The organism is Pseudomonas sp. 09C 129 (assembly GCF_002843625.1).
Lineage (GTDB): Bacteria > Pseudomonadota > Gammaproteobacteria > Pseudomonadales > Pseudomonadaceae > Aquipseudomonas > Aquipseudomonas chlororaphis.
The window spans coordinates 3355298-3412049 of the sequence record NZ_CP025261.1 but is presented as its reverse complement, the minus strand read 5'-3'; the positions used below and the strand labels follow the sequence as shown (position 1 = coordinate 3412049).

At 64.4% G+C, this 56752-nt stretch carries 53 protein-coding genes (2 of these 53 cut by a window edge); 12 read left to right on the top strand and 41 right to left on the bottom strand.

The window, feature by feature from the left end; all coding sequences use genetic code 11:
• The 10 genes from CXQ81_RS15510 to CXQ81_RS15465 all read right to left on the bottom strand — a co-directional run.
• Positions 1-260 carry the 5' end (the start) of a 5-guanidino-2-oxopentanoate decarboxylase gene (locus CXQ81_RS15510; RefSeq protein ID WP_101337715.1) on the bottom strand. 1348 nt of this gene lie to the left of the window's left edge, so the window shows 260 of its 1608 coding nt (coding positions 1-260); the start codon lies at positions 258-260; its stop codon lies beyond the left edge, outside the window.
• A 10-nt stretch (positions 261-270) separates the two neighbouring features.
• Positions 271-2373, bottom strand: a complete 2103-nt coding sequence (locus CXQ81_RS15505; protein ID WP_178081103.1) for an acetate--CoA ligase family protein — start codon at positions 2371-2373, stop codon at positions 271-273.
• A gap of 27 nt (positions 2374-2400) precedes the next feature.
• Positions 2401-3561 (bottom strand): acyl-CoA dehydrogenase family protein, encoded by a 1161-nt coding sequence (locus CXQ81_RS15500; RefSeq protein WP_101337713.1) that lies wholly within the window; start codon positions 3559-3561, stop codon positions 2401-2403.
• A 135-nt stretch (positions 3562-3696) separates the two neighbouring features.
• On the bottom strand, positions 3697-4488 hold the full coding sequence (locus CXQ81_RS15495) for an enoyl-CoA hydratase/isomerase family protein (protein WP_101337712.1): 792 nt from the start codon (positions 4486-4488) through the stop codon (positions 3697-3699).
• Positions 4489-4910: 422 nt separating this feature from the next.
• The gene (locus tag CXQ81_RS15490) at positions 4911-6320 is read right to left on the bottom strand and encodes an amino acid permease (RefSeq protein WP_007931896.1); all 1410 of its coding nucleotides are present in this window, start codon (positions 6318-6320) and stop codon (positions 4911-4913) included.
• Between the two features lie 209 nt (positions 6321-6529).
• Entirely contained in the window at positions 6530-8791 is a 2262-nt protein-coding gene (locus tag CXQ81_RS15485; protein WP_101337711.1) for an ATP-binding protein, read from the bottom strand.
• Positions 8788-9570, bottom strand: coding sequence for an ABC transporter substrate-binding protein (locus CXQ81_RS15480; protein ID WP_007931900.1), 783 nt, complete (start codon positions 9568-9570; stop codon positions 8788-8790). Before CXQ81_RS15480 ends, CXQ81_RS15485 begins: the two co-directional genes overlap by 4 nt.
• Positions 9567-10283: a response regulator gene (locus CXQ81_RS15475; protein WP_101337710.1), complete on the bottom strand. Its 717-nt coding sequence runs from the start codon at positions 10281-10283 to the stop codon at positions 9567-9569. Before CXQ81_RS15475 ends, CXQ81_RS15480 begins: the two co-directional genes overlap by 4 nt.
• 106 nt (positions 10284-10389) lie before the next feature.
• The gene (locus CXQ81_RS15470) at positions 10390-11022 is read right to left on the bottom strand and encodes a TetR family transcriptional regulator C-terminal domain-containing protein (RefSeq protein WP_101337709.1); all 633 of its coding nucleotides are present in this window, start codon (positions 11020-11022) and stop codon (positions 10390-10392) included.
• Positions 11023-11124: 102 nt separating this feature from the next.
• Positions 11125-12174 (bottom strand): ABC transporter substrate-binding protein, encoded by a 1050-nt coding sequence (locus tag CXQ81_RS15465; RefSeq protein WP_101337708.1) that lies wholly within the window; start codon positions 12172-12174, stop codon positions 11125-11127.
• 206 nt (positions 12175-12380) lie between these two features.
• On the opposite strand from CXQ81_RS15465, the gene CXQ81_RS15460 reads away from it, so the two are divergent.
• The 3 genes from CXQ81_RS15460 to CXQ81_RS15450 all read left to right on the top strand — a co-directional run bounded on the left by CXQ81_RS15460 (position 12381) and on the right by CXQ81_RS15450 (position 16426).
• Positions 12381-14342, top strand: coding sequence for an FAD-dependent oxidoreductase (locus tag CXQ81_RS15460; RefSeq protein ID WP_101337707.1), 1962 nt, complete (start codon positions 12381-12383; stop codon positions 14340-14342).
• Positions 14343-14412: 70 nt separating this feature from the next.
• Complete coding sequence (locus CXQ81_RS15455) at positions 14413-15030, top strand: cupin domain-containing protein (RefSeq protein WP_007931910.1); 618 nt, start codon at positions 14413-14415, stop codon at positions 15028-15030.
• A 271-nt stretch (positions 15031-15301) separates the two neighbouring features.
• Positions 15302-16426: an endonuclease/exonuclease/phosphatase family protein gene (locus CXQ81_RS15450; protein WP_101337706.1), complete on the top strand. Its 1125-nt coding sequence runs from the start codon at positions 15302-15304 to the stop codon at positions 16424-16426.
• A gap of 45 nt (positions 16427-16471) precedes the next feature.
• Here CXQ81_RS15450 and CXQ81_RS15445 read toward each other — a convergent pair whose 3' ends face one another.
• Positions 16472-17170 (bottom strand): alpha/beta hydrolase, encoded by a 699-nt coding sequence (locus tag CXQ81_RS15445; RefSeq protein ID WP_101337705.1) that lies wholly within the window; start codon positions 17168-17170, stop codon positions 16472-16474.
• A 171-nt stretch (positions 17171-17341) separates the two neighbouring features.
• On the opposite strand from CXQ81_RS15445, the gene CXQ81_RS15440 reads away from it, so the two are divergent.
• The gene (locus CXQ81_RS15440; RefSeq protein ID WP_101337704.1) at positions 17342-18283 is read left to right on the top strand and encodes an AraC family transcriptional regulator; all 942 of its coding nucleotides are present in this window, start codon (positions 17342-17344) and stop codon (positions 18281-18283) included.
• 32 nt (positions 18284-18315) lie between these two features.
• Here CXQ81_RS15440 and CXQ81_RS15435 read toward each other — a convergent pair whose 3' ends face one another.
• The gene (locus tag CXQ81_RS15435; RefSeq protein ID WP_101337703.1) at positions 18316-19518 is read right to left on the bottom strand and encodes a PrpF domain-containing protein; all 1203 of its coding nucleotides are present in this window, start codon (positions 19516-19518) and stop codon (positions 18316-18318) included.
• 233 nt (positions 19519-19751) lie between these two features.
• Here CXQ81_RS15435 and CXQ81_RS15430 point away from each other — a divergent pair, with 233 nt between their 5' ends.
• The 3 genes from CXQ81_RS15430 to CXQ81_RS15420 all read left to right on the top strand — a co-directional run bounded on the left by CXQ81_RS15430 (position 19752) and on the right by CXQ81_RS15420 (position 21717).
• Positions 19752-20105 carry a DUF3302 domain-containing protein gene (locus CXQ81_RS15430; protein ID WP_101337702.1) on the top strand — a complete coding sequence of 118 codons (354 nt, stop codon included), beginning with the start codon at positions 19752-19754 and terminating at the stop codon, positions 20103-20105.
• Positions 20106-20108: 3 nt separating this feature from the next.
• The gene (locus CXQ81_RS15425; RefSeq protein WP_007931928.1) at positions 20109-21068 is read left to right on the top strand and encodes an HlyD family secretion protein; all 960 of its coding nucleotides are present in this window, start codon (positions 20109-20111) and stop codon (positions 21066-21068) included.
• 166 nt (positions 21069-21234) lie between these two features.
• Entirely contained in the window at positions 21235-21717 is a 483-nt protein-coding gene (locus CXQ81_RS15420; RefSeq protein ID WP_101339423.1) for a GNAT family N-acetyltransferase, read from the top strand.
• 92 nt (positions 21718-21809) lie between these two features.
• Here CXQ81_RS15420 and CXQ81_RS15415 read toward each other — a convergent pair whose 3' ends face one another.
• The 7 genes from CXQ81_RS15415 to CXQ81_RS15385 all read right to left on the bottom strand — a co-directional run bounded on the left by CXQ81_RS15415 (position 21810) and on the right by CXQ81_RS15385 (position 28803).
• Positions 21810-22271: a GNAT family N-acetyltransferase gene (locus CXQ81_RS15415; protein ID WP_101337701.1), complete on the bottom strand. Its 462-nt coding sequence runs from the start codon at positions 22269-22271 to the stop codon at positions 21810-21812.
• Between the two features lie 152 nt (positions 22272-22423).
• Positions 22424-23044 (bottom strand): LysE family translocator, encoded by a 621-nt coding sequence (locus CXQ81_RS15410; protein WP_101337700.1) that lies wholly within the window; start codon positions 23042-23044, stop codon positions 22424-22426.
• Between the two features lie 137 nt (positions 23045-23181).
• Positions 23182-23802, bottom strand: coding sequence for a LysE family translocator (locus CXQ81_RS15405; protein ID WP_101337699.1), 621 nt, complete (start codon positions 23800-23802; stop codon positions 23182-23184).
• 119 nt (positions 23803-23921) lie between these two features.
• Complete coding sequence (locus CXQ81_RS15400; protein WP_101337698.1) at positions 23922-26174, bottom strand: xanthine dehydrogenase family protein molybdopterin-binding subunit; 2253 nt, start codon at positions 26172-26174, stop codon at positions 23922-23924.
• A complete protein-coding gene (locus tag CXQ81_RS15395; protein WP_101337697.1) occupies positions 26171-27166 on the bottom strand; it encodes a xanthine dehydrogenase family protein subunit M in 996 nt (331 codons plus the stop codon). Before CXQ81_RS15395 ends, CXQ81_RS15400 begins: the two co-directional genes overlap by 4 nt.
• Positions 27167-27170: 4 nt before the next feature.
• On the bottom strand, positions 27171-27821 hold the full coding sequence (locus tag CXQ81_RS15390) for a 2Fe-2S iron-sulfur cluster-binding protein (RefSeq protein ID WP_101337696.1): 651 nt from the start codon (positions 27819-27821) through the stop codon (positions 27171-27173).
• Between the two features lie 67 nt (positions 27822-27888).
• Positions 27889-28803, bottom strand: a complete 915-nt coding sequence (locus CXQ81_RS15385; protein WP_101337695.1) for a helix-turn-helix domain-containing protein — start codon at positions 28801-28803, stop codon at positions 27889-27891.
• A 172-nt stretch (positions 28804-28975) separates the two neighbouring features.
• On the opposite strand from CXQ81_RS15385, the gene CXQ81_RS15380 reads away from it, so the two are divergent.
• Positions 28976-30004 (top strand): sterol desaturase family protein, encoded by a 1029-nt coding sequence (locus tag CXQ81_RS15380; RefSeq protein WP_101339422.1) that lies wholly within the window; start codon positions 28976-28978, stop codon positions 30002-30004.
• Between the two features lie 12 nt (positions 30005-30016).
• On the opposite strand, the gene CXQ81_RS15375 is transcribed toward CXQ81_RS15380, so the two are convergent.
• Complete coding sequence (locus tag CXQ81_RS15375) at positions 30017-30409, bottom strand: GFA family protein (RefSeq protein WP_101337694.1); 393 nt, start codon at positions 30407-30409, stop codon at positions 30017-30019.
• A gap of 78 nt (positions 30410-30487) precedes the next feature.
• Positions 30488-32209, bottom strand: a complete 1722-nt coding sequence (locus CXQ81_RS15370) for a SulP family inorganic anion transporter (protein WP_101337693.1) — start codon at positions 32207-32209, stop codon at positions 30488-30490.
• A gap of 486 nt (positions 32210-32695) precedes the next feature.
• Between CXQ81_RS15370 and CXQ81_RS15365 the strand changes: the two genes are divergently transcribed.
• On the top strand, positions 32696-33034 hold the full coding sequence (locus tag CXQ81_RS15365) for a hypothetical protein (RefSeq protein WP_101337692.1): 339 nt from the start codon (positions 32696-32698) through the stop codon (positions 33032-33034).
• Positions 33035-33107: 73 nt separating this feature from the next.
• On the opposite strand, the gene CXQ81_RS15360 is transcribed toward CXQ81_RS15365, so the two are convergent.
• On the bottom strand, positions 33108-33590 hold the full coding sequence (locus CXQ81_RS15360; protein WP_101337691.1) for a cupin domain-containing protein: 483 nt from the start codon (positions 33588-33590) through the stop codon (positions 33108-33110).
• A gap of 288 nt (positions 33591-33878) precedes the next feature.
• Between CXQ81_RS15360 and CXQ81_RS15355 the strand changes: the two genes are divergently transcribed.
• On the top strand, positions 33879-36005 hold the full coding sequence (locus CXQ81_RS15355; RefSeq protein ID WP_101337690.1) for a TonB-dependent receptor domain-containing protein: 2127 nt from the start codon (positions 33879-33881) through the stop codon (positions 36003-36005).
• Between the two features lie 276 nt (positions 36006-36281).
• Positions 36282-37508, top strand: a complete 1227-nt coding sequence (locus CXQ81_RS15350; protein ID WP_087089273.1) for an MFS transporter — start codon at positions 36282-36284, stop codon at positions 37506-37508.
• Between the two features lie 57 nt (positions 37509-37565).
• Here the strand turns inward: CXQ81_RS15350 and CXQ81_RS15345 are convergent, their stop codons facing one another.
• The 7 genes from CXQ81_RS15345 to CXQ81_RS15315 form a co-directional block, all read right to left on the bottom strand.
• Positions 37566-37724, bottom strand: coding sequence for a DUF2986 domain-containing protein (locus CXQ81_RS15345; RefSeq protein WP_007931951.1), 159 nt, complete (start codon positions 37722-37724; stop codon positions 37566-37568).
• 79 nt (positions 37725-37803) lie between these two features.
• Positions 37804-38499 carry a tRNA (adenine(22)-N(1))-methyltransferase TrmK gene (locus CXQ81_RS15340; protein ID WP_101339421.1) on the bottom strand — a complete coding sequence of 232 codons (696 nt, stop codon included), beginning with the start codon at positions 38497-38499 and terminating at the stop codon, positions 37804-37806.
• A gap of 142 nt (positions 38500-38641) precedes the next feature.
• A complete protein-coding gene (locus CXQ81_RS15335; protein ID WP_101337689.1) occupies positions 38642-39451 on the bottom strand; it encodes an amidohydrolase family protein in 810 nt (269 codons plus the stop codon).
• An 18-nt stretch (positions 39452-39469) separates the two neighbouring features.
• Positions 39470-40474, bottom strand: coding sequence for an NAD(P)-dependent oxidoreductase (locus tag CXQ81_RS15330; RefSeq protein ID WP_101337688.1), 1005 nt, complete (start codon positions 40472-40474; stop codon positions 39470-39472).
• Between the two features lie 2 nt (positions 40475-40476).
• On the bottom strand, positions 40477-41529 hold the full coding sequence (locus CXQ81_RS15325; protein WP_037005878.1) for a LacI family DNA-binding transcriptional regulator: 1053 nt from the start codon (positions 41527-41529) through the stop codon (positions 40477-40479).
• A gap of 8 nt (positions 41530-41537) precedes the next feature.
• A complete protein-coding gene (locus CXQ81_RS15320) occupies positions 41538-43478 on the bottom strand; it encodes a TRAP transporter large permease subunit (protein WP_223815919.1) in 1941 nt (646 codons plus the stop codon).
• Positions 43479-43515: 37 nt separating this feature from the next.
• A complete protein-coding gene (locus tag CXQ81_RS15315) occupies positions 43516-44532 on the bottom strand; it encodes a TRAP transporter substrate-binding protein (RefSeq protein WP_087087740.1) in 1017 nt (338 codons plus the stop codon).
• Positions 44533-44942: 410 nt separating this feature from the next.
• On the opposite strand from CXQ81_RS15315, the gene CXQ81_RS15310 reads away from it, so the two are divergent.
• Positions 44943-45986: an alpha/beta fold hydrolase gene (locus CXQ81_RS15310; protein ID WP_101337687.1), complete on the top strand. Its 1044-nt coding sequence runs from the start codon at positions 44943-44945 to the stop codon at positions 45984-45986.
• Positions 45987-46070: 84 nt separating this feature from the next.
• Here CXQ81_RS15310 and CXQ81_RS15305 read toward each other — a convergent pair whose 3' ends face one another.
• The 12 genes from CXQ81_RS15305 to CXQ81_RS15250 all read right to left on the bottom strand — a co-directional run.
• The gene (locus tag CXQ81_RS15305) at positions 46071-46694 is read right to left on the bottom strand and encodes an NIPSNAP family protein (RefSeq protein ID WP_007931954.1); all 624 of its coding nucleotides are present in this window, start codon (positions 46692-46694) and stop codon (positions 46071-46073) included.
• A gap of 169 nt (positions 46695-46863) precedes the next feature.
• Positions 46864-48045, bottom strand: a complete 1182-nt coding sequence (locus tag CXQ81_RS15300; RefSeq protein ID WP_007931959.1) for an alpha-hydroxy acid oxidase — start codon at positions 48043-48045, stop codon at positions 46864-46866.
• A gap of 141 nt (positions 48046-48186) precedes the next feature.
• On the bottom strand, positions 48187-49416 hold the full coding sequence (locus CXQ81_RS15295; RefSeq protein ID WP_087089277.1) for an OprD family porin: 1230 nt from the start codon (positions 49414-49416) through the stop codon (positions 48187-48189).
• Positions 49417-49692: 276 nt separating this feature from the next.
• Positions 49693-50193 (bottom strand): flavin reductase, encoded by a 501-nt coding sequence (locus CXQ81_RS15290; protein WP_007931961.1) that lies wholly within the window; start codon positions 50191-50193, stop codon positions 49693-49695.
• A 19-nt stretch (positions 50194-50212) separates the two neighbouring features.
• Positions 50213-51172 carry a PDR/VanB family oxidoreductase gene (locus CXQ81_RS15285; protein WP_007931962.1) on the bottom strand — a complete coding sequence of 320 codons (960 nt, stop codon included), beginning with the start codon at positions 51170-51172 and terminating at the stop codon, positions 50213-50215.
• An 80-nt stretch (positions 51173-51252) separates the two neighbouring features.
• Positions 51253-51993 (bottom strand): SDR family NAD(P)-dependent oxidoreductase, encoded by a 741-nt coding sequence (locus CXQ81_RS15280; protein WP_053260825.1) that lies wholly within the window; start codon positions 51991-51993, stop codon positions 51253-51255.
• A gap of 10 nt (positions 51994-52003) precedes the next feature.
• Positions 52004-52480 carry an aromatic-ring-hydroxylating dioxygenase subunit beta gene (locus CXQ81_RS15275; protein WP_037036083.1) on the bottom strand — a complete coding sequence of 159 codons (477 nt, stop codon included), beginning with the start codon at positions 52478-52480 and terminating at the stop codon, positions 52004-52006.
• 19 nt (positions 52481-52499) lie between these two features.
• Positions 52500-53774, bottom strand: coding sequence for a Rieske 2Fe-2S domain-containing protein (locus tag CXQ81_RS15270; RefSeq protein ID WP_007931970.1), 1275 nt, complete (start codon positions 53772-53774; stop codon positions 52500-52502).
• Positions 53775-53821: 47 nt separating this feature from the next.
• Positions 53822-54352 (bottom strand): nuclear transport factor 2 family protein, encoded by a 531-nt coding sequence (locus CXQ81_RS15265; RefSeq protein ID WP_007931973.1) that lies wholly within the window; start codon positions 54350-54352, stop codon positions 53822-53824.
• Positions 54353-54368: 16 nt separating this feature from the next.
• Positions 54369-54728, bottom strand: coding sequence for a hypothetical protein (locus CXQ81_RS15260; RefSeq protein ID WP_007931975.1), 360 nt, complete (start codon positions 54726-54728; stop codon positions 54369-54371).
• A gap of 25 nt (positions 54729-54753) precedes the next feature.
• Positions 54754-55926, bottom strand: a complete 1173-nt coding sequence (locus CXQ81_RS15255; protein ID WP_101337685.1) for an acyl-CoA dehydrogenase family protein — start codon at positions 55924-55926, stop codon at positions 54754-54756.
• A gap of 27 nt (positions 55927-55953) precedes the next feature.
• Positions 55954-56752, bottom strand: partial view of an amidase gene (locus CXQ81_RS15250; protein ID WP_037036061.1) — the 3' portion only. 314 nt of this gene lie beyond the right edge of the window; only the last 799 of its 1113 coding nucleotides appear in the window; its start codon lies beyond the right edge, outside the window — the gene reads right to left on this strand; it ends in the stop codon at positions 55954-55956.

Here is a 56752-nt window from a genome sequence, read left to right as displayed (position 1 = left end):
ATGGCGGTCGCGACATTGGTCACGCCGGGACCGGTGATGACGAAACACACCCCCGGCTTGCCACTGACCCGGGCGTAGCCGTCGGCCATGAAGCCCGCGCCCTGCTCGTGACGGGTCAGGACATGGCGGATGCCGCTGCCGGGCAGGCCGCGATACAGCTCCAGCGTGTGCACGCCGGGGATGCCGAATACCGTATCGACACCGTAATTGGCGAGCAGGCGTACCAGGGCCTGGCCGCCGGTCAAGGTAGTGCTGTGCATGTTCATCTCCTCAGGCGTGGCCGAGGCGTATCAACGCATCGACCGCAAGGGTGCCCCGGGCACCGACCAACAATGGGTTCACATCGAGTTCGAGCAACTGCCCGGCGTTTTCGCAGGCGTAGTCCGCCACCGCGCGGATCGCCGCCACCAGCGCGTCGAGGTCCGCCGGCTCGCGCCCGCGAAAGCCCTGCAGCAGCACCGCGCTGCGCAGGCTGAGCACGGCCGCGCGAATGGCGCCATCGGTGGTCGGCAGCAACAGGCTGCGGCTGTCCTGGAGCAGTTCCACCAGCACGCCCCCCGCGCCGATGACCAGCGCCAGGGCAAAATCGTTTTCCCGCTTGATGCCGACGATCAGCTCGGCCAGCGGCGCACTGGCCATGGGTTCCAGCAGCACCTGGGTGAACGGCACCAGCGGGGCGCAGGCGGCGATCCGGCGGCCCATCTGCTCCAGCGCCACGCTCAACGCCGCCGGGGAACCCAGGTTCAGTGCCACGGCGCCGACCTCGGTCTTGTGCGGCAACTGCGTGCTGACCGCCTTGAGCACCAGCGGGTAACCCAGCCCCTGGGCCGCTTGCAGGGCACCGTCCGGGGTGCTCAAGACGCCGCTGGGGATCGGCAGACCGAAGACCTGCAAGGCCTGTTTCGATTGCCACTCGTCGAGCAACCGCCCGCCCCCTGACAAGGACTCTGGCAAGGCCTGCGGACACAGCGGCGCCATCGCCGCCTCGCCAAGATCCAGCAGCGCCTGGCGCGAAGCTTGATAGCGCACGATGCGGCGCCAGGCCGCCAGCCCGTCCTCCACCCCCTGCAAGGCCGCCACGCCGCGGGCGTGCAAACGCTCGCGGGCGCTGGCCGGCAACAGCTCGGGAAAGGCCGAGGTGACGAAACCGGTCTTGCCGTGGCGCTCCAGCGCCGCGCAGTAAAGCTCCAGCAGCAGGTCGCACTCCTTGCGCTCGCCGGTGAATGGCGCCGGGTAATCGAGCACCAGCATGGCCGCGTCGGCCGTGCTGCGCAGGGCACTGTCGAGCATGCGGGTCAGGGCCTCGCCATCGCCCCAGATCGCGGTGGTGAAATCCAGCGGGTTGACCAGGTTGGCGTAGGCCGGCAACACCTGGGCCAGCTCGGCGCGCTGGCTGGGGTCGAACTTGACCAGACTCAGCTCGTTGCGTTCGGCATAGTCGGCGATCAACCCGGCATCGCCACCGGAACAGGCCAGCGCGACCAGGCTGTCGCCCGCCGGCAGCGCGCCGCAGGCGGCGGCCTTGAGCGTCTCGACGAAACTCACCGGGCCACTGACGCGGATCACCCCGAGGCGGGCGAACAGGCTGTCGTACAGCGCATCGGAACCGGACAGCGAACTGGTGTGACTCAAGGCCAGTTCGGCTCCGATCTGCGACACCCCGGTTTTCAGCGCGACGATCGGAATACCCTTCTCCAGCGCCTTGTACGCCGCCCTGGCAAAGCCGGGCACATTTTTCAAACCTTCCAGGTGCAGGCCGATGGCAGTCACCCGCGGCTCGTCGAGCAGCACGTCCATCAGTTCGGCGATGCCCAGCTGCGCCTGGTTACCCACCGAGGCCATGTACGCCACCGGCAACGAGCGGTCGCTCATCGACAGGTTGTAGGCAAAGTTGCCGCTCTGGGTCAGCACCGCCACGCCCTTCTCCACCGGCTGGCCGCCGTGGGCCACCGGCCACAGCGCCGCGTTGTGCAGATAGTCGAGCAAGCCATAACAGTTGGGGCCCAGCAGGGCCATGTTGCCGGCGGCTTCGAGCAGCTGCCGTTGCAGGGCCTGGCCCGCGGCGCCGGTCTCGGCAAAGCCCGAGGCATAGCAGATCGCCCCGCCCGCGCCCTTGGCCGCCAGCTCGGCGACGCAGGTCAGGGTCAGCTCTCGGTTGGTGGCGACGAACACCGCATCCGGACCACAGGGCAGCTCGGCCACGCTGGGTACGCAGGGCACGCCTTCGAGGCTGGCATGCTGCGGGTTGACCAGCCACATCGGGCCCTGGAAACCGCCTTCGGCGCAGCGCCGCAGCGCCCGGGCCATGCTGCGCCCCCCGACAAAGGCCAGGTGGCGCGGTGCGAGCAGTCGTTTGAGGTTGTCGCGAAGAATCTGGGACATGGGCATTCTCCAGGCGGCTCAGCGCAACAGCGGACGCAGCAGTTCGCGGGAAATGATGTGCCGCTGGATCTCCGAGGTGCCCTCCCAGATCCGCTCGATCCGCGCGTTGCGCCAGATGCGCTCCACCGGCCCTTCGTCCATCAGGCCCATGCCGCCGAAAATCTGCACCGCTTCGTCGGCCACGCGCCCGAGCACCTCACTGGCGAACAGCTTGGCCATGCCGGCCTCGCCGTCGGTCATGCTGCCCTGGTCCATCTTCCAGGCGGTGTGCAGGGTCAACAGCTCGGCCGCGCGGATCTGCGTGGCCATGTCGGCCAGCTTGAACGAGACCCCCTGGTAGCTGCCGATCGGCTGGCCGAACTGTTGGCGATCCGCCGCCCATTGCAGCGATGCATCCAGCGCGCGCTGGGCCTGGCCGACACAGTTGGCCGCGACCATCACGCGGCCGGCGGTGAGCCAGGCGTTGGCCACCTCCCAGCCCTTGCCGACTTCGCCCAGCACCTTGGACGCCGGCACGCGACAGTCGTCGAAGAACATCTCGAAGGTGTGGTAACCGCGGTTGCTCACGCATTTGGGCCCGCGGCGAATGGTCAGGCCCGGCGTGCCGCGGTCCACCAGGAACGAGGTCACGGCGTTGCGCTTGCGACCGTTGTGCTCGTAGGTGTCGGTCACGGCAAAGACAATCGCGAAATCGGCGTGCCCGGCGTGGCTGATGAAATGCTTGCTGCCATTGAGGATGAAGTCATCGCCGTCGCGGACCGCACGGGTCTTGATCGCGTTGGCGTCGGAACCGGCGCCCGGTTCGGTGAGGGCAAAGCAATCGATCTTCTCGCCCTGGATGCAGGGCAGCAGGTAGTCGTCGATCTGCTGGCCGGTGCAGGCCATGAGAATCTTCGACGGCCGTGCGACAAACACATGCAGGGCCCAGGAACACTTGGACAGCTCGCGCTCGATCAGCGCCTGGGACAGATAGTCCAGGCCACCGCCGCCGACTTCCTCGGGCATGTTGAAGGCATAGAAACCGGCGGCGATGGCCTTGCCGCGAATCTGCGCGGCCAGTTCCGCAGGGACTTCGTCGACGCGGTCTACCGCCTCCTCATGGGGCAACAGTTCCTTGGCGACGAAGCTGCGAACCGCATCCACCAGCATTTCTTGTTCTTGGCTCAGTTGGAAATTCATGGTGCTACCTGTTGTGCGTTTTTATTGAGGGACCTGCAGGAGCCCGCTTGTTGGCGATGTAGACGCCGCGGTGCGTCAGGCATGGCGCCATCGCGAGCAATCGAACGTCGACCGGCTGCTCCTACAGGGTCGGGCCTAGCGCCCGATAAAGTTCGGCGCGCGTTTTTCCGTCGCGGCGCGCAGGGCCTCGGCGCCATCCGCGCTGCGCCCGCACAGCAGGCCGGCGGCCAGCTCGGCCCGCAGTTGCTCGGGCAGGCTGCGCCCGGCGCCTTCGCGCAATAGCTGCTTGGTCTGGGCAAAGGCAAAGGTCGGCCCGCTGGCCAGGCGTGCGGCCAGCGCCCCGGCCACACTCGACAGCTGTTCGTCGGCGCACACCTCGCCGACCAGCCCGGCCGCCAGGGCACGCTCGGCTCCCCAGGGCTCATCGAGAAACAACAGGCGCTTGGCCTGTTCGCTGCCGATCAGCCGCGGCAGGTGCCAACTGGCGCCGGCGTCCGGCGAGTACGCCATGCTGGTGTAGCCCGCCTTGAACCGCGCCGATCGGGCAGCGATGCGCAGGTCGCAACACAGGCTCAGGTCCATTCCGGCGCCGACCGCGGTGCCGTTGATCGCGGCGATGGTCGGTTTATCCAGGCTGTACAGGCGGCCCATCAGCGCGTGGGCGGTTTCGGTCCAGCCATAACTTTCCAGCGCCCCACGGGCCTCGGCTTCGGCCCACTCGGTAAGGTCGGCGCCCGCGCAAAAGCTGCGGCCGCTACCGGTCAGCACCAGCACGCGGACCGCGGGATCGGCGTTGCAGTCATCCAGCAGGCCGTGGAGTTTGTGCAGCGTGGGAATGTCCAGCGCATTACGTTGGTCGGGGCGGTTGAGGGTGATCCAGGCAACGCCTGCTTCGACCTGACAGAGCAGCGACGACAGAGTAGTCATGTGAGTCCTCGAATTATTGTGTTTGGCGTGAGGTGGGGACGACTTGCCGACGATACTAAACGAGTGTTCAGCAAGGCGACAATCCGCGGTCCGGGGCCTTGTAACAGCGGTAAACAGGCGCTACTTGCTTGTTTTCATTGAGTTATTTTTCTGTTCCGCGGTGCGCGGCCGGCGTGGTGTTACAACTTTGAACAACTGGCTACAGGGGAGCGGCCTTTGTAGCCGCTGCTGAGCCAAAGCGAGGCTGCGATCGACTGCGTAGCGGTCGCCAGCCCAGACACCGCCGAGAGTCAGTCACACCGCGTCGTCCGGTTTACGGGGCTGTGCCCCGATCGCAGCCTGCGGCAGCGGCTACAGGATTCGGTTGGCACAAACGAAAACGCGACAGTCGCCTGTCGCGTTTTTTGTTACAGCGGCCGGACCTACACCGGCACGGTTGGCGCCAGCACCGGCTGGCGCTTGCGCTGCACCAGGTAGTAGGCGCCGTAGCACAGCGCGATAAAGCCGAAGCCCCAGTACAACGAAGGCCGCTGGGTCGCGTCCATGGCCAGGAACACGAACAGCGAGCAGCACAGGCCGATGCACAGTAGCGGCAGGAGCGGGAACCACGGCGCCCGGTATTTCAGGTCACTGAGCTGGCCGCCGTCGCGCAGGTAGGCGCGGCGGAACTTGTACTGGGCCAGGGCGATGACGATCCAGGTCACGGTGCCGGACATGCCGCTCACGGCCATCAGCACCATGAACAGCGTGTCGGCGGCGATGAAGCTGGTCATCAGCGAGATCAGGGCAAAACCCAGGGTGATGCTCAGCGCCCGCAGCGGCACGCCGCGCTTGCTCAGTGGCGACAGGCTTTTGGGGGCCATGCCGGTTTTCGACATGGCCCACAGGATCCGGGTCGAGGCGTAGAGGCCCGAGTTGCCGACCGAGAGGATCGCGGTGAGGATCACGAAGTTCATCAGGTCGGCGGCATAAGGAATACCGACCATGTCGAACACCTGGACGAACGGGCTTTCCATCAGCCCCGCTTGCTGCCAGGGCACGATGGCCGACAGCACCACGATCGCCAGCACGTAGAAGATCAGCACGCGGAACACCACGTTGCGCACCGCCCGCGGGATACTTTTCTCCGGCTGGTCGGTCTCCCCCGCCGCCACGCCCATGATCTCGCAGCCCTGGAAGGCGTAGACCACGGTCATCATCACCGCGAACACCGCCGAGAGGCCGTTGGGAAACAGGGTGTCGCCGATCAGGTTGCTCATCATCGGCGCCGGTGCGCCGCTGGCCAGCGGGATCGCGCCGAAGATCACCAGCACACCGACCACGATAAAGCCCAGGATCGCCGCCACCTTGATCCCGGAGAACCAGTATTCCGCCTCACCGAAAGCGCGGGTGGCCAGGGCGTTGATGCCGAACAGCACCGCCACGAACAGCCCCGACCAGTACCAGATCGGCACGCCGGGGAACCAGCGCTCCATCAGCATCCCGGCGGCGGTGAATTCCAGGCCCACGGTGGTGGCCCAGCTCATCCAGTACACCCAGCCGATCATGAAGCCGGTGGCCGGACCGATGAACTTCGTGGCGTGGGTCTGGAACGAGCCGGATACCGGCATCTGCACCGACAGCTCGCCCAGGCAGACCATCACCAGGTACATCAGGAAACCGGCCACCAGGTACGCCAGGATGGCCCCGACCGGGCCGCCCTGGTTGATGATCACGCCGGAGCCCATGAACAGCCCGGTGCCGATCACCCCGCCCAGCGACAACATGAAAATGTGCCGGCTCTTCAAGGCCCGGGTCAGGTGGATGCCTTTGCGTTCGATAGATTCGCTCATGTCGGCACCTCAGCAGTCAGTGAGGGGCGCGGCGGCTGACAGGACGTCATGGCGCGGGGAAGGATCAGCTTTACGGCAGTTCATTATTATTATCTCCAATAAGCTTCGAGGACCGCGCCCGGCGCGGTTCAAGCGATTATTGGAAAGCCATGTAAGTTCGCGTTGAACCTGAAGATCAAAGATGTAAAAAGTCGTAAGGATTTTGTACGTCAGCCCTCCAGCAGTGCATCCAGGGTCTGCAGGGAGCGTTGCAATTGCGCGTTCACCTGCGGGGCCAGGCGCTGCACCGCCTGCTGATCGTTGCCCAGCGCCGCCGCCTCCAGCGCCCGCATGACCCTGGCCAGGGCGCTCAGGCCCATAGAGTCGCTGCTCCCGGCCAGGCGGTGGGCCAGATGGGCGATCTCAGTGCAGTCGTCGGCCGCGATGGCGTCCGTGAGCGTCACCCGGTGCTGGGCCAACGAATCGCGCAGTACCATCAGCAGGCCCTTGAGTTTCTCGGTGCCCAGCAAGGCACGATGGGTTTCCAGCAACGCCCCGTCCAGTTCTTCATCGGTCTGTGCCGCGGCAGCCAGCGGCGCCTGGCCCGCCAGTGCCTGGCGCAGGCTGTGCAGTTTCAGCGGCTTGGCCAGAATGCCTTGCATGCCGGCCTCCAGGTAGCTGCGCACCAGGGCCGGCTGGACGCTGGCAGTCAGGGCGAAGATCCGACAGTCGCGATTGGCCCCCGGCGTGCCACGAATGCGTTTGCACAGTTCGACGCCGCTGATGCCTGGCAGGTGCACGTCCAGCAGCATCAGGTCGAAACGCCGCTGCCGGCAGAGCGCCAGGGCCTGGCTGGCCTCTTCGGCGAGCCAGACCCGGTGCCCATCGCTCTCCAGCAGGCCGCTGACCACCTCGCGGTTCAGCGCCACATCCTCGACCACCAGAATCTCCAGCGCCTGGACCGGCGTGCTGGCCGTCGCGACTTCGCTGCCGCCAACGGCGGCCTGCAACTCCAGCTCGAACCAGAAGCGACTGCCCCGCCCCACTTCGCTGTCGACGCCAATGCGGCCGCCGAGCAACTCCACCAGATGCTTGCTGATCGCCAGGCCCAGGCCGGTGCCGCCATAACGCTGCGCGACCTCTTCGCTGGCCTGGGTGAAACGCTCGAAAATCTTCTCCTGCATCGCCGGGGCAATGCCGATGCCATTGTCGCTGACGCTCAGGCGCAGACGCTGGCCGCCCTGCTGCGCCGCCTGCGGCACCACCTCGACCGCCACGACGATCTGCCCGGCCGTGGTGAACTTGATCGCGTTGGCCAGCAGGTTGCTCAACACCTGGCGCAAGAACTGCTCGGCGCCGTGCAGGCGCTCGGCCAGTTGCCCATCGATCCGGCTGTGCAGGCGGGTACCGTTGCCCTGTGCCCGCGGCTCCAGCAGCGTCAGCACTTCGTCGATCAGTTGCCGCACCGAGAAGTCCACCGGTTCCGGATGGCTTTCGCCCTCCTCCAGCCGGGCGAAATACAGCACCTCGTTGAGGATCGTCAGCAGGCCTTCCCCGGCTTTGTACAGGGCTTCCAGGCGTTTGCCGTCGCGCTCGTCGAGGGGCGCGCCGCGCAGCAGTTCGGCCATGCCGAGGATGCCGTTGAGCGGCGTGCGCAACTCGTGGCTCATGGTGGCGAGAAACCGCGACTTGGCGAGGTTGGCCGCTTCGGCCTCGTCCTTGGCGCGCATCAGGCTGGCGGTGCGCCGCTCGACCATTTTCTGCAGCTCGTCGCGCTTGTCCTGCAAGGCCAGGCGATCGACTTCACGGCGGTCGATATCGCTGAGGATCGCCCTGCGCATGTCATCCAGGGCGTGGGCCACGGTATCGATTTCGTCTTCGCCGCCGCGGCGGCTCTTGTCCAGGCGCAGCGGCTCATGCCAATCGCCGTCAGCGACGCGCCGGGCGAATCCGGCCATCACTTGCAGGTGACGGGTCACCAGTCGGTAGAACAGCCCCGACAACGCCACCGCCAGGCCGCAGAGAAACACGCTCATCCACAGCAGGCTGGTCAGCCCGGTGGCGTACAGGCGCCGATGCACGGCGCCCAGGTCGGTACTGACTTCCAGCTGGCCCAGGTGCCGCGAGCCACCGCTCGGGGGCTGGTAATCCAGCTCGAAACGCTCGATGCGCAGCGGTCCGCGCGGCTCGGGGTTGCCCTGCACGAGGTCGAAGTCCGGGCTGCGCAGGTGCACCCGGGCCACGTCGGAGAAGTCCACCAGGCCGCGCAGCTGCACATTCAGTTGCTCCTGGTTCAGGTCCCACAGGCTGCGCTCCAGGCTGGCCAGGTAACCGGCGCGGATCAGCGCCATGCGCGAATCGATGTCGCGCATTTCCCGGCGGTACTCGAAATACAGCTGCACGGTGCTGGCAAGCACGGTGAAACACAGGCTGAACAGCAGGATGAATAGCAGCAGGCGTCGCAGCAGGCCGCCGGGCCGGGCGCTGATCATCGGGCATCCGCCGGTAGCTTGAGCATGTCGCGGTAAGTGGCCTCGCTTTCATTCAGCCAGCGTTCGATCTCGCCGGCATCGACCATGCGCTGCAGTTGCGCATCGATTTCCGCCATGCGCCGGGCCAACGGGGAGCGCCGCGACACCGCGATCCGCAGGTAGTCGACGCTCAGGGCCGCGGGCAAGGCGACGATGTCTTCGGCCCCCGGCAGGCGCTCGACGAACAACTGCCCGGTGCGCCGTTCCTGGGTGATGAAGTCGATACGGCCGCGAATCAGCTTGCCAAAATTCTGCTGGCTGTCGGACACCCATTCGATATTGCGGTGCCGGGCGACAAAGCGGTCGAACTCCAGGCCGTAGCTTTCGCCGAACAGCAAGCCGCCGCGGTAACCGGCCAGGTCTTCGAGGCGTTCGAACCGCACTGGATGGCGGCGATTGACGAACACCGCGACCTCTTCGCGCAGCACCGGCACGCTGGAAAAACGCATGCTCTGCTCGCGTTGCACGGTGCTGTAGGCCAGGATCACGTCGACCTGCCCTGCGGCGGCGTCCAGCAGGCAGCGCTGCCAGTTGCCGAGCACCACGATCTCGACCTCGTAGCCCAGTTGCCCGAACAGCTGCTTGACCACGTTGGGCGCCAGGCCGCGCACCTGCCGGCCATCGCTCCAGGACACCGGCGGATACACCGGGTAGTCGCAGTAGCGGATGCGCTCGGCGGCCAGGGTGCCGAGCGGCGCCAGCAGCATCAGCAGCGCCAGCCATCGCCCGAGGGCATTCATACCGCCACACTGGCCGTGAACAGATACCCGGCGCCGTGGATGGTGATGATCAGTTGCGGCTCGGCCGGATCGTCATGCAGCTTGCGGCGCAGGCGGCCGACCAGCACATCGATGGAACGGTCGTTGGGCACCCACTCGCGGTTGCGGATCTGGTCCATCAGCTGGTCGCGGCTCAGGGTATGCCCGCTGTTGCGCAGGAACACACTGAGCAGCTGATATTCGCCCTGGGTCAGCAGGGTTTCGCCGCCGGCCTGGTCGATCAGGCGCCGGCGATCGGTGTCCAGGGCCCAGGCGGCGAACTGTTTGACCGGGCGTGCGATCGCCGGCTCGGGCTTGCAAGCCTGGGCATGGCGCACCCGACGCACCAGGTTTTTCGCCCGGGACACCAGCTCGCGCGGGTTGAGGGGTTTGATCACGTAGTCATCGGCACCGCATTCCAGGCCCACGATGCGGTCGATCTCGTCGTTGCGCCCGGTGATCAGGATGATCCCCACCTCCGAACGCACCCGCAGCTCCCGGGTCAGGGTCAGGCCGTCCTTGCCCGGCAGGCGGATATCCAGCATCACCAGATCGACCACGTGGGAGGCCAGGAAGGTTTCGGCCAGCTCCGCCGTCTCGGCGCAGTGCACCTCGTAACCTTCCTGGGAGAGATAGGCATGCAGCAGTTCGCGAATCAGCGGATCGTCGTCGACGATCAGTACCCGAGGAGTCATCGCTTGTTGTCCTGGACCTGCCCGAAGGCGCGTTTCTTATTAGAGTTTTACCGCATCAGCGCCCAGAGGTTAGCCACTGCTGAACGATCGATCAACAGCCCTCCGTCTATCGCCGGAATCGCCGCCGGGCACCAGCCTGCAAACCGTCGACCCAGGCTTCGCAGATCTGCATGCCCTGGTTCGGGGTGAACGTCCCGGGATTGAGCCCCGACTCCAGCCAGAGCCCATCGAGCAAGGCGCTGAGGCTGATCGCGGCGAGGTCGGCATCGAAGTCTTCCCAGCCCTCCTCCGCGGCCAGATCGCCGAGCACCCCGCTCAACTCGTTGCGGTATTCGCCATAGGAGTGTTCGTGGGCCTGGTTGATCGTCTCGGCGGTCTTCACCGCGCCCCAGAACGCCAGCCAGGCGTCGAGCAACTGCGGGTCGAGCAACTCGGCCGAGAACGAGGCGCGAAAGAACGCCGACAAGCGCTCCCGGGCACTCGGCGCGGCCTGGGCCATGGCCTCGCGCAACAGGTTCATGACCCGTCCGGTCACCGCCAGATAGGCCTCGGCCACCAGTTCGTCCTTGCCCGAATAATGATGGCTGATCAGCCCTACCGACACCCCGGCCTCGGCACAGATCCGCCGTATCGAAGCGCCCTGGAAACCATGGCGCTTGAGGCAGACCAGGGTGGCCTCGATCAGATTGGCCTTGCGCAGTTCCGGCTCCATCCTGGAAAAACGGGCTTCCTGACTCATCGGCGGCAATCTCCTTTGGGCAATCGATGGGGGCGGCGCTGAACGACTGTACAGCAAGAACCTTCGCCGCCTCCAGCGCTGGCCACGATGGGCCCCGGGTGTTTACTTGCTGGCCCAGGCGTTGAAACGCTCTTCGAGTTCCTCGCCATGATCGACCCAGAACCCCACGTCCATCGCCAGCGCGCCCTTGAGGTTCTGCGGGGCGGTGGGCACCCATCGCGACAGGTCGGGAGCGAGCCGGGCGGCGGCCTCGGTGTTGGTCGGCCCATAGGGAATCTGCTCGACATACTTGAGCTGGGCCTCGGGCCGGTTGGCAAAGGCGATGAAACGCTTGGCCTGGTCGGCATGCCTGGAGCCCTTGATGATCGCCCAGTAATCCATACCGTACAGGCTGCCGGGCCAGACCAGCCCCAGATGGCTGCCGGCCTGGGCCGCCTGCGCGACGCGGCCGCTGTAGGTCGAGGTCATCACCACATCGCCGGCCGCCAGCCACTGGGCCGGTTGCGCCCCGGCCTCCCACCACTGGATATGGGGCTTGAGCTGGTCGAGCTTGGCGAAGGCGCGATCGACACCCTGCGGCGTATTCAGTTGCGCATACACGTCTTCGACTTTCACCCCGTCCGCCAGCAGCGCGAACTCCAGGTTGTACACCGCGCGCTTGCGCAGGCCGCGCTTGCCGGGAAACTTCGTCACGTCCCAGAAGTCCGCCCACGACGCCGGCCCCTTGGCCAGTTTGTCCGTGTCATAGGCGATGGCCACGCTCCATACCAGGGCCGCCGAACCGCAGGCTTGCGCCGCGTCGGCAATCAGCTGGTCGGCGCGCCCCAGGACCTTCCAGTCCAATGGCTCGTACATACCCTCCTCACAACCGCGCATCAGGTCCGGACCTTCGATCTGCACCAGGTCCCAATCGACATTGCCGGTGTCGACCATGACCTTGATCCGGGCCATCTCGCCGTTGTACTCGCTCTGGATCAACCGGCTCTGGTCAATGGCGCTGAACGGCTGGAAGAACGCCACATCCTGGGCCTTTTGCCCGGCGCCGCCGTAACCGACCACCACCATTTCCGGCGCCGCCTGGGCGCAGTCCAGGCCTGCAACCAGGGACAGCAACAAAGGGGAGAAAACGTGCTTGAGCGTATTGGATTTCATCGCGGGTTCCTCGTGCAGGTACCACGTGAGCAAGGTGCCGACGCAGCCCATTTTTATTGTTGTGAGGTTCGCCCCAGGGGTGGGCGCAGGTCGAAGCTACTGCAACGGCAAGTAAAAAAACAAGTTGATTTTTTACTAAGGGTAAATTTCTATAGGGCAAAACAATAACGCCGAACCTCTTGGCCGCGGCCCGCTGGAGCACCTGCATGTCGATCTCAAGCCCTGCTTTCGCCCATCTTTTCGAGCCATTGCAGCTACGTGGCAAGCGTCTGAAGAACCGCATCATGTCCAGTGGTCACGACACCTCGATGCCCACCGACAACCTTGTCAATGAACAGCTGATCGCCTATCACCGGGCACGGGCCGAAGGCGGCGTCGGGCTGATCGTGCTGCAGGTGGCCGGGGTCCACGACAGTGCGCGCTACACCTCCCATGTGCTGATGGCCACCGACGACGCCTGCATCGACGGCTATCGGCAGCTCGCACAGACCTGTCACGCCCACGGCACCCTGGTGCTGTCGCAGATCTTTCACCCCGGGCGGGAAATCATGGAGTCCAGCGACGGCCTGCTGGCGGTCGCCTATGCCCCTTCGGCGGTGCCCAACGAACGCTTCAGAGTCATGCCCCGAGCCCTGGACCAGGGCATGATCGACGAGATAGTCGGCGGTTACGCCGCGGCTGCGCGCCGCCTGCACCAGGCCGGGCTGGATGGCGTGGAAGTGGTCGCCAGCCACGGTTACTTGCCGGCGCAATTCCTCAACCCGCGGGTCAACCGGCGCAGCGACGGGTACAACGGTGACCTGCAGCAGCGCCTGCGCTTTCTGCGCGAGGTCATCACGGCGGTGCGGGCCAGTACCGACGAACAGTTCATCATCGGCCTGCGCATCAGCGCCGACGAGCGCGACCCCGAGGGCCTGACCGAGGACGAGTCCCTGGCGGCCGTACAGGCCATGCAAGCGCAACTGGACTATGTGCATATCGTCGCGGGCACCTCGGCGTCCCTCGGCGGCGCCGTGCACATCGTGCCGCCGATGGCCATCGAGGCGGCCTACCTGGCCCGGGAAGCCGGGACCTTCAAGGCCAGCCTGAAGATTCCGTTGTTCGTCACCGGACGCATCAACCAGCCCCAGGAAGCCGAACTGATCCTCGCCCGCGGCCAGGCGGATGTCTGCGGCATGACCCGCGCACTGATCTGCGATCCGCAGATGCCGAACAAGAGCGAGGCCGGGCGCGCCGAAGACGTGCGCGCCTGTATCGCCTGCAACCAGGCGTGCATCGGGCACTTTCACAAGGGGCTGCCGATCTCCTGTATCCAGCACCCGGAAACCGGGCGCGAACTGCTGTTCGGCGCCATGCAGCCCACCGTCAGGCCGCGCCGGGTGATGATCGCCGGCGGCGGCCCGGCCGGGATGAAAGCCGCGGCGGTGGCCGCGCAGCGTGGGCATGAGGTGACCCTGTATGAGGCCAGCGCACAATTGGGCGGCCAGGTGTTGCTCGCGCAACTGCTGCCGCGCCGCAGCGAGTTCGGCGGCGCCAGCACCAACCTGCAGCGGGAGATGGAGCTGGCTGGCGTGCGCGTGGTGCGCAACACCCGCGTCGACCGCGCCCTGGTGGAGCGCGAACGGCCGGACGTGGTGATCATCGCCACCGGGGCCGAGCCTTATTGGCCGGCCTTCGAGCGCGGCGGTGAATTACAGGTGGTGGATGCCTGGCAGGTGCTGCGCGATGAGGTGCCGCTCGGGCGCTCGGTGGTGGTGGTCGACTGGCGCTGCGACTGGATCGGCCCCGGCATCGCCGAACGCCTGACGCGCGCCGGGCATCAGGTGCAGTTGGCGGTCAACGGCACCCACTGCGGGGAAAACCTGCCGCTCTACGTGCGCGATCAACTGGCGGGGGAACTGCATCGGCTGGGCATCGCCATCACGCCCTATGCCCGGCTCTACGGTTGCGACGACAACACCGTCTACCTGCAACACACCGCCAGCGGCGAACCGATGTTGCTGGAGAACGTCGATACCCTGGTGCTCTGCCAGGGCCATCAGCCGCTGGACAGCCTGGCCAGCGAGCTGCAAGGGCTGGTGGAATTCCAGCGCATCGGCGACTGCCTGGCGCCGCGCACCGCCGAGGAAGCGATTTATGAAGGATTGAAAGTCGCCTGGCAGCTTTGAGCCTGTTTATACTCCGAGGCCTTCAGGCGGGCGCGGCGACGCGCCCACCCTTCCCGGTTCGGAACACGCCATGAGCAACAGCAGCACGACGCCGCCTGCCAGCAGCGCGCCCACGCCAGCGAGCGGTGCGGCAGCGCCACACTTTCTCGGCACGCGGATTCGCGGCCTGCGCAAGCGCCGCGGTATGACCCTGGCCACCCTGGCCCGGATGAGCGAACTGACGGCCGGCTATATCAGCCAGCTGGAACGCAACCTGGCCTACCCGTCCATTCCCGCGCTGTTCAATATCGCCCGCAGCCTGGGCGTGACCATCCAGTGGTTCTTCGCCAGCGAAGCCAGCACCGCGCCTGAAGACAGCGGCTACGTCGTACGCAAGAACAGCCGCCTGAGCGTGCATTACGAAGACGGCATCGTCGACCAGTTGCTGAGCCCGCAGCCCAACCGCCAGCTGGAAATCCTCCACTCGCGCTTTCCGCCCGGCACCTACAGCCAGCAAAGCTACAGCCATGAGGGGGAAGAAGCCGGTTATCTGCTGTCCGGGAGCTTCGAGCTGTGGGTCGGCGAGCGCTACTTCCAGCTCAACGAAGGCGACAGCTTCAGCTTCTCCAGCCAGGAACCCCACCGTTATGGCAATCCCGGCGAGGTCGACGCGCTGGTGATCTGGGTGATTACCCCGCCGACCTTCTAGGCCCCAGCCTTTACCCTTTGGCGCCAAACCCGTCATGGAAACGGACTTCGCCCCAAGGGCTGCTTCCGTCAAAGGGCAATGCCTGAAAATATTCGGCCGGCACACCCGGCAGCAGCAACCCGTCCCGGGCCCTGAAGCCGAAGCGGCCGTAATAGCCGGGGCCGCCCGGCGCCACTTACCCCTCGGTGCCCAAACCCGGCCTGTCGGCATTCGGTCATTTTTATCGGTTGTAATGCGCATTGACGTCCGCCCCACGCAAAGGAAGAGCCCGATGAGACTCGCGTCCTACAACGTTGAAAACCTGTTCAACCGCGCCAAGGCCATGAACCTGGAAGGCTGGGCCGAGGGCAAGCCGGTGCTGGAGCGTTTCGCCAGGCTCAACCAGCTGCTGGGCGAGCCCATCTACACCGACCAGGACAAGGCGCAGATGGTCAAGCTGCTGACCGAGCTGGGCCTGAGCAAGTCGGACCAGGGTCCGTTTGTGATCCTGCGGCAGAACCGCGGCAGCCTGGTCAAGCGGCCCAAGGCCGGCGGCCTGGAGATTGTCGCCAACGGCCGCACCGAGTGGGTCGGTTCGCTGGAGCTGATCGAGGCCCCGGTGGACCTGGAAGCCATGCGCAATACCGCGCGGGTGATGATCGACCTGCAAGCCGATGTGCTGGCGGTGGTCGAGGCGGAAAGCCGCCCGGCCCTGCGCGACTTCAACACGGAAATCATCGGCGCCCTGGGCGGCCCGCTGTACCGGCATGTGATGCTGATCGACGGCAACGATACGCGGGGCATCGATGTCGGCCTGATGACCGCCGCGGGCTACCCCATCGGCCAGCTGCGCAGCCATGTCGACGACACCGCGGCCAACGGCGAGCTGATCTTTTCCCGCGATTGCGCGCAATTCCATATCCCGCTGCCTTCTGGAAAACAGAAGGACAAGCAACTGATCGTGCTGGTCAACCACCTCAAGAGCAAAGGTTTCGGCGGCCTTGCGGCCTCGGCGAAAAAACGCCTGGCCCAGGCCGAGCGGATCCAGCTCATCTACCAGGCGCTGGTGGCCCAGGGCGAGGCCTATATCGCGGTGGTCGGCGACTTCAACGACACCCCGGACAGCGCGCCGCTGGAGCCCTTGCTCAAGGGCACCGATCTCAAGGATGCCTTTGTCCATCCGGCCTTCGATGACGGCGGCTACCCCGGCACCTTCGACACCTGCAAGGCGGCGAACAAGATCGACTACCTGCTGCTCTCCCCGGCGCTGTTCGCCACCGTCACCGCCGGCGGTGTCTGGCGCAAGGGCATGTGGCCGGGCAGCCAGCCCAAGCGCTGGGACGTCTACCCGCAGCTGGACAAGAAGGAAAACGCCGGCTCGGATCACGCGGCGGTGTGGGTCGACCTGGATCTGTGAGCCGAACAGGCCCCGCTCTTGAGCGGGGCCTGAGGCGCGGCCTGGTCAGCCCTTGACGGTGGCGCTGGCGGCCTCGTGGATAAAGGCCGCGACCTCCGCCGCCCGCGAGGCCAACGAGGCATGGGAACTGGCCAGGGTGAGGGTCTTTTGTGGGTTGAGCCGGGCCGCCATCATTTGCTGGTTGCGCGGATGGATCATGCGGTCGTCGCTGGAGATCTGGTACCAGGACGGTTTTTTCTTCCAGGCCGGCGCACTGATGGTATCGCCGAAGGTGCTGGCCAGCGGCGCCTTCTGGGTCACCGCCATGACCAGCGCTTCGTCGGCGCCCAGGTCCTGGCAAAAACTCTCATGGAAGGCCTGCGGCTTGAGCCACAGATAGCCATCGCTGTCGGGCTCGAGGTTGGCCGCCGCCGCGGGCAGGTGCTGCTGGGTGATCGAGCCCGGGCTTTCCCCGGCATCCGGGGCGAAGGCGGCGATATACACCAGCCCGACCACGTTGGGCTGGTCACCCACTTCGGTAATCACCGCGCCGCCGTAGGAATGCCCCACCAGCAACACCGGGCCATCGACCTGGGCAATCATCTTGCGGGTGCGCTCGACGTCATCGGCCAGCGACGTCAAGGGCATCTCCACCGCGCGGATCGCACTGTAACCCTTGCGCGCCAGCTCGATGATCACCTTGCGCCAATGGGCCGCATCGCCCCAAAAACCGTGCACCAACACAATCGTAGGCTGACCACTCATGAGCTTGAATCCTCTGTCTGGATAAAGACCGCTCGCCGATGGCGGCGGTACTGCCGGGCCCTGGGCATTGCGGGGCAGGTCGCTCGTCAAGTGACAGGCAGGAGACGCCCTCCCCCGTGCTGGCTTATGCTCGGGCACGCTCATTATCGAAGGGGACGGTGCCGACCGACCATGACCGAAAAGCCGAAGACTGTGCAGAGACACCTGCCCCCAGCCGTCCCGCCAGCCGACCTCCGGCACCCGGCCGCCGATGTGTTTTTCGAAGTGTTCAGCCTGGCGCGGATGCATGGCGAGCTGCTGGGCGAGACGCTGCTGCAACCCGGCCAGCTGCTGCAGCGAGCGGCGGGCGGCGCCTGCTTCCATGTGATCCAGGACGCCGGCTGCCAGCTCAGGCTCGACGGCAATAACCAAACCACCAGCCTGATGCCCGGGGACATCCTGTTCGTGCCCCACGGCCAGGCTCATCAACTGCACAGCGCTGCGGATGCCAGCCCGGACCTGCCAGCGCGCATCACCAGCGGAGTCTTCCGGTTCGAGGGCGGGTGCGGCCAGGCCTTGAGCCAGGGTTTGCCCGGGGTGCTGCAAGTCAGCTGCCAGGGCGAGGATCCGAGCGACCTGATCGGCTCCCGTGAATGGCTGTCGCTGACGGTGGCGGCGATGCAAAAGGAAGTGCGCAACCCGTCGATCGGCAGCAGCATCATGCTGTCGCGGATCATCGACCTGATGTTCATCTGGGCCGTGCGCCATTGGCTGGCCCACGCCCCGCAAGGCATCAGCGGCTGGATCGCCGCCCTGCGCGACCCGCTGGTCGGCCAGGCGCTGGCGCTGCTGCACGCCGAACCGGGCGCGGCGTGGAGCGTCGAGCGCCTGGCCGGCCTGGTCAACCAGTCGCGCTCCAACCTGGCGCAACGCTTCACCCGCCTGGTGGGCCAATCGCCGATGCGTTACCTGATGCACTGGCGCATGCAACTGGCCAGTCAGCGCTTGCAGACCTCCAGCCTGCGCATTTCACGGATCGCCGAACAGCTGGGTTATGAATCCGAAGCCGCCTTCAGCCGGGCCTTTCGCCGCGAGTTCGGGGTCGCCCCCAGCGAATATCGCTCACGGGGTTGAGCGGATTTGCTGCCACCTTTCCGGTCCGGGGTTCAGCCGCGCCCTTGCAACGCCTCGAACAACGCCGCCGAAGCGTTGTACAACGGCACCCGGCCCTTGAGCAGGATCTGCGCGCTGCGCCGGTAGGCGGCCGCGTCGATACGCATCGAGCCACCCTCCTCGCGCGCGGTGATCAAGGTGTCCAGCACCCCCGCCGGGTTTTCGATCGACACCGGGTATTCCGCCGTGGTGGTGCCCAGGGGTTTGGGCGTCTTGAGCAGTTCATGGGCCACGGTGCCTGGCGCCAGGCAGGCGGCAGCCAGGCAGCAGCCACCGGAGACGGCCAATGAAGGATGGGCGTTTTGCGGGGTGAAATACCGGGTGTTGATATCGCCCGCGCCCTGGGCCGGGCTGACGATGCAGATCTTCGGCAGGGTTTCGCTGCGTTGCAGCTCCTCGGCGCTCATCAAGGCGCCGCCGCGGTTGCGCAGTTGCATGCGCAAGCCGCCCTCGACCATCAAGCCAATCAACCGGGCCTTGAAGTCGGCATCGGCGTCCAGCTGTGCCGGGGTTTCCAGGCCGATCTTGCCCAGGTCCGCGGCCTGGACGATGACCATTGGCACCGCCACGTCGAGGCAGGTGGCGCGCACGCCATTGAGCAGGTCGATGCGTTGCCCGGTGGGAAACAGCTGGCCGGTCTTGGCTCCCACCGGGTCGCTGAGAAACAGGTCGACCCCGGGGAACACGCCATTGACCCCGGGAATGCGCGTATCGCTCAGCAGGCGACCGTCGCGGAACGCCAGGCGCGCGAGCATGGTGGTCTGGGTATTGCTATTGAAGATCTCGATCTGCGCGCTGTCCTCGTCCGCGCTCAGCCAGCCACGCTCCAGGGCGTACAGAGGCAAGGCCGCCGACATGTTGCCGCAGTTGACGCTCCAGTCGATCGCGCTTTTACCCGCCGCCAACTGCGCCAGGGTGCTGACCATCCGCGCCTCGCCAGGCTGGCGCTCGGCGATGAACACCTTGTTGCTGGTGGGCCCGCCACGGCCCAGGCCGGTGATCTGGTTATTGCCCGGCAGCTCGCCGCTCAACGGCACCCCCATCAGGTGGCGCAACAGCTCTTCGACCAGCAACGGGTCCTCGGGCAGGGTTTCGCGAGCCAGGATCACACCGGTGGAGGTACCACCGCGCGCATGCCAGACAGGGAATTCAACGATGCCGGCGCGGATTTCGGGAAGGTCCAGTTCAAAAGGCATGATCGGGCTCGCAGTGATGGACGACAGGCAGCGATCATAAACCGCGGCCTGGGCGAGCGCAGCTTTCCAGGTCCAGGGCCGTGCGCGCCCTGCAGGGCAGCCAGGCAGATGAACGAACTTGAACTAGTATGGATTGCGTAAGGCCCGCGCCATCGGGCTGTCCCATGGCCGTGGCTGACCAAGGTGCTTCATAAGCGGTTGCGTGCGAGCTGAAGGCTTCCGGGAGGCGAATCATGCTCGATCAGATTGCGCTGGGCATGCTTGTCTTCGCCGGAATAACCCTGTTCTACGGAATCATCGTTCTGCACGACATTCCCTACGAAATTGCCGTCCATCGGAACCATCCACATCAGGACGCCATTCACGCGGCAGGCTGGGTCAGTCTGTTCACGCTCCATGCCCTGTGGCCGTTCCTGTGGATCTGGGCCATGTTGTACCGCGAGGACCGGGGCTGGGGTTTCGCGACCGACAAGGCGCGGATGCAGGCCGAAAGAGATCTGGCCCAAGAACTGGCCGAGCTGCGACAGCGGATCGAGCGACTGGAAGGACAATCCCGGACCGGGCCCCGTCCGGAAGGGAAGCTGTGACCCATGGACCTGCTACTGATCCTGACCTACACCGCCATCTGCGTGGCCATCTTCAAGATCTTTCGTATCCCGCTGAACAAATGGACGGTGCCCACCGCCGTGCTGGGCGGCGTGGTCTTGATCGGCGCGCTGATTTTCCTGATGAACTACAACCACCCCTATTCGGAAGTGGCGCGCTCCTACTTCGTCTCGGTGCCCGTGATCCCGGTCGTTACCGGCCGGGTGATCGAGGTGCCGGTCCAGGGCAACACGCCGCTGGAGCCGGGCGACGTGCTGTTTCGCATCGACCCCGAGCCTTTCGAGAACCGCCTCAAGTCGCTCAAGGCCCAGCAGACAGCGGCGCGGGGCGACCTGTACCGGATCAACGAGTTGATCAGGCGCAACTTCGGCACCCGCCGCGAGCAGGAAGCCGCGATTGCCCGGGTCGACGACCTGCAGGCTCAGATTGACAATGCCCAGTTCGAGCTGGACAGCACCGTGGTCCGCGCCCCGAGCAAAGGCTTCGTCACCCATGTGTCGCTGCGCCCGGGAATGATGGCGAGCAAGCTGCCGCTGCGCCCGTCGATGGTGTTCATTCCCGACGAGGGCCATTACTTCTCTGCCTGGATGCGCCAGAACAGCCTGCTGCGCCTGGTCCCGGGGGACGAGGCGGAAGTGGCGTTCGACGGTATCCCCGGCCGCGTCTTCAAGGGCCGGGTGAAGAATGTCATCACGGTGATCGGCGAAGGACAGGTCCAGCCGTCCGGCACCCTGCTGAGCTACACCGGCTCACCGCCGCCGGGGCGGGTGCCAGTGGTCATTGAAATCACCGACCCGGACTACCTGCCCTACGCCAGGCTCATGCCCGGTGGCGCCTATGGCCAGGCGGCGCTCTATAGCCAGCACTTCCACCATGTGGCGATCATGCGCAAGATCCTCCTGCGCATGTCGGCCTGGATGAACTACATCTTTCCGTTCCATTGATGAGATGGGATCGGGCCTGATGCTTGGTGCGTTGCAAGTCCGGCTTGATTTCACTACCGGTCGAGTGGCTGCTTTCGCCTGTTGGCCTCGACAGAAAAAGCGGGTGGGCCGCTTGTTTCCCTTCTCTCTATACTGGCTTCCCTGAATGACAGTCAGAGCGCAAATGATGCCCGCCACAGCCGATAAAAATTCCCAGGTCATTTTGGTCTTGGCTCAACAAAGCGACTTGGACAATCTTGTAGCCATTCGAATCGAGGCCATGCGCGAAAGCCTGGAGCGGGTTGGGCGATTTGATCCAGTGCGCGCACGCGAACGCTTTCTTAGCGGGTTTGAGGCACGCAATACACGCTACATCGAGGTATCTGGAGAGAGGGTTGGTTTTGTCGTGGTCAAGCACCGGGACAATGAACTCTTGCTCGACCACTTGTATGTGAGACCGAGCGCGCAGGGATCAGGAATAGGCTCTGCTGTTCTCGCCCAGATTTTCAAAGAGGCGGATGTGTCTGGGCTCCCTATTAGAGTGGGTGCCCTCAAAGGCAGCGCTTCGAATCGTTTTTATACCCGCCATGGTTTCCACTTCATCGAAAGCGCTGAATTCGATAATTACTATGTTCGTCAGTGCATTCCGACGATGGGCCTATCGCGCTGATGTCCCCTGCTGCAAGGCTGTGCAAGCCTGCAAAACCTTCACTCTTCGCCGTTGACCGGCTACGCCACCCCATCTGCCCTCCAATGACCTGGTTATGTGGCATCGGCCAATGACTTTGCGTGCGTAGCAAAATCATCCTGTACCTGCTGGAACCCGCAGCGCAGGTAAAACGCGGCTCCCTGTGGTGTATCCGTGGATAGGCGCACCACACAAAATCGCTGAGCCGCGTGTTCCAAAAGCCGCTGCACCAGGGCTTTGCCCGCATTCCGGCCCCTTGCTGCACGCGCAACGTATACCCTCCGTAGCCTGCCGATATCCGGCCCGGCATAGGGGTCACGAGTAAGGCCACCGATGGCAATCAGTTGCCCGCTGCGGAAGGCGCCCAACAGGCACTCACCCGGTTGATCGAACCGATTCGAACCGTTCTGCCACTCTGCGACCAAGCGCGTAAGAAACCTGAAACCGTCCGCAACTGCCTCCGCTTCCAGTACCAGGACTTGCGGAGAAAGCGCTGAGATCTGGCGTATCGCCAGTTCGTCCGTTGACATAACCATTCGATATCCTTGTGTGAGTGGGTATCAGCCAGAAGCCGCCAGTCACGGCGACTGGCAAGCGAACGCCGAAAATGCGGCTTCGCTAGCCCTTTTCGCCTTGACTGCCGATATTCGTCGCCATCACGGACATGACCACCGAACGGCCTCAAAACCTACCGTTTACTGAAGGCAAGACGAGCCGCGAACAGCACGAAAATCATGCCAGTGGCGCGATCCATCCAGGTAATCACCTTCTCCCTGCGCAACATTTTGGCCAGCGGCTGGGTCGCGCCAATCAGGATGATCGACCAGAGCAATCCGATGGCGACGTGAATGCCGACAAGGCCAAACGTCCAGGTAATCAATGGCTGGCCTTGCGGAATGAATTGGGGGAGGAAAGAGACGTAGAAAATACCGATCTTGGGGTTCAGGACATTGCCCATCATCCCCTTGAAGAACCAGTTCGTCGTTGTATTGTCAGTGCCGCCGGCAGGGGACAATGATTGGCGGGGCCGCAACAGCATGTTGAGCCCGAGCCAAGCAAGATAGGCCGCACCGCAGTATTTCAAGACATTGAACGCCAGCTCTGACACGGCAATCAGTGCCCCCAGTCCAAAAGCCACGGCTGCGCCCCACGACAGGCAGCCCGCACTGATGCCCAGGGCCGCGCGTAAAGCCTGCTGCTTTCCTTCCACAGTGGCCGTTCGCAATACCAGGGCGGTGTCCAGGCCGGGCGTCAGGGTCAACAGTGTCGCGGCAAACGTGAAGGCAATAAGGTTGTCGAGGAAAGGCATAGGTGAGTCTCAGCCAGAGGTAGGCGAAAGATTATCCTTGAAAGGCGGCCGATTGAAATTCATGCCGACGCGCATCCCTTCCTGCACCTGGCCCATCAGCCCCTGACTACAAACCGCCCTATTCCCGCCGGCCAAAACTAAGCCCGCCGCGCCAACAGCAACACCGAAGCCGCCGCCGACAACAACGCCGCGCAGCAGCGGTTGAAGAGCTTCTTGCCCCGTGGCTCGGCGAACCAGCGGCGCAGGTGCAGGCCCATGTAGGCGTAGGCGCTGATGGCGATCCATTCCAGGGCCAGGAACAGTGCGCCGAGCACCAGGAATTGGGCGGGAACCGGGGCTTGCGGGTCGACGAACTGCGGCAGGAAGGCGGTGAAAATAAGGATGGCTTTCGGATTGCCGATAGCAATCAGGAATTCCTGCCGGGCCAAGGCCAGCAGGCCCAGTGGCGCGGCCTTGTTCTCGGCTTCGACCTGGGTATCCGCCGTCCACAGCTGGTACGCCAGGTACAGCAGGTAGCCAGCCCCCAGAATCTTGATCCCGTGAAACAGCAGCTCCGAAGCTTGCAGCACCACCGCCAGCCCGGTCGCCGCCAGGGCGATCATCAGGGCAAAGGCCGCCAGCCGCCCTACTCCCGCCAGGCAGGAGACGCGAAAGCCATAGGTAGTGGCATTGCGGATCGACAGCAGGTTGTTCGGCCCAGGCGCCATGTTCAGGGCGAAACAGGCCGGGAGGAAGAGCATCAGGGTGGCAAGGTTCATGGAGGTGTCCGTCGGCTGATGGCTTGAGTTCCACACCCGCCAACCGGGCGGTTGCGGGCCCACAAGCCTCGCCCAATCCAGGGCATGCCGTCGAGAATTTTTGTCGATGCAGGCTGCGCCTACTCCTCCAGGGCCGCAAGCCCGGGCAGCAGCTTGTCCAGGGTCAGCGGAAACTCACGCACCCGGATGCCAGTGGCGTTGTAGACGGCATTGGCTACAGCCGCCCCGGCCCCGCACACACCCAGCTCGCCAAGGCCCTTGATGCCCAGGGCGTTGGCCCTGGGATCGGGCTCTTCGAGAAACAGCACATCCATCGCCGCGATATCGCCATTGACCGGCACCAGGTACTCGGCCAGGTCGTGGTTGACGAAATGGCCGTGGCGGGTGTCCAGCAGGGTCTGCTCCATCAGGGCCGCACCGACGCCCCAGGCCATGCCGCCGAGGATCTGCGAGCGCGCGGTCTTGGGGTTGAGGATGCGCCCGGCGCCGATCACCGCGAGCATGCGCCGCAGGCGGACTTCGCCGGTGTCGATGTCCACCGCGACTTCGACGAAGTGCGCGCCGTTGGAATGCTGGGAAAACTGCTTGTAGTCCTCCCCCATCGGCCCGACGCTGCCTTCGGCCTGCAACCCCGTGGGAGCCACTCGCAGCAGCAGATCGCTGAGGCGCTCCGAGCGCTCGCCGGTGCTGATACGGCCGTCGGCGAAGCGTACCGGCGCCTGGTTGTAAGGCGCGCCGGCGGCCTGGATGATCCGCTGCTTCAGGGCCTGGCAGGCGGCCTCCACCGCCGAGCCGGAACTGGCCGCTCCCCAGGAGCCGCCGGAGCCCGAAGTCTGCGGGAAGCGGCTGTCTCCCAGTTGCACCTGCACCGCCGACATTGGCACCCCCAGGCTGTGGGCGGCGACCTGGGTCAGGATGGTGTAGGTGCCGGTGCCGATATCGGTCATGTCCAGGCGCACCAGCACCCGACCTGTCGGACCCAGGCTCACCTGGGCCCTGGACAACCCCAGGTAATTGGGCCGGATCGACGCGGCCATGCCCATGCCGATCAACTTGCGGCCCTCGCGCACGCTGCCGGGCTTAGGCTTGCGGCGGCTCCAGCCGAAGCGTTCGGCACCGGTGCGCATGCAGGCCAGCAGGTTGCGCGAGGCAAACGGCACGCCGAGTTCGGGGTCCAACTCCGGCTCATTGCGCACCCGCAGTTCGATGGGGTCCAGGCCCAGGCGTTCGGCCAGCTCGTCCATGGCGCTCTCGAAGGCGAGCATGCCCGGCGCTTCGCCCGGCGAGCGCATCCACTCGCCGCGATTGAGATCCACCGGCACCAGCCGATGGCGCGTCAGGCGATTCGGCGCGGCATACAGCGAGCGGGCAAACACCGCGGTCTGCTCGCAGAACTCTTCGAAACGCGAAGTGCTCGACCAGACGTCGTGCCCCAGGGCCGTCAGCTTGCCGCTGCTGTCCACCGCCAGCCTTACCCGGTGCTGCATGGCCGGGCGATAACCGGCGTTGGCGAACATCTGCTGGCGGGTCAGGGCCACCTTCACCGGGCGCTTGAGTACCCGGGCGGCCAACGCCGCCAGCACCGCGTCGGGATGGATGATCAGCTTGGCGCCGAAGCCCCCGCCTATGTAAGGGCTGACGATACGCACGCGCTCGGGCGCGATGCCCAGGGTGTTGGCCAGGCCGCTACGGAAGTTCGCCAGGGTTTGCGCCGAGGTGTAGAGGGTCAGCTCGTCCCCGGACCAGGCGGCGATAGAGGCATGGGGCTCCATTGGCACGTGGCTTTGGTACGGGGTGCTGTAGGTGCTGTCGAGCTTGACCGGCGCATTGGCGAACCCCGATTCAAAATCGCCGATGGCACTGTCGGTCTGGAAGCCGGCGTTGGTCCGCGGCGGGATGTAGGCCTGGGCCAGGCGGGAAGCAAGGTCGAAGTCGCCCTGCTCCGACGAGTAGCGCACGCGAATCAGCCGAGCCGCCGCGCGCGCGGCCTCGAAGGTCGAGGCCACCACCAGCGCCACCGGTTCGTCGTAGTAGCGCACAGCGTCGCTCGCCAACACCGGCCGGGCCCGGGTGAACACCTCGCCCGTGGTCGGCGTCACCGCCGGGCCGAATGCCGCCTGGGCCGGTGCGTTGCGATGGGTCATGACATAGAGCACGCCCGGCGTGCGTTCGGCCTCGCGGGTGTCGATCGCGCTGATGCGGCCCCGGGAGATGGTCGCGCCGAGGATGTAGCCATAGGCGGTGTCGCCCATTTCCCGCTGCTCGTAGGCGTAGGTCGCGCGGCCGGTGACCTTCAGTCGGCCGTCGACCCGGTCCAGCGGTTGGCCGATGGGGCCGTTGGCGGCGGATGGGGTGGGTCCTGATGTGCTCATGCCAATGCTCGCTCTTGAGTCGCACTGGCCAGCATCTGGCGCAGGGTGCGTTTGGCCAGGGGGATCTTGAAATCGTTGCCGCCCTGCCCGCGCGCGCCGGCCAGGGCGGCCTCGGCGGCGCGCTGGTAAACCGCCATATCGGATGGCTGGCCGAGCAACACCTGCTCCGCTGCTGTGGCCCGCCAGGGTTTGGGGGCGACGCCGCCGAGGGCCACGCGGACCGTGCGCACCTGCCCCGCGCGGACTTCGAGCACCAGCGCCACGGAGACCAAAGCGAAGGCATAGGAAGCGCGATCCCGCACCTTACGATACAGCTGCCGTCCCGGGAGTGGCGGCGGCAACGTGATGGCCTCGATCATCTCGCCATGGGCCAGTCGGGTTTCGAGCTCGGGCGTGGTCCCGGGCAAGCGGTATAGCTCATCCAGGGCCAGGGAGCGGCGCTGGCCGTCGGGCAGGAGGGTCTCCACCCGCGCCTCCAGGGCGACCATGGCCACCGCCATGTCCGAGGGATGCGCCGCAATACACAACTCGCTGGCGCCGAGAATCGCGTGCATGCGGTTGTGCCCCTGCAAGGCCGAACAACCGCTGCCAGGCTCGCGCTTGTTGCAGGCCATGCCCGGGTCGTAGAAGTACGGGCAGCGCGTGCGTTGCAACAGGTTGCCGGCGGTCGAGGCCTTGTTGCGGATCTGCCCCGACGCACCTGCCAGCAGCGCCTGGGACAGCAGCGGGTAGCGCTCGCGGACCCGGCTGTCGGCGGCCAGGTCGCTGTTGCACACCTGGGCGCCGATACGCAGGCCACCCTCGGCGCTGTCCTCGATCGCGGCCAGGGGCAAGCGGCTGATATCGATCAGGTGGCTGGGCCGCTCGATGCCCAGCTTCATCAGGTCGATCAGGTTGGTGCCACCGGCGATAAAGCGCGCCCCTGGCTGCGCGGCCATCAGGCTGACCGCCTGCTGCACATCGCTCGCACGCGCATAGCTGAAAGGCATCATCGGTTCAGGCCTCCTCGGCGGCGTCGCGGATGGCGGCGACGATATTCGGATAGGCCGCGCAGCGGCACAGATTGCCGCTCATGCGTTCACGGATCTCGCTGTCGCTCAGGCCGGCGGGCGGGCCTGTCAGGTCGTCGGTGACATGGCTCGGCCAGCCGGCGCGCACTTCCTGGAGCATGCCGACCGCCGAGCAGATCTGCCCCGGCGTGCAGTAGCCGCACTGGAAGGCGTCGCGGGCGATAAAGGCGGCTTGCAGGGGGTGTAGCAGATCGCCATTGGCCAGCCCCTCGATGGTGGTGATTTCGTCGCCGTCATGCATCACCGCCAGGCTCAGGCAGGCGTTGATCCGGCGGCCATTCACCAGCACCGTGCAGGCGCCGCACTGGCCGTGGTCGCAGCCCTTCTTCGAGCCGGTCATGCCCAGTTGATGACGCAGCGCGTCGAGCAAGGTGGTGCGTGGGTCGAGGTCCAGCAACTGGTCGCTGGCATTGATGCGTAGGGTGATCGCCTGGGACGGCAATGGGCGGGCGGGGCTGGGCGGCGTCGGGGCGGGTTGGGCCAGCGCGCCGCTGCCCCCCACCCAGAGCAGGCTGGCGGCGGCCCCGGCTTGCAGCAGCGCGCGGCGCGACGGACGCGGTGAATCCAGGTCTTGCATGGTGCTCTCCTGAAATGAACGGCTGGACGCGAGTATCGCCAAGGGCGCGGCGCCGTTCTTTCAGGTATCAGGACGAGCTTGTCAGGATTCTGGACGCCTGCTGGCGGTAGCTGTTCGGGGTGGTCCCGATGATCCGCCGGAAGGTCGAGGTGAAGTGGCTCTGGCTGGAGAACCCCAGCTCCAGCGCCATAGCGCTGATCGGCATGCTGCCGGCCCGCAGCAGGCTTTCGGCGCGGCGCACCCGGCGCTCGATCACATAGGCATAGGGCGCCATGCCGGTTTCGGCCTTGAAATGCCGGGCGAAGGTGTCCACGGGCATGCCGGCGATCCGCGCCAGTTCGGTCAGCGAGATGCTGCCTTCGATTCGTGCATCGACGTAGTCGCTCAAGCGCTTGAGCAGTTGAGGCCCCAGGCGTCCGCTGCCAGCGCTACCGGTATCGACCCGGCCCAGGCGCAGCCCCACCAGCGCCACCAGATGCTCTATGTAGCTGGCTTCCGGGACATGCCCGCCGGCCATCTCGGCGCTGAGGGCGGCGAGCAGCGAATGGATCACCCCATCGCCGCTGTTGATGCGCATGGGCAATTCAGCCAGCCGCGGGCAGCCGGGAAAATCCAGGGCAGTGTCGATCCACAGGGCGGTATAGATCAGGTCGGCATCGCGAAAATAGCCCTGGCGCTCGACGCCGGCCGGCACGAAGCTGATCGACCCGGGGCGGTCGCAGCCTTCGTAGGTGAGCGTTGAACTGCTGCGGATATGAGTCTTTGCCGTTGCCCCGCGCTCCGTGAGGATCACCACGTGCTGCGGCGCCGTCCAGCTGAGCTCGGCTTCGCGGCAGGCCCAGCGACGATGATCGATGGTCACCAGGCCGTCGAACAGCGACGCCGACTGCAGGACCGCGCCCTCGGCGCCGCGCGCGCGGATGCAGCCCGCGCCCACCCGAGGTTGCAGCAACAGGTTTGCGGATTCCCGTAACAGGGTCATGAGCCAGGCACCTCTGGAATACAGCGAACGGCCAGCGTACTCCAACAGTCGCGGCCAGTTCCAGGCGGATGGCGCGCGGGGCACCTTGCCTGCTTGTCGCGCCACCCTGCCCGGCCAAACCGAACTGATTTACAATGCCATTCTTTTTTTCTGGCTCAGAGGCTGGCGATTCGTGGATGCCCTGTCGCTTGTCTACAAGCACCTGACCGAGTGGGTAATCGCCCCTGTCACCGCGCAATTTCTCGGCATTTTCAATCTGAACGGCCGGCTCGGGGTCCTGTTCCTGTGCGTGTCCTACGGCGTCGCCTATGGCCTGTTCCGTTTCCGAAAGCGCCGCGGCCTGAGCCACGCCCGCTCGTTCTGGCAATTCCTCGGCGGCGGCCGGGTGCACCTGCATCCCTCGGCGCTGCTGGATTACCGCTACTACTTCGTGCGCGCCATCCTCAAGGTTGCGCTGGTGTTGCCCATCGTCCATCTGGTCGACCCTTACATCCTGCGCTCCGGGGACTACCTGGCCTTTTTCAGCAACCTCTGGGGCGAGCGCCCGCGCCTGGGCCAGAACCTGGGGCTGGCGCTGCTCTACGGGCTGGGGGTGTTCCTGCTCAAGGACTTCCTCCATTACTGGGCGCACCGGGCGTTTCACTCGCGCTGGCTGTGGGCCTTCCACAAGGTCCATCACTCGGCGCCGGTGCTGGTGCCGGCAACGGCGAGCCGGGTGCACTTCGTGGAAAAGATCGTCGAGAAGCTGAGCATCAGCCTCGGCCTGGGCCTCTACGCCGGCTGCTTCTGGTATGCCTGCGGCGGCGAGATCGGCCGCTACACCCTGTTCGGCGTGACCTACCTGATATTCATCTTCAACAGCCTGGCGGCCAACCTGCGGCACAGCCATGTCTGGCTGTCGTTCGGCCCGCGGCTGGAGCATGTGTTGAACAGCCCGGCCCAGCACCAGATCCATCACAGCGACGCGCCCCGCCACTTCAACCGCAACTTCGGCACCAACCTGTCCCTCTGGGACTGGATGTTCGGCACGCTCTACGTCACCTCCTCGACACCCGAGCCGCTACGCTTCGGCACCGGCGAGCGGGACCACCGGCGTTACCTGACGGTCTACAGCCTGATCGTCACGCCCTTCGTCGACACCGCCCGCAAGCTCCTGGCGAAACGCCCGCGCGGGGTGGCGCCCGAGACGCCCTGGTCATAGCCGGGGCGACAGCTATTGCTCGAAGCGACTGCTGGCATCGCGGTCGCGCTCGTAGCGCCTGGCGAGTGGAAACGCCGGCAACCAGGACTCGCGACGAATAGTCCAGCTTTCATAGGTGGGCTTGAGTTGGTCGGGGGCATCCAGGGCACCCAGGTTCACTTCGATTTCGTCGGCGCTGCGGGCGAACACCGACGAGCCGCAGTGCGGGCAGAAATACCGCCCGGCGTAGTCGCGGGTTTCGCCCTCGACGGTCACCGCGTCCTCGGGGAAGATCGCCGAGGCATGGAACAGCGCGCCATGGTGCTTGCGGCAGTCGAAGCAGTGGCACAAACCGACCCGGTATGGCGGCCCCGACGCCACGAGCCGCACCTTGCCGCACAGGCAACCGCCGGTGAATCGTTGCATGCCGTACCTCCTCTTGGGTCAAGCGTTGGTGGTGGCTGGCCAAGGCCGCATTCAGTCATGAGACGGCTTGGACACCCGTTATGCGGTGCCGGCCCGCGGCTCATCTTTCAGCGCCTCACGCTGCACCTGATTGCGCCAGACCCGATAAGCGCGGATGCCGGCGCGTACCGAGGGGAACAACAATTGCTGCTCCAGCTCGCGCGCCAGGCCTGAACGCACCAGCATCCGCAGGAATGCCCCGTGCGGCCGGGCAATGCCCAGGATGATGCCGCGGGCCAGCAGGGTGTCGCGCACCTCCCTGAGGGCCACGATGCCGCTGACGTCGATCGAAGTCACCGCCTCGGCGACCAACAGCACGGCGCGGGGCTCGGGCTCGCGTTCGACCGCCTCGAGCAGGCGCGCCTTGAAGTAGTCGGCGTTGAAAAACAGGATCGCGTCATCGAAGCGATACACCACCAGCCCCGCCAGTGTGCGCGCCTGCGGATATTGGCTGATATCGACCTGGCCTTCGATCCCGCGCACCCAGCCCAGCACCGCGTCGGTGGGCTGATAGATGCTTTTGAGCAACCGCAGGATCGCCAGCAGCACCGCGACGATGATGCCCGGCAGCACCCCCACGCCAATCACCCCCAGGGTGGTCAGCACACAGAGCCAGAACTCGAAACGGCTGAGCTTGCGGATAACCCGCATCGCCTGGATATCGATCAGGCCCCAGCCGGCCATCAACAGCACCGCCCCCAGCGCCGCCTGGGGGATCCAGGCCATGGGCGCGGTGAAGAACAGCAGGATCAGGGCAATCACCAGGGCGGCGATGATCCCCACCAACTGGCTCTTGCCGCCCACCATGCTGTTGACCGCCGTGCGCGAATCGGCGCCGCTGATGGCGAAACCGCTGGAGACCCCGGCGGCGATATTGGACACCCCCAGCGCCAGGAACTCATGGTTGGCATTGACCGTATAACCGTTCCTCGCGGCGAAGCTGCGGGCCGTCAGCATCGCACTGCAAAAACTCACCGTGGCGATCGCCAGCGCATCGCGCAGCAGCCGTTTCAGTTCGCTCAGGTTGGTCTCGGGCCAGCTCAACTGCGGCATGCCCGAAGGGATCGGTCCCAGTACGGAGACCCCGTAGCTGTCCAGGCCCAGCACCCCGACGCACAAGGTAGCGATGGCCACCGTCACCAGCGCTGCCGGCAACCTGGCAAAACGCCGCGGCAGCCAGATCAGCAGCGCCAGGGCGCCCGCCCCGATGGCCAGGGTTGGCAAATGGGTTTCGCCAAGCCGCTGCAGCATGTTCAGCAGGCTGAGAATGAAACCGTCGCCTTCGATCTTGTAGCCCAGCACCTTGCCCAGTTGCCCGGCCAGCAGGCTCAGGCCGATGCCGTTCAGATAGCCGATCAGGATCGGCCGCGAGAAAAAGCTGGCAATAAACCCCGCCCGGGCAATGCCGGCGCCGATCAGCATCAGGCCGACCAGCACCGTGACAATCACCGCCAACTGCGCCAGGCGCTCGGGATCGCCCAGCGCCAGGGGGGCGATCGCCCCGGCGACCATGGCGCAGGTGGCCGCATCCGGCCCGACCATCAACTGCCGCGAACTGCCCACCAGGGCATAGACCATCATCGGCAGCACGCAGGCGTACAAGCCGTACTGGGGCGGCAGCCCGACGATCTGGGCGTAGGCGATGGCAATCGGGATCTGTACGGCGGCCACCGACAAACCGGCCTGCAGGTCGTACCTGAACCATTCGCGGCGGTATTGCAGGAGATTGGCCAAGCCTGGCAGCCAACGAGCGAGCAGCATGGAGGTACCTTTGAGCAGGGGCTTTGACGTAGGGATATGCCGGGCACGAAACCTCGTGCCCTGGATGAGAGATAAGCAGAGTCGGTTTTCTTTTCAATAAAATTGCGGCGTATCGAACCTCCCCTGGTTTAGCAGGCACCGCGGTTGCCTCCTGGCGAAACGCTTGCGCGGGTGGCGCCCAGCCATCTGCGGTATCCGATGATCGGGCCTGGCAGCTGGCAGGCTCCTTTACTAGTGTCTACCCAACAGCAGCCGAACCGGTTTTAACGGGCCTGAGTTCACTGTCCATGCCGTACTCCTTTTCGAACAGTAGCGTGTTCGCCTACTCGTTCCTCCCGGTACTCAAGGAGAGAACCATCCAGGAAGTGCACATGACACTTCTTGCCTGCCAAGGGACATTCTGAAACGTATCAGGCTTTCAGCTAGAAGGTTTTACACCCGAGCGCCGAGGTGAAAAGAGGCGCACTCATCGAAAGGAGATCGAAGATGGCTAGCATAATGAAAGTTTTGGACATCCACCTGTCACTGCTCAAGTCCAACCCACCACAGCTGCATATATTGGCCCATGGCCTGGTGGGCTCTCCGGGCTGGACCAACCCAAGATTGCAACCGCGGTTTTACATCGACTTCCCGAAAGACGGGATTCAAGACTTTGACTTCGTTGCTGACCCGCCTCAGGGAGTTTCCATACTCCCCGTCTACCCCATCACCGCATCGGAGTACTGGGAAAACCCGCCACTGGGTAAGCTCAAAGGCATAAGAGTCCACTCTGCCACCAACTCGGTTGAAGAGTATATCGAGGGTGCAAAATCCATAGCCTGTTAATAGTCAAAACAGAGGGATATGTGTCAGGCCCTGCCTGACACATATCAGATCGAATCCAGCCTTCAGCCATTGCCTATTTTTTGCTGTTCCTGGGGTCGTCCGCCGGGTTGAGGTAGGTGATGCCCCAGGGGCCCGTGCCGTGGAGCTGGAGCACGGTTTCCTGTTTTTGCGTGGCGGCGTACATCGGCATGCCGACGGGAATGATCAGGGTGTCGCCCGGGTGATAGGCCTTGGCCTTGGCCGCGTCGAAGCTGTCGCCGGTGGCGAAGTAGAAGGTGCCCGAGATCACGGTGACACGTTCGGTCACAGGGTGGGTATGCACGCCGATTTTCGTGTTGGCCGGCAGCATCAGGCGCATCGTGAAGGGCTCTGGTTTTTTCAGGTCGCCTTCGATCACCGAAATCATCACCCCAGGCCCTACCGAGGGCGCGGGTGTCCATTTCAGTTCAGCGGGGGTGGCGGCAATCAACCCTGTGCCCTCGGCGAGCGCGGCAGATGCCAGGAAGGCTGCGCTGAGAATGGCCAGTGAAACAGCGACGGCTTTGTGGGCGCTCATCGTGATGTCCTCGCATTTGAGAGCGGTGGGTGAATCGCAGCAGCGGCCGACATAGCGTCAACGCAAAAGCACAGCGGCTGCGCGATCGAGTCATATAGGGTGACGATAGCCGAACGCCGATGCGCGGATATATCCATTGCGAACAGCCTTGATAGCGCACGGGCATGGATGCTGGACTCCTGCCGATCTGCGCCTGCCTGGCAAAAGACAAAATTGCCATGTGTTTCCTTCGTTCTTTCATACGTCGCAGTTCTCACTGCCCGTTGCCCATGCCTGGAGTTCCCCCCGATGCCCTCGCCCCGTCCCCTGCCCGCTGCCTTGCTGGGCCTGGCCCTTGTCTGTCCGGCCCCGGCCGAAGCCCAGGGCCTTGAGCTGGGACAAGTGCTGATCGGCGCCGAGGAGCGCAGCGGCGAAGACGCATCGATCGAGGAAGCCAAGGCGCGGCTCGCCCAGGTGCCCGGCGGCAGCAATGTGGTGGACCTGCGCCGCCCGCTGCAGGGCCGCGTGGCCAGCAACCAGGATGTGCTGGCGTATCAGCCGGGGGTCTATGCCCAGTCCGCGGGCAACGAAGGGGTGAAGATTTCGATCCGCGGTTCGGGGATCAACCGCGCGCCGGGCGCCCATGCCTCGGGGCTGTACACGATGCTCGACGGCCTGCCGCTGAGCGGCCCGGGCGGCACGCCCTATGAGTTGCTCGAGCCGCTGTGGCTCGAGCGGGTGGAAGTGCTGCGCGGCGCCAACGGTTTCGACCGCGGCGCCCTGGCCCTGGGCGGCGCCATCGACTACATCAGCCACACCGGCTACGACGCGCCGAAGTTGCAGGTGCGCTACGCCACCGGCAGCCACGGTTATCAGCAGCGCCAGGTCAGCTCCGGGCAGGTGCTGGGCGACTTCGACTACTACCTGTCCCTGACCGACGCCCGCTCCGACGGCTACCAGGACCACAGCGCCAGCAAGAGCCAGGGGGTCATCGCCAACTTCGGCTATCGCTTCAACCCGAACCTGGAAACCCGCTTCTATATCCGCCATCGCCAGACTGACAACGACCTCGCCGGGCGGGTCACCAAAGGCTCCATCGAGCACGACCCACGGGCGGCCAACCCGGCCTACGTGACGCGTAACGACAGCCGCGACCAGCCGGGCAGCACCTTTATCGGCAACAAGACCACCTGGTACATCGACGACGATTCGAGTATCCAGACCGGCCTGGTCTACCACGACTACCCCATGGACCTGCGCGAGGGCCCCAACCGCCTCAAGGTGGCCTACACCGACGTCAGCGGCACCTTCGACTACAAGCGCCGCGACACCCTCTGGGGCCTGGAAAGCCACAGCACCCTGGGCCTGCGCGTGACCAAGCACCTGCCCAACTCAGGGGCTAGCGAGCTGGTACGTATTCCCAGCGGCAACACTGCGGGTTATGCGCCGGGCACCCACATGCGCAACTTCACCTACCAGGGTTCGGACAGCGTCCTGCATCTGGGCAATGACCTGGAGATCGCCGACGACCTGTGGCTGACCACCGGCCTGGCCGCCATCTACACCCGCCGCGAAAGCGCCGTGACCTACCCCGACGGCGGTGGCAAGACCAGCCTCGGCGACTGGGACTACGCCCCGCGCCTGGGCCTGCGCTACCAGCTGACCCCCAACCTGCAACTGTTCGGCAACCTCAGCCGCTCGGTGGAGGCGCCCCACCCCTGGTCGCTGATCTACAGCTCCAACATTCGCTTCCCGGCCGGCAGCGGCGCCGCCACCGGCACCCAGCGCGACCCGATCAAGCTACACAACCAGACCGCCACCACCCTGGAGCTCGGCGGTCGTGGCGACAGCGCCATCGGCCAATGGAGCCTGGCCTGGTACTACGCCCAGGTGCGCCACGAACTGCTCTCGGTCTTGCCGGACGCCAACGCCACCACGCCCTACGAGCTCAACGCCAGCCCCACCGTGCACCAGGGCGTGGAAGCCAGCCTGGACAGCACGCTGTGGTCGCGGGACGACGGCGGCCAGTTGAGCCTGCGCCAGAGCTACACCTTCAGCGACTTCCACTACCGCGACGATGAACGTTTCGGCGACAACCGCCTGCCGGGCCTGCCGATGCACTACTACCAGGGCGAGTTGCGCTACGACTGGCCCCTGGGCTTCTTCGCCGCGCTCAACACGCAACTGGTGTCCAAAGTGGCGGTGGACTACGCCAACAGCTATTACGCCGATCCCTACGCGCTGTTCGGCGCCACCCTGGGCTACAACGCGCCCAAGGGCGACTGGCAGACCTGGCTCGACCTGCGCAACCTGACCGACCAGCACTACGCCGCTACCGTCACCCCGGGCTACGACGACAAAGGCCTGGACGCCGCGCGATCGACGCCGGGGGAAGGCATGGCGATGTATGTCGGGGTGTCGTGGAGTTTGCGCTGAGGGGGTCGAATCAGGGCGGTTTCCGCCCTATGCCCAGGCGCGTTCAGGACGTCGTGCCCCTCCATCTTGCCGGATCAATGTGACAGGGATGACCGTTACCGAATGGGTCGCGACCGGCCAACAGCCGGTACTCGCCCAGCGTTTAATCGATGGCATTGATGATTATTATCGAGAGGCTCGCCTCTCGGCGTGCCAAAACCGACTCCTATAATCGCCTCGAATTTTCCCCCGCGCCCCTGTCCGCCTCAGGCGACATCCCCCTTGGAACCCAGCACCATGTCAAGCGCAAGCCAGGCCCCTCACGGCCTCCTCGAACATAGTCAACAGAGCGTCAAACAACAGTGGCTGGCGATTCTCTCGGTCGCCGTGGGTGCCTTCGCCCTGGTGACCAGCGAGTTTCTCCCGGTGGGCGTGCTCAACGATGTCGCCAGCGACCTGGGCATCACTGCTGGCCACGCCGGTCTGATGGTTACCCTGCCCGGCATCATGGCCGCCCTCGCCGCCCCCTTGCTGTCTGTGGGCATCGGTGTCCTGGACCGTCGCAATCTGCTTATCGGCCTGACGCTGATCATGATCATCGCCAACTCGGTCGTGGCCTACGCCAGCGACTTCAACCTGCTGCTGTTCGGCCGTGTGCTGCTGGGCATCAGCATCGGCGGTTTCTGGGCTACCGCCATTGCCCTTAGCGGCCGCCTGGCCCCCAAAGGAGTGGGCGTAGCCCAGGCCACCTCGATCATCATGGTCGGTGTGACCCTGGCCACCGTACTGGGCGTGCCCGTAGGCACCTGGCTGAGTGGCCTGATGGGGTGGCGCATGACCTTCCTGGTCACCGCGCTGTTGGGTATACCGGTGCTGCTGGCGCAGGTCTTCCTGCTTCCGCGGCTCACCCCGGACAAGGCCATTCGCATCAGTGACCTGCCGGCCTTGTTCATCAACCCACAAGCTCGGGTCGGACTGATCGCAGTCTTGCTGATCGGCCTGGCGCACTTTGCCGCGTACACCTATGTCGCCCCCTTCTTCAAACAGAGTGCCGGCTTCGATGGGCCGACTATTGGTTCATTTCTGCTGCTGTATGGCGTGGCCGGGGTCGTGGGGAATATTTTCGCCGGCTTCGCCGCCAACCGGAGCGTGCGTCATACCCTGTTGCTGGTCGCACTGATGATCGGCACCAGCACTGCCCTGTTCCCCTACTTCGCCACCGGCATGACTGGCGCTGCGATGTTGATCGCGCTCTGGGGCTTCGCCTTCGGCGCCTTCCCGGCCTGCGCCAGTATCTGGATGTTTGTCGTAGCGCCCAAGGATGTCGAACGCGGCATGCCACTCTTCGTCGCCTTGTTCCAGGTGATTATTGCGTTGGGCTCGTTCTTCGGCGGGAGGATCGTCGACCAGCTGGGCAGCTCGGTGCTGTTGAGCCTGGCCACGGTCCTGGTGGGCTGCGGTTTTGTCACGGTACTTGTGCTGGGACGCAAGGTCAGTAATAGCCTGGCGGCCCAACCCGGCTAACAGGTTGATGTAAATAGCCGGGCCTTGTAGCAGCAATGGCCGCTCAAGCGCCATGGATCAGCTCTCGGAGGACACCACGGACTCCGGACTGGACTCGGCAGCCAGCTTCAATCGGTCGGCCTTGCTGATGTATTTGGGCTTTCGCGGTGCCAGCTTGGCACTGGCCTTTTTCGCGTTAGCCTTTAATAGCTGATTGATTTTCTTGCGACGATTCATGTTTTTTCTGCTCGGTTTGTGAATGCTTGAATGATAGGGGATTCAAAGCGCCCCTTCCTGTACAACCCCTGGACCGCGTTCAGGCCAGCAGCTCGCTGATCCACCGGGCCTGCCGGGCGATGTCCTGGACCTTCTCCTCGGGCACGGCCTGCCGTGCCCGGGCGAAGTGGGCCAGGGTCTTGTGTTTCAGGCGCAGCATGCGCTGCCACTTGGCCAGGAAGGCCGGGCTGCGGGCCTGCAGCTGCAGCGGGCCGAAGTACAGCTCCTCGGCGGTGTAGCTCACCGGCCCGGTGCGCTCGGCGACGATGATTTCGTAGTAAAAGCGGTTTTCCCGCAGCACTTCCTCGCCGAGGATGCGGTAGCCATGCTCCATCAGCCATTGGCGCAGGGGCTGCTCGCCGCCGTTGGGCTGCAGGATCAGGCGTTCCTGGCCACTCAGGCGCGCCTTGCCGCTGTCGAGGATGTCGCGGATGGTCTCGCCGCCCATGCCGCAAATGCTGATCGCCGTGATCCCGTCTTCCGGCTCGATCGCCGCCAGGCCGTTGGCCAGGCGCACGCTGATGCCCGAGTCCAGCGCGTTTTCGCGCACGCTGCGCTGGGCCGCGTGGAACGGCGTCAACGCCACCTCGCCGGCCACCGCCGCGGCGATAAGGCCACGGCGCAGCAATGCCACCGGCAGGTAGCCGTGATCCGAGCCGATATCGGCCAGGCGCGCACCCGTTGGCACATGCGCCGCCACGCGCTCCAGGCGCATGGACAATGTCTGTTGGTTCAACTGCCGCCCCTTTTCACCACGAACGTCCGGCGCCTGTGGCCGGATCGGGGCGCGATTCTGTCGGGCAATGCCGTGCATTTCAAATTTATGCGACCGGGGCCAGGGTTCGCGCCGTCCTGCCAGGCACCGCCCGCTAGCCGCCTCAGTCGTCGAAGCCGTAAAGGACCGCCGGGTTATCCGCCAGGATGCGCCGGCGCCAGGCGCCGTCCGTGGCCCAGTGGGACAGCAGGTCGAGCATGGCGCTGTCGCTCGGCCTCGGGTCGCGCCCCGGGTGCGGCCAGTTGCTTGCCCACAGGCAACGTTCCGGGTGGCTATTGATCAGCGTCTTGGCCAGTACGCCGACATCCTCGTACAGCGGCGCGCCGACCCGGGAGGTTTCGTAAGGAGCGGAAAGCTTGACCCAGGTATTGCCGCCGTCCAGCAAGCGCAACAGGGTCTGGAAGGCAGCATGGCCAACGGGGACCGGCTCGAGGAACTTGCCCACATGGTCGATGCTCAGCCTGCTCGGCAACGCCAGCAGACGCTCCTGATAACAAGGCAGGTCGCGGCCGTCGAGTTGCAGATTGATCACCCAGCCGAGTTCGGCAATACGCCAGGAAATCCTTTCCAGCGCGTCCCAGGGCAGCACCCCGCCCGCCCCTGGCACCATCATGAAACGTACGCCGCGCACACCTTGCTGATGCAGGCGGGACAGTTCGCTCCAGCGCGTTTCGGCCTTGATCACGGCGATGCCCCGCGCTGCCTGGCCGGCCTGCAGCAGCGCATCCAGCAGGCAGGCATTGTCAAAGCCGTACCCCACTGGCTGGACCAGCACCGCGCGCTGCAGGCCCAGTTGCTGTTGCATCCGCGCGTAGTCGCTCCAGGTCGCGGTCGGGACCGCCGATGGCGCCGCAAAGCGCACGGGGTCGTACACGTGCACGTGGCAGTCGGTGGCGTGGCTGGGCAAGGTCATAGTCGCGAGTACTCCTGGTTAGTGGGATTGCAGCCGGAATACATCCCGGGCGCGGGCCGCGCGCGCCAGGTTCACCGCCCCCTGCGGAACTCGTCCTGCGAGCAAGGCCTGGACCTGGCGCACGGTGTCCATGGCCTGATGCTCGCTGGCTTCGGGTGTCAGCCCACCGATGTGCGGGCTGGCAATGACCTTGGGATGGGCGGCCAGCAGTGGCGCGGGCATCTGGTCTGGCGCGCGGCCGACATCCAGCGCACAGCCACCAATCAGCCCCTGCTCCAGTGCCTCGAGCAGGGCAGTGTCGTCCACCAGTTCCCCGCGCGAGGCGTTGATGAAGAACGCGCCGGGGCGCATCGCGCGAAAGGCCTCGCGCCCGAACAGGTTGTAGGTCCGCTCGACCGCCGGCGCGAGGCAGACCACATAATCGGCGGCGCCGATGGCCTGCTCGAACGACACCTGTTCGATGCCGGGCTCATCGATCCGGGCATTCGGGTCATTGACCCACACGCGCATCTGCAGCAGCCGAGCAATGTCGGCCAGGCGCTTGCCAATGAAGCCGTAACCGATGATCCCCAGCGTCGCCCCGCGCAACTCCCGCCCCATGAGCACCTGCGGCGCCCTGCCCTGCCAGTAATCGGCGGCCGCGCGGCTGATGCCCCGCGCCAGGTCGATCATCACGCCGATCACCCATTCGCTCACCGAGCGGTCGAACCCCGGCGTCGCATGGGTGACCAGAACGCCGTGACGGCTGGCGGCTTCAACATCGATGTTGCGGATGTCCACCGCCACCCGGCAGATCGCCGCAAGCTGTGGCAGGCGTTCGAACAATTCGGCGGGCGCGGCCGCCTCGCGGCTGGCGACAATGATCGAGCAGCCCTGTGCCCGATCGACCAGTTGCTCCAGCGACAGCGGATCGGGCGAGTCGTTGAGCCGGACATTGCCCAGGGCCTGAAGCTGCCTGAGCGGCTGCTCGGCGTAGTAATTGGCGCGCACGCCGGGGGCATGGGTCAGGAAGATCTCAGTCATGGTCACGCTCGCTTGTCGGCGCCGGGCCGGGCCACCGAATGTCGGGAAATCAGCATTGGCTGGAACACCAGATTGACAGCGGGCAGCTGTGGGTCGCGGGAACGCTCGACCGCGCGCTGGACCATGATGTCGGCCATCTCGGTCAGCGGCATGGCCACCGATGTCAGGCTGGGGTTGCTGAACGCGGCAATGGACAGGCCGTCCATGCCGACCACCGAGATGTCCTCGGGCACCCGCAGCCCCGCCTGGATGAGCCCGGACATCAGGCCCATGGCGAGCATGTCGTTGACGGTGACGACACCGGTCGGCCTGGGCGTCATTGCCGCCAGATCGGCCGCCATGGCGAATCCCAGGTCGGCAAGCTCCGAATCGCCGAACGTCTCGAGCACCGGCCCTTCGATGACTGTGGCGCTGACCTGCGCGCCCTCCTGCGCGGCGCGCTCGCGAAAGCCCTCGATCTTCGCCGTACGGCTGATGGTCTTGCCGCTGGGCACCAGAAACGCCAGGCGCCGATGACCGTGTTCGATCAAGTGCGCGGCGGCGATATAGCCCGCCTGGAAGTTATCCGGCGACACATGGTCCACCCGCGAGTCGCCGTCCTCGGTGGTTTGCCGGTCGTAACTGACGACCGTCAGCCCACGCTGTACCGCGGCCTCCAGGTGACGCTCGTCGTCCTGGGACGAGACCACGATCACCGAACGCACGCCGAACGACAGCAGGTCATCGAACATCCCGGCCTCCTGCTGCTTGTCGCGGTGGGTGTTGCCCAGCAGCAGCCGGTAGGAAAACTGCGCCCGGGCGGCGGCCTCGATCTTCAGGGCGATCTGCCCGTACATCGGGTTGGCGGTGGACGGAACCAGCAGGCCGAGCATTGGCGTATGGCCAGTCTTGAGCTGCCGCGCCACCCGGTTGGGCTGGTAGCCGAGCTTGAGAATCGCCGCTTCGACGCGAGCGAAGGTGTCGGCGCTGAGCTTGTCGGTGCGCTGGTTGAGCACATTGGACACAGAGCTGACCGAAACCCCCGCCAGAGCGGCCACATCGTGAATCGTTGTCATGTTTTGCATTAACCCATATTGAAAGTGCGCGGCAGCCACAGGGAAATCGATGGCACAAGGACAATCAGAATCAGCATGGCCGCCAGCAGGCAGAGGTATTTGACCATCCGCCGGGAAACCTCCTCGACCCGCGTGCCGGTCATCGCGCAGGTGGCGAACAGCCCCAGGCCGAACGGCGGCGAGAACAACCCCAGGCCCATGGCGATCACCGCGACGGTGCCGAAGTGAAAAGGACTGACGCCCACCTGCACAGCGATCGGCACCAGCAGCGGGCCGAAGATGATCAGCGCCGGCGCACCCTCGAGCACCGCGCCGAACACCACCATGATGATCACCGAGGTGATCATAAACGCCACGGGGCCATAGTCATGCGCCAAGGCCAGCATGAAGTCGGAAATGATCGCCGGAATCTGCAGGATCGTCAGGGCGAACGCCAGGCTGGAGGCGGCGGCGATGATGAACAGGATACCCGCGGCCATCGAGGCCGAGCGCACGAACAGCCTGGCGATGCCTTTGAACGTCAGCTCGCGGAAGGTCAGCCCGCCCACCAGTAGCGCGTAGACCACTGCGAACGCCGACACCTCGGTGGAGGTGGCCACGCCGGAGGTCACGCCCTTGCCGATCATCGTCACCATGATCAGCGCCACCAGCGCGCCCCCCAGCAGACGCACGACCGGCCGGCGCGAGGGGAAGGCCAGGTCGGGGTCGACCTTGCGTCCGAAGATCACCGCCAGGGTCGCCAGGCCCAGGGCGAGCATCACCGCCGGCACGATGCCGGCGAGGAACAGGCCGCCGATCGAAATGTTCGCGACAAAGCCCATGATGATCATGTTGATGCACGGCGGGATGGTTTCCGCCATCACCCCGGAGGCCGCCAGGACCGCCGCTGTCTCCGCCGGGTCCTGTCGGGTGCGGCGCACGGCGGGCACGACGATCCCGCCGACCGCGGCGATATCCGCCAGCTTCGAACCCGACACGCCGGAGAAAAATGCCGTGGCCAGGATGGCGATCAGGTTCATCGAGCCCCGTACCCGGCCGAAGAGCCGCACCAGCAGTTCGATCAGACGCGAGGACATGCCGTTGGCTTCCATCAGCAGCCCCGCCAGCACGAAAAACGGAATCGCCAGCAACACGAAGTGATCCATCCCGGCCATGACCTGCTGCGAGTAGATCACCATCGGCAGCGACGGATCGCCGATGAAGTACAGCAAGGCGCACAGGGCCAGGACGAAGGCAATCGGTACGCCCGCCAGCAGGCCGCCGAAGAAGCCGCCGACCAGCAGGCCCCAGGGTTGCAGGGCGTAAGCCTCGACCTGGGTGTTCCAGGCATACACCGAGCCGCCAACCAGCAGGCAGCCGAGCAACGTCAGCCAGGTGACGGGAGTGGCACCGTTGACGGCATTGGCAATGCCCACCGCCGTCATCAGCAGCGCGCCGACGAACACCGGCAGCACATTCAGCCACTGCGGCAAGCCCATCGGGGTCACGACGTTGACCGAGTCTTGCAGCAACAGCCAGGACGAGAACGCCAGCCCCGCCGCCGTGCCCGCTACCAACCAGCCCCCGGTCTGCTGCGCGGCCTGTTGCCAGCCGGCGGGCAACAGCGCGCGGAAGAAGTCCACCTGTACATGTTGTTTGCGGGCCAGCACCGTAGCGCCGCCGAGAAACACCAGCATGACCATCAGGCCACGGGCAACTTCCTCGGCCCAGTCCACCGGGTGATGCACGAAGTAGCGCAGGATCACCGAGACGAACACCACCGCCACGTTCAACGCCAGCACCACCGCGCACAGGCGTTCGACCCACCGACACAGCAGCGCCAGCAAGCCGCCACTGCCCGGCGTTGTGGCAAAGCCCCAGTCGTCGGCCATGGCGGCCGCTGCGTTGGTCTGCCCGGGATGTTCCTCTACCACTTGATCCGCGACAGCGAGAGCGTCGGATGAACTCATGGTGTCTGTCTCCTCTTGTTATGGGGGCTGGCCTGGATCACGCCCTGGCCGCGTCGATAAGTCCCAGCACCGACGCCATGGACGGCGTGGTCCGGGTAAACGGCAGCCAGAGTTTGTCGCGCATGAGGGTACGGATGCTGGCGCGCTCGGCGTCAGCCATGGGGAAGAAGGTCATGCCGCCCTTGCCCAGCGCGGCGATGGCTTCGGCGCCTTTGATCGCGGCCGCCCGGCGCTGGGACACGCTGGCCTCCCGGGCAGCCGCCATGAACACCGGTTGCAGGTCGGCAGGAATCTTCGCCAGCCCGCGCTTGCCGATCACGGCAATGCAAGGGCTGAACAAATGGTCGGTCTGCCAGCTGTGGCTCACCACTTCGTCGAGCTTGTTGGCCAGTACGCTGGCGGCATCGTGCTCGAAGCCTTCCACCACCCCCGTCTGGATGGCGGTGTAGACCTCATTGAAGGCAATGGGGGTCGGGATCGCACCCAGCAGCTTGAAGGTTTCGATGAACGCCTGGGTCGGCAGGACCCGCAGCTTGGTATTCCTGATGCTCTCGAGATCCTTGATCGGCGGCTTGGTATAGACGCTGCGCGCGCTGAAATGCGCGCCCCAGCCCACGACCGAGCAACCGGTGCGCTCGCGCAGCAGCCCGTTGTAGATCTCGCCGACGCCACCATCCACGGAGCGGGCGACATGCTCGTAGCTGTCGAACAGGAACCCCAGGTCCAGCAGCGCCAGTTCCGGCAGGGCCGTGGCCCAGATCGAACTCCCGGAGACCATCAGGTCGATCGAGCCCAGGCGCACCTGTTGCACCACATCGGCCTCTTTGCCGAGTTGGCCGTTGGGGAAAAAATCGATACGGATACGGTCGCCCACGGACTGTTTCAGGTTCTCGGCCAGGCGTTGGTAGAACAGGTAGTGCGCCGAGTTCTCGTCCGCCGTCATGGTCGAGGACAAGCGCAATACCGAAGGGGCGGCACGGGCAATGGAAGGCAGGGCCAGCGCGCAGGCACTGAGGGCGGCACACTGCACGAAACGACGTCGGGTCAGAGGCATGAGGCTGTTCTCTTTTGTTGTTGTTTTGAGACATTTACACGGATTGAGTAAAACGTTTTACTAAATCGATTTACAAACTACCTCCAATGGCCCGGGTCTGGCAATGGAAATTTGCCCACGAAGCAGACATTGCCTTCGAGCAAAGCGTCCGACGGGGCCACGGCGCGGCCGAAAACCGTCTCCGGTCCGGACACACGAACGGCTTCGTGCCCTGCCACGGCTATCCGCGGGGACTCGCGGGCTACGTCGTGTATCGCACTGTATCTACCGCCCTCCCCGGTACATGCGCTTGCATCCGCCCCGGGATTCGGACACAGGCCAGATACGTCGCGGCCGTCAAATGCAACCCAGGTTGAAGGGGATCAGCCAGGTCCCCCACCCCCGGCTTGCAATCCAATGGAGAGATCAGCATGAAGATGACACTGCGCAACCACACCATCGGCGCGTCGGTCCTGGCCCTCACCCTGTTCGGCATCCTCGGCACGGCCCAGGCGCAGACGCCCGCAGCGGCGCAAACCGACGCGAGCAGCACCGGCACCACTTATGCCGCCCCTTCGCCGTTCGGCCCGCTGAAGCATGTCAACGCCGGGCTGCTGGATGTGGCATACGCCGAAACCGGCCCGGCCGATGGCCCGGTGGTGATTCTGCTGCACGGCTGGCCGTACGACATTCACAGCTTTGATGAGGTTGGGCCCTTGCTGGCGGCCAAGGGTTATCGGGTGCTGATGCCCTATGCCCGCGGTTACGGCGATACCCGTTTCCTGTCGGCGAAAACCCTGCGCAATGGCCAACCGGCCGCGCTGGCCAGTGACGTCATCGACTTCATGGATGCGCTGAAGATCAAGCAAGCAGTGCTTGGTGGTTATGACTGGGGCGCGCGTTCGGCGGATATCGTCTCGGCGCTGTGGCCGGAGCGGGTCAAGGCGCTAGTGTCGGTCAGCGGCTACCTGATCGGCAATCAGGCGGCCGGCCAGAACCCGCTGCCGCCCAAGGCGGAATTGCAGTGGTGGTACCAGTTCTATTTCGCCACCGATCGCGGTCGCGCAGGCTATGAGAAAAACACCCACGACTTCGCCAAGCTGATCTGGCAACTGGCCTCGCCGCAATGGACGTTCGACGACGCCACCTTCGAGCGCAGCGCCAAGGCCCTGGACAACCCCGACCATGTCGATATCACGGTGTTCAACTACCGCTGGCGCCTGGGGCTGGTTCAAGGCGAAAGCCGCTACGCCACCCTGGAACAGAAACTGGCCACCGCCCCAACCATCAGCGTGCCGACCATCACCCTCGAAGGCGATGCCAACGGCGCGCCGCACCCGAACCCCGCGGACTACGCCAAGCGCTTCACCGGCAAATACCAGTTCCGCCTGATCAGCGGCGGCATCGGCCACAACCTGCCGCAGGAAGACCCGCGGGCGTTCGCCCAGGCGGTGATCGATGCGGATCAGCTGTGAGGTCGGCCTGACTGTCCTGGGCAAAACATGGCGTGGGGAATGACTAGCGTTGAGTGAGCCGCGCCTCACCGATTAGCGGCCGTCTCACAGCAACGGCGAAAAGCTCGCCGGCAGGTAGATCGTCGAATGCATGTCGCGCAGTTGCGGACCTGAGTTTTCCGGCGGCCAGACGCCATCCTGTACGGCACGGGTGCGCACGTCCAGGCGCTGTTCGAGCGAGTAGTACGGCCAGATGTGCAAGTACCGAGGCAACTGACCGTCGGTGGCATAGAAGGCGGCATATACCGGCGAATATTGCTCGGCGGTTCTGGGGCCCAGCGCTTTTTTCCAGCCCCTCAGCGTGGGTGCCAGACCGGATGGCAGCAGATCGTAGATACGAAACTCGTAGAACGGCCCGTGCCGCCCGGCAGGCAGCGGCTGGAGAAAGGGAAACAACGAATAGTTTTCCACGCGCATCTCCATCAGATACGCCTCAATGCCAAACGCGTCGGCAGCCGCCAGATAACGCTCGCGCTCGACCTGGCGAGACGCCTCGTCGGCAAAGCCGCGCAACATCGCGATCTGATTCAGCGGGCCGACCTCCGATGCCCAGCACCCCATCAACTTCACGCCGGCGCCTTGCGCCAGCAGGCGCTGTTCCAGACACACCATGGCGATGGCGACAGTGCGCACGCGCACGGTGAACGTGATCAACTCGTACAGCTTCATGAATACCTCGGCTCAGGACCAGAGATGCGTGGATGATCCGCACCCACAACGAAAAATACATTGCGTCGCTGAACACCGGCGACAGCTCCCTCGACTCGAGCGCGCGGTCAAATATCCGGGCGGTTCTGCAACGCAGTTAGCTGTTCCAGCTTGCAACGCAGTTTGATGCTCAAGCGCGTCGACGCTGGAACACGCTGTCACCGTCAAGGTGATTGAGGTGGGTACAGCCCATCAGGTTCATGGTCAGTGCGAGTTCAGCCGTCAGCAGGTCCAATGCCCGTCCTGCTCCGGCTTCACCGGCCGCCGCCACCCCGTAAAGGGTGGATCGGCCCAGCAGCACGGCATCCGCACCCAAGGCGAGCGCTTTGACGATGTCGCTGCCACGGCGAATGCCGCCGTCGAGCAGCAGGCTGAGTTTGCCCCGTGCCTGCGGGGCGATGGCCGCCAGCGCGTCGAGACTGCTCAGTGCACCGTCCAGCTGGCGACCACCGTGGTTGGACACCACCACGCCGTCGAGCCCAAGGGTGATGGCGCGCTCCACATCTGCCGGATGCAATACGCCCTTGAGCAACAGTCGCTCTCCCCACTGCTCACGCAAACGCGCCAACATGTCCCAGTCGAGCAAGGTATCCATCTGCTGGCCGATAAACGCCATCGATCCCAGGGGGTTACGCTCGCGCGGTGGCAAGTAGGGTTCGAGGTTGCCCATGCCGGGCAGCCCCGATGGCCACATCACCTGCTTGAGCCAGCGCGGGTGGCGGACCACATCCAGCTTGTTGCGCCATGTCAGCTGGCGCGACCTGGCAAAATTGCGCCGGTCCCATTGGCGATTACCCAGCACCATCGCATCACAGGTCAACACCAGGGTCCGGCAGCCTGCGTCGGCGGCCCGCTGCAGCAAATCGTTTTGCACCCGCGGATCGCGCATGGCGTACATCTGGAACCACAGGTCGACACCAGGCACCGCCGCGACAAGCTCTTCAAGCGAGGTATTGGACGCGGTACTCAGGCTGAAGGGCAGCCCCCGTGCCGTTGCCGCCCTGGCCAAGTGAATGTCGGCATCGCGGTGCAGCAGGCCGTTATAGCCCGTCGGCCCAATCAGCATCGGCATGGGCAACACCCGGCCGAGCACGGCGCGACAAGTGTCGGGCGCATGGCAAGGCACCATGGCCCTGGAATGCAGGCCAAAGGCGCTGAACGCCGCGAGATTATCCTTGAGCGTCAATTCGGCCTCCGCACCGCCGCTGAGGTACTCCCACACGAAGTAAGGCAAGCGCCGCCGGGCTATCTCGGCCAATTCGGCGATACTGTGAACGCGATCCAAGTCGCAGCCGGTATAAAAACGACGCATAGGCAATCCTTAAAGCGCGGCATAAAAACCGCGGTAAAAAAGTCCGGAAGGAGCGCTCCGGACGAAGGAAAAACAATGTTGAGGTTCAACCGTGCCGGATGCGCAGGCCGGCCTGGAAGCCGCGAACGACTTCCAGGGATTTCAGAACTTCCAGGTGTAGGTCGTGATCAGGCGATTTTCCTGATAGTCCACCCCCGACGCCCTGCCATTGCCATAGCGCGTCTTTACGTCAATCCGGCGCCACTCGAAACCTAAGTCCTTCAGGGGACCGCTTTGCACCACATAGCCGAGCACGATGTTGCGTTCACTTTCGACGTTCTGTTCGAGGCTATTGCTGCCCCGGTCGATACCGGTGCCGCGTATGTAACGCGTCATCAATTTCAACCCCGGCAACCCGACGCCCGCGAAGTTGTAGTCATAACGCAATTGCCAGGAGCTTTCGTTCGGCTTGACGAACGCCACTGTCGACCAGTTCACCAGGTAAGGCTGCGGCGCATAGCCATTGAGCGTCGGGAATGTCGACTCGCCGAGCATGCGCTGGTAGCCGACACCGAAGGCGTGGGCGCCTTTTTTCAGGGTGGTCATGACGCCATAGGAGCGGTTGTCGATATCGCCGTACAGCGCTTTGCCGTCTTCACTGTGATTGAAGTAACGAAGGTCTGTCTTCAAGCCGTAACCGGCACCCAGATCATGGTTATAGGTCAGCCCCAGGTAGTGTTGTTTATAGATATCCTCCAGTTGCCCGAAGAAATAAGTCCCGGACAAGTTTGGGGTAAATACATAGGTGGCACCCGCAAAGTTCAACCCATCACTGCGGCGTTTGATGTTGGGACCATTGAACAAGTACATCTTCTCGGTATTGGAAGACTCCCGGGAGCTGATTTCGGTAAAGCGACCGCCCGTCAGTGTCAGCTTTTCCACTTCCCTGGATTCGATCTGTACACCGTGATACGTGGTGATCAATTGCCGCGAATCGTCGATGTAGGCCACCGGCAACGTCGGACGAAGTTCACCTATCTTGAGTTCGGTTTTGTTGTAACGCACCTTGCCGGTCAGCGCCGCACGGCCATAGTCACGGACTTGTTCGCCCTTGCTGGCATCGTACGGAATGATGCTGTCCGGGCCCCGTCCACCGCCGCCGTCCAAGCGATAGGCGTACTGCGCCGAAAGGTCCAGGCCAAACTGCAGCGTGCCTTCGGTGTAACCCGAGATCGCGCGAAAATCGAAACCTTGGGTCCAACTGCCCACCCGGGATTGCGGCGCGTCATGCTGTTTGAAATCACGGTCAATGTAGAAGTTGCGCATCCCCAGACTGACTTGTCTGTCATCTACGAAGTCGGCATATACAACGACCGGCATGAAGATTCCCATCACGGCCACAGGAGTGCCGCCACGGCTTACCCAGCGATTCTGAGACATCAAGCGTTCCTTCTTTTTTACATGCACAAAGGCACGGCTAGTGGAAGCAGATTAGTTCAGCAAAAGTTAAACTTAGGCAGTCAATCCGCAGTATTGTTTTTATAACCACTCACTGCAAAAAAAGGCGTAACACAGTCATTCGCCAGAACAGCGACAACTGCTTTCTTGTTATTCAATAAACTTAATGATCATGGAAGTCCTTATCGAAACTTCCGGGTTCCAACCCTGTCAGGGAGTTGCTTTGGATGCATCTCCCAAGCGGTGGTAGGCGCGATTGAAATACACCAGGCCTTCCTGGCTTTCGCCATTACGGATACCCAGGACTTCGCAATAGAAAATTGTGTGCGATCCGACTTCATGAGCCTGGGCGATGCGGCAGTCAAAACTCACCAGTGCCTCATCGAGCAGCGGCGCCCCACTTTCCAGGGTGGTCCAGGATGCGCAGGAAAAGCGCTGCTCGGCATCGAGGTTGCGGTTGGAAAACGCCCCCGATACCTCCTGGTGCCCCGGCGTCAGGACGTTAACGCTCAGCACCCCGTTACTCTTGAAATGCACATTGGAAAACGACGAGCGATTCATGCACACCAACAGTGTCGGCGGCTGGTCGGTCACGCTGCACACCGCCGAAGCGGTGAAGCCGAAACGACCCGCAGGGCCATCGGTGGTGATGATCGAAACCGCACCACCGAGCATTGCCATTGAGTTACGAAATCCCGTTGTATCGACCATGGTCTTACCCTCCGGTCTATCAGATATCCAGCACCAGCTTCTTGGATTTGGCTCGGGAACAGCACACCAGAATCTGGTCATTGGCGGATTTTTCGTCATCCGTGAGATACACGTCGCGGTGATCCGGTTCGCCTTCGATAACGTCGCACAAGCAGGTGCCGCAAACGCCCTGCTCACAGGACACTTCAATCCTGATGCCCACGGCAGCCAGTGCCTCGACAATGCTCTGGCCCTCGACCACCTGGACGGTCTTGCCACTACGCTGGGCAACCACTTCGAAGCCCGCGCCCGAGGTGTCGACTTCGACCTGGAAGTATTCGCGGTGCACATGATCGTCGGCGTAACCTGCTTCCAGGGCCTGGGCAATGATCCAGTCCATGAAGCCGGACGGTCCGCAGACATACAGGTGTACACCGGCCTGGGGGGTGCCCAGCACCCTGGACAGGTCGAGTTTCTGTTCGACGGCTTCGTCGTCGAAATGCGTGTGCAACCGGGAAGCAAACGCAGCGCTGCCCAACTCGTCGAGAAAGGCGCTGCGACTGCGCGAGCGGCCGCAATAGTGCAGTTCGAAATCGCTGCCGCGGGCATTCAATGCGTAGGCCATGGCGACCATCGGGGTAATGCCGATACCGCCACCGATCAGGATCGAGCGCCTGGCATCGCTGGCCAGCGGAAAGTGATTGCGCGGCAGGCTGATCTCGATCTCGCGCCCTTCTTGCAACCACTCATGCACCGCCACCGAACCGCCCCGCGAGGCGGGATCCTTGAGTACCCCCAAGCGATAGGCGCTGGCGTTGGCCGGATCGCCACACAGCGAATACTGACGAACCAGCCCAGCCTTGAGATGGATATCGACATGCGCGCCCGCCTCGAACGCGGGCAAGGGCTGTCCCGACGCATCGCTCAGATCCAGCACGACGACACCTTCGCCCTGCTCTTCGCGCTTGCGCACGACAACTTTCAATAATTGATCGCTCATACCGGACTGTCCCGAATTGGTTGTACGGGCGCGCACCTGGGCACGCCCTGCTGCTGTTGCAAAACGTGGCGCCAATGACCTCAGCGCATGAAGAGCCCGCCGTTCACGTCCCAGGTCGCCCCGGTGGTGAAGTAGGCGTCTTCGCTGGCCAGTTGCACGATCAGCCTGCCGATGAATGCGGCGTTGCCCAATTGCTTGACCGGAATCGCCTCTATCAGTTTTTCCAGGCGCTCGGGCGGCACGGCGGCACGTACCGCCGGCGACTCGACAGGGCCCGGGGCGATGGCGTTGACCGTGACACCGGAGGCCGCCAGCTCTTTGGCAAAGACCTTGGTCAAGGTGATGATTGCGCCCTTGGAGGCGGCGTAATGCGCGCCGGTCGCGGTGCCGCCGTTCTGCCCGGCCAGGGAGGCCATATTGATGATCCTCCCGTACCCCCGGGTCGCCAGATAGCTGCCGAACACTTGGCAGCCGACAAACGTGCCGCGCTGGTTAACGCTCACCACCCGATCGAACTCTTCCGGGCTGATCTGCATCACGGGCGTGGTCATGGTCATCGCGGCGTTGTTCACCACCACCTGCAACGCCCCCCAATGCGCGACGACAGCCGCCAGAGCGTCCTCGAAATCGACCTTGCTCGACACGTCGAGCTTGAGCGCCAGCACCCGTTCGCCAGTAGCGTCCAGCTCAGCGGCGGTGGCTTGCGCCGACTCCAGCGAGCGGTCGCTGATCACGACCCGGTAGCCGCTGTTCAGCAGTTGCTCGGCAATGCTCCTGCCCAGCCCCTGGGCCGCTCCGGTGACCAATGCAACCTGTGTCATGGCAGCGTCCTCAGAGGATGTAACCGATACCCGCGAGGGTATCGGTGGAGTTGATCAGTTGAATCAGCTTGCGCTGGATCTTGAAACTGTCACCGCTGAGCACCAGCTCGAATGTGACATCGGCGGTGTACTGCTTGAGCACATCCTTGCGGAACTCGCGCAGGTTCTGTGCGCAACGCACGGTGACCACCCCGTCTCGATCCGACAACAGGCGAAAGCGCGACTGACTGCGCACGGTGCGCGCCCGCGGGGTGGTCGAAATCGACTCGCCGCTGGTCAATCGGGCCACGCGCAACTGACGCATGTGGTGATCGTCGTAGGCGTAGTTCAGGGTGTTCTCGAAATCGGTTTCCAGCGGATCGATCGGGATGATGTAAGTCGCGTTCTCGGTCCACAGATCGAGCCATTCGACAAAATCGCCGTGATCGAGCATGTCCGCTTCCTGCCAAATGAAAGCGCTGACCTGGTTGAGCAATTGCAGATTGATCATGGTGTTCTCCATCGACTCAGGCCGACATCATCTTTTTCCACTGCTGGTAGCCAGCGCGCATGCCGGTCTCGGCACTCACATCGCTCACCCGCCCGTCTTCCGACTCCTTTTCGCCCGGCAGGCCGCGATTGAGCATGATCCACAGATCGGTGCCGGCACTGGCGCCGCGCTGTACGCGCTCCCATGCCTCGGAATCGTCCGGCGTGCCAAACCCCATCGGGCCCTGGAAGTGCTCATGCAGGCGCAGGCGATAACGGTTGGCCACGGCCGGGCCACCGTCCATGGTGATCACCGCGTGATGGATTTCGGTTTCGTCCACTGCGATGGGTTGCAGCACCCGGAAGAACGCCATGGAACAAGCGACGTTCGGGAACAGGTTGAGGTTGAAGCCCGAACCGCCTACCGCGCGTACGATACGGCGGACCGATTCCTCGTCCTGGCCTTCGGCGCGCAGTTGCGCGGCCAGATCCTCAAAGCGCGCCGGGATCGGCAAATCGAGATTGGCCTCCAGATCGACCAGGTCGGGGATCATCACCATCACGCTGTGGCCGTTGCCGAGGTCTTCGACGTAGCCCGGCCCTTTGACGAAATCGAACAGCTCCAGCGTCTGTTCATCCACGGACGACAGGAACGACTTGTGCACCAGCGGGAAGTGATAGGCATCGGTGGTGTTTTCCAGCTGGATTTTCCAGTTGCCGGGGAAGCGGAAGCGATGCTCGCCTCCCACCTTGACCGGGTAACCGGCGCCCTGCTTCATGAACAGGTCAATCCACTTCTTCGCCGGCCCGAGGAAGTCGACGAGGGGCTCGATATCATCCTTGAAGGTGGCGAAGATCATGCCGTTGTATTGCTCGACACGCAGGCCGACCAAAGGCAAGTCGGCCTTTTCCAGGCAATCGCCGTAACTTTCCGGGTGCGGCACACCACGCAGGCTGCCATCCAGGGCGTAGCTCCAGCCGTGATAAGGGCAGACGAAACTGTTGGTCTTGCCCTTCTTGTGTTCGCACACCGTTGCGCCACGATGGCGGCAGCGATTGAGCAACACATGCACGTCTTTCTTGCGGTCGCGTACGACGATTACCGGCTGCTTGCCGACGTAAGTGCTCTTGTAGCTGCCGGAATCGGGAATCTCGCTGGCATGCGCGACCCAGATCCAGGTGCTGTAGAAAATCTTGTCCAGCTCCTGCTCGAAGAGCTTGCCATCGGTGTACATCGACGTGTGAACACGGTCATGCAGAACCAGGTCGGAGGGGCTGGCGTCCAGCGTTACGGTGTTTATCAGGTTATTCACGATCACTCCTCGTCGGCAGGCGTCGCCGACTTCAAGAATTCCGGGTGTCACTCCCCGGATTGGCCAGGTACGGGCAGGTGGGCGGCGCTATTCCAGGTATCGACCGGGCGACTGAACAGGTTCTCGGTCTGAAAGTGCGCCATGCGCCACTGCCCCTGTTCCTGGGCGAACCGCACGCTGAGGCGAGCGCTGTTGAGGTGCGAGGCACCCGAGGCAAAGGTCGAGGCCTGCAACATCACCCAACTGGCATCCGCGGTCTCGCCGCTGACCCGGATCAGCTCCGAGGTCAGGAAATGCACGTTCAGCGAAAAGTGCGCAGGTTCGACCATGTAGGTCGCAAACATCGCTTTGATCGCCTCACGCCCGCGGTAACCGCCGAAGCTGTTCTGGTACCTGGCTCCCTTGCCTTCCCAGATCGCCTGCGCCGTGAACAGAGCGGCCAGCTCCTCGAGGGGGGAGCCCACGCCCAGTTCATCGCACAGGAACATGTAGCGGTTCATGCAGGCGCGAATGGCGTTCTCGCTTTCCAGCTGTTGGAGCCGCTGCTCCAGTGCGCGCAAATGCTCTTGTGATGACATGGCGACTGCTCTCGATTCAGCGCTGGATGATCAGTTCGCGACCGGTACGGGCCTCGACCTTGCAGTACTTCCAAAGTTTGTAGGGGCCATCGCCGACCTCCGTGGTGCGAAACAGATTGCAGGCGGCGTGGACGGTTTCGATGTCCGGCACATCGGCCAGCAGATACGTGGTCCAGGGCCAACCGGCGGAGGGGCCGACCATGCTCTGGTCATCGTCCATGTTGCCCAGCACGGTCACGCCAGGCAGATCGGCGATGCCGTTCCACATGACGCCGAACGCGGCCCATACCTCCAGCGCCTCGGGACGCGGAGCATCGAAGAAGTTCTGGTTGATGCCGATGCAGAACAGGACTCGCAGGGATTTTTTATCGGTCATGGGGTTCACCAATCAGTAGGGAAAATTACAGGTAGCCCGGCAGCGGCTTATTGCCGAAGAAAATCGCGCCGGCGTTCTGGTAAGTCATGTCGCCCATGAAGGCGTGCTGGGTAATGACCTGGGTGTCGTTGACGAAGCGCGACAGGGGGCTGGTACGGTACACCCCGCTCATACCCGAAAGCATTTGCGCGGTGCGCGCTACATCGGCCGAGATACGAGTGGCATGGGTCGAGGACAAGCGCAGCATATTGGTCTGCTCGACACTCACCGGATCGCCGGCCAGGACGCTGGCCCAGGCATCGTCGATCGCCTGATAGAACCACGACCGCGCAGCGCGCAGCGCCGCTTCGGCCTTGGCCATTTCGACCTGAGCCAGCGGCCGGTCGGACAATGACGGCGCACCGGTCACGGAGATTCGGCCACTGGCCATGCCACTCAACTCGTCGAGGGCAGCGCGCGCAACGCCCAGGCCGACCACCGACAAGACCTGAGTGGCGAACGACAGGGACGGATAGCGGAAAAACGGCTCGTCAAGACTCGAAGGACCGCCGCGAACGAACGTCCACTCCTCAGGCACCACGACGCCTTCGACGACGACGTCATGGCTGCCGGTGCCGACCAGGCCGACGACGTTCCAGGTTTGCTCGATCCGCACCTTTTCCCGAGGCATCACCGCCAGCCGTGGAAGGCCGAGCATCTCGCCGTTCTTCGGGCTGATGCCCACCCCGATCAGCGACGCCCCCATGCAGCCGCTGGAAAATTTCCAGCGCCCGTTCACCTCCAGGCCACCTTCGACAAATGGCGCGGGCTGCGGTGGGAAGATCCCGCCGGCGAATACCACGTCAGGCGAGTCGGCGTAGATTTTCTGCAGGGTTTCCAGCGGTAGCGCCGCCAGATAAACCGGGCTCATGCCGAAGCTGGCGACCCAGCCGGCGGACCCATCGGCGATGGAGATGTCCTCGACCATCTGGCAAAACTCGGCCGGTGAGCGCTCGTCACCGCCGAAGCGCTTGGGCACCAGGGCACGATAGACGCCGAGCGTGCGGAACTGTTCGATGACATCCTGCGAGATGCATTTTTGCTGGTCGAATTCTTCATTCCGGGCACGCGTGCGAATCTCGACCAACAGATTCTGAAAGGCTTCATTCGCCGTGATCGGCACACGGCGCTGGTGATTCAGCTCGCTTGGCGCAGTCATGGGTTTCTCCATAGTAAGCATGACGATTTACTCTTCCAGGCGCCGGACCAGCTCGCGGGCGACTGCACACAGCAGTTCGTCCGCGCCATGGGCGGCAATGAGTTGCAGGCCTATCGGGAGCCCCGAAGCGCTTTCCAGAGGAATGCTCAGAGCCGGATGACCGGAAAGATTGAAAGCGCGCACCAGTGAGGTCATGCCCAGGGCGGCGCGAGTGTCGGCCGCATCGACGACCCGCAATGGGAAGTCGGGCATGGTCGGCATGGCCAGGATTGGGGTGATCGCCAGGGCTGCGTCCACTTCTGCGGTAAACGCGCGACGGGTGATTTCGGCTTCTTCAACGAACTTGGCCGTGGTCAGGCTGGCTGCGCGCAAACGGTCGGCGACATCGCTGCCGACCCGGCCGGTTTGCAGCAGATGACCGCACGCGGCCCAGGTTTCGGCGTTGATGATCGCCATCCCGGCGCCATACGCTGCGGACATACCAGGCAGCGTCTGCTCAAGCAGCTTGAAGTGCGAACGCCCCAGCGCCTGGTTAACCACCGCCTGGATCTGTTCGTGGACCTCCACCGCGACTACGCCGATAGCAAGATGCTCGGGCAGCGGGACGGGGGCGAACGTGGGATCGATGATGCCCATCGCTTCGATCAAGCGATCCATATCCCGCGCCAGGGGGCCTACGCAATCGAGGGTGCTGTGCGTCGGCATGACACCCTGGCGACTGATCCGGCCAAAGGTAGGCTTGAGGCCGAAAACCCCGCAGCACGCCGCGGGAATCCGTACCGAGCCCCCGGTATCGGTGCCCAGCGCGAAGTCGCAAAGCCCGCCC

Bases quoted from the DNA above. Each gene is read 5' to 3' on its own strand.
- CXQ81_RS15500 (WP_101337713.1), bottom strand. From the start codon at position 3,561: ATGAATTTCCAACTGAGCCAAGAACAAGAAATGCTGGTGGATGCGGTT.
- CXQ81_RS15495 (WP_101337712.1), bottom strand. From the start codon at position 4,488: ATGACTACTCTGTCGTCGCTGCTCTGTCAGGTCGAAGCAGGCGTTGCC.
- CXQ81_RS15490 (WP_007931896.1), bottom strand. From the start codon at position 6,320: ATGAGCGAATCTATCGAACGCAAAGGCATCCACCTGACCCGGGCCTTG.
- CXQ81_RS15485 (WP_101337711.1), bottom strand. From the start codon at position 8,791: ATGATCAGCGCCCGGCCCGGCGGCCTGCTGCGACGCCTGCTGCTATTC.
- CXQ81_RS15480 (WP_007931900.1), bottom strand. From the start codon at position 9,570: ATGAATGCCCTCGGGCGATGGCTGGCGCTGCTGATGCTGCTGGCGCCG.
- CXQ81_RS15475 (WP_101337710.1), bottom strand. From the start codon at position 10,283: ATGACTCCTCGGGTACTGATCGTCGACGACGATCCGCTGATTCGCGAA.
- CXQ81_RS15470 (WP_101337709.1), bottom strand. From the start codon at position 11,022: ATGAGTCAGGAAGCCCGTTTTTCCAGGATGGAGCCGGAACTGCGCAAG.
- CXQ81_RS15465 (WP_101337708.1), bottom strand. From the start codon at position 12,174: ATGAAATCCAATACGCTCAAGCACGTTTTCTCCCCTTTGTTGCTGTCC.
- CXQ81_RS15460 (WP_101337707.1), top strand. From the start codon at position 12,381: ATGTCGATCTCAAGCCCTGCTTTCGCCCATCTTTTCGAGCCATTGCAG.
- CXQ81_RS15455 (WP_007931910.1), top strand. From the start codon at position 14,413: ATGAGCAACAGCAGCACGACGCCGCCTGCCAGCAGCGCGCCCACGCCA.
- CXQ81_RS15450 (WP_101337706.1), top strand. From the start codon at position 15,302: ATGAGACTCGCGTCCTACAACGTTGAAAACCTGTTCAACCGCGCCAAG.
- CXQ81_RS15445 (WP_101337705.1), bottom strand. From the start codon at position 17,170: ATGAGTGGTCAGCCTACGATTGTGTTGGTGCACGGTTTTTGGGGCGAT.
- CXQ81_RS15440 (WP_101337704.1), top strand. From the start codon at position 17,342: ATGACCGAAAAGCCGAAGACTGTGCAGAGACACCTGCCCCCAGCCGTC.
- CXQ81_RS15435 (WP_101337703.1), bottom strand. From the start codon at position 19,518: ATGCCTTTTGAACTGGACCTTCCCGAAATCCGCGCCGGCATCGTTGAA.
- CXQ81_RS15430 (WP_101337702.1), top strand. From the start codon at position 19,752: ATGCTCGATCAGATTGCGCTGGGCATGCTTGTCTTCGCCGGAATAACC.
- CXQ81_RS15425 (WP_007931928.1), top strand. From the start codon at position 20,109: ATGGACCTGCTACTGATCCTGACCTACACCGCCATCTGCGTGGCCATC.
- CXQ81_RS15420 (WP_101339423.1), top strand. From the start codon at position 21,235: ATGCCCGCCACAGCCGATAAAAATTCCCAGGTCATTTTGGTCTTGGCT.
- CXQ81_RS15415 (WP_101337701.1), bottom strand. From the start codon at position 22,271: ATGGTTATGTCAACGGACGAACTGGCGATACGCCAGATCTCAGCGCTT.
- CXQ81_RS15410 (WP_101337700.1), bottom strand. From the start codon at position 23,044: ATGCCTTTCCTCGACAACCTTATTGCCTTCACGTTTGCCGCGACACTG.
- CXQ81_RS15405 (WP_101337699.1), bottom strand. From the start codon at position 23,802: ATGAACCTTGCCACCCTGATGCTCTTCCTCCCGGCCTGTTTCGCCCTG.
- CXQ81_RS15400 (WP_101337698.1), bottom strand. From the start codon at position 26,174: ATGAGCACATCAGGACCCACCCCATCCGCCGCCAACGGCCCCATCGGC.
- CXQ81_RS15395 (WP_101337697.1), bottom strand. From the start codon at position 27,166: ATGATGCCTTTCAGCTATGCGCGTGCGAGCGATGTGCAGCAGGCGGTC.
- CXQ81_RS15390 (WP_101337696.1), bottom strand. From the start codon at position 27,821: ATGCAAGACCTGGATTCACCGCGTCCGTCGCGCCGCGCGCTGCTGCAA.
- CXQ81_RS15385 (WP_101337695.1), bottom strand. From the start codon at position 28,803: ATGACCCTGTTACGGGAATCCGCAAACCTGTTGCTGCAACCTCGGGTG.
- CXQ81_RS15375 (WP_101337694.1), bottom strand. From the start codon at position 30,409: ATGCAACGATTCACCGGCGGTTGCCTGTGCGGCAAGGTGCGGCTCGTG.
- CXQ81_RS15370 (WP_101337693.1), bottom strand. From the start codon at position 32,209: ATGCTGCTCGCTCGTTGGCTGCCAGGCTTGGCCAATCTCCTGCAATAC.
- CXQ81_RS15365 (WP_101337692.1), top strand. From the start codon at position 32,696: ATGGCTAGCATAATGAAAGTTTTGGACATCCACCTGTCACTGCTCAAG.
- CXQ81_RS15360 (WP_101337691.1), bottom strand. From the start codon at position 33,590: ATGAGCGCCCACAAAGCCGTCGCTGTTTCACTGGCCATTCTCAGCGCA.
- CXQ81_RS15355 (WP_101337690.1), top strand. From the start codon at position 33,879: ATGCCCTCGCCCCGTCCCCTGCCCGCTGCCTTGCTGGGCCTGGCCCTT.
- CXQ81_RS15350 (WP_087089273.1), top strand. From the start codon at position 36,282: ATGTCAAGCGCAAGCCAGGCCCCTCACGGCCTCCTCGAACATAGTCAA.
- CXQ81_RS15345 (WP_007931951.1), bottom strand. From the start codon at position 37,724: ATGAATCGTCGCAAGAAAATCAATCAGCTATTAAAGGCTAACGCGAAA.
- CXQ81_RS15335 (WP_101337689.1), bottom strand. From the start codon at position 39,451: ATGACCTTGCCCAGCCACGCCACCGACTGCCACGTGCACGTGTACGAC.
- CXQ81_RS15330 (WP_101337688.1), bottom strand. From the start codon at position 40,474: ATGACTGAGATCTTCCTGACCCATGCCCCCGGCGTGCGCGCCAATTAC.
- CXQ81_RS15325 (WP_037005878.1), bottom strand. From the start codon at position 41,529: ATGACAACGATTCACGATGTGGCCGCTCTGGCGGGGGTTTCGGTCAGC.
- CXQ81_RS15320 (WP_223815919.1), bottom strand. From the start codon at position 43,478: ATGAGTTCATCCGACGCTCTCGCTGTCGCGGATCAAGTGGTAGAGGAA.
- CXQ81_RS15315 (WP_087087740.1), bottom strand. From the start codon at position 44,532: ATGCCTCTGACCCGACGTCGTTTCGTGCAGTGTGCCGCCCTCAGTGCC.
- CXQ81_RS15310 (WP_101337687.1), top strand. From the start codon at position 44,943: ATGAAGATGACACTGCGCAACCACACCATCGGCGCGTCGGTCCTGGCC.
- CXQ81_RS15305 (WP_007931954.1), bottom strand. From the start codon at position 46,694: ATGAAGCTGTACGAGTTGATCACGTTCACCGTGCGCGTGCGCACTGTC.
- CXQ81_RS15300 (WP_007931959.1), bottom strand. From the start codon at position 48,045: ATGCGTCGTTTTTATACCGGCTGCGACTTGGATCGCGTTCACAGTATC.
- CXQ81_RS15295 (WP_087089277.1), bottom strand. From the start codon at position 49,416: ATGGGAATCTTCATGCCGGTCGTTGTATATGCCGACTTCGTAGATGAC.
- CXQ81_RS15290 (WP_007931961.1), bottom strand. From the start codon at position 50,193: ATGGTCGATACAACGGGATTTCGTAACTCAATGGCAATGCTCGGTGGT.
- CXQ81_RS15285 (WP_007931962.1), bottom strand. From the start codon at position 51,172: ATGAGCGATCAATTATTGAAAGTTGTCGTGCGCAAGCGCGAAGAGCAG.
- CXQ81_RS15280 (WP_053260825.1), bottom strand. From the start codon at position 51,993: ATGACACAGGTTGCATTGGTCACCGGAGCGGCCCAGGGGCTGGGCAGG.
- CXQ81_RS15265 (WP_007931973.1), bottom strand. From the start codon at position 54,352: ATGTCATCACAAGAGCATTTGCGCGCACTGGAGCAGCGGCTCCAACAG.
- CXQ81_RS15260 (WP_007931975.1), bottom strand. From the start codon at position 54,728: ATGACCGATAAAAAATCCCTGCGAGTCCTGTTCTGCATCGGCATCAAC.
- CXQ81_RS15255 (WP_101337685.1), bottom strand. From the start codon at position 55,926: ATGACTGCGCCAAGCGAGCTGAATCACCAGCGCCGTGTGCCGATCACG.